Raw genomic sequence first — 57,254 nt, 5'->3', positions numbered from 1 at the left:
TTGAACAAGTGGACCACAGGGGTGGGGCTTTGAAGCGGAATCACCGCAGGGACCTCAAGAAGAGGCGCCTGCTGTACGGCGTCGGCGCCGCGGTCGTGGCCACGGCGACCATCGGCACGCTGGCCATGGCCTCGCAGGACACCGCGACCACCGACGGGAAGTCGGTTCCGGCCTCCGCCGCGCTGCAGAAGCAGTTCGCGGACGCGGCGTCCGAGTTCGACGTACCGCAGAGCGTGCTGATGGCGGTCTCGTACCGGCAGACGCGCTGGGAGAGCCACGACGGCGAGCCGAGCACCAGCGGCGCGTACAACGTGATGGGGCTGACCAGTGTGTCACCCGATGACGTGGAGCAGCCGACGGACGCCGAGCGGCTCGCGCACCTCAACATGAGCGGCGATCCGGCCGTGACGAAGCACTTCGACGCGAAGCGCGCGCTGCGCAACCTGCCGGAGCCGGTCGACACCGACGCCGCCGAGCTGCACACGCTCGACGAGGCCGCGAAGCTGATCGACGCGTCGACCGACGCGGTGCAGGACGACACTGAGCAGAGCATCCGCGCAGGCGCGGCACTGCTCGCGAAGTACCAGCGCGAGGCCACCGACTCGCTGCCCGACGAGGCCGGCAAGTGGTACCCGGCCGTCGCGCGCTACAGCCAGGCCTCCGACACCAAGGGCGCCACCCTCTTCGCCAACCGGGTCTTCGAGTCGGTGAAGAGCGGCGAGAGCGCTCTCACCGCGGACGGCCAGCAGCTGTCGCTGCCCGCCGATCCGTCGGTGGTCCCGGTCAAGCCTACGAACATGCCGCTGGCGGCGACGACCGCGAGCACCACCGCGGTCCCCGCGCCGGAGTGCCCCTCCGGGCTGAACTGCGACTTCAAGCCCGCAGGGTTCAAGCAGAACAGCAGCACCCCGGACGACTTCGGCAACTACAACGTCGCCAACCGTCCGGCCAGCGGCGAGGACATCCGCTACATCGTCATCCACGACACCGAGGGTGGCTACGACGGTTCGCTGGCGACGTTCCAGAACCCGACATCGTACGCCAGTGCGCACTATCTGATCCGGGCCAAGGACGGCCTGGTCACCCAGATGGTCGAGACCAAGAACGAGGCGTGGCACGCGGCCAACAAGACCGCGAACATGCACTCGATCGGGATCGAGCACGAGGGCTACGCGATCAAGACGGGCAGCTGGTACACCGAGCCGCAGTACGAGTCGTCCGCGACGCTGGTGAAGTTCCTCGCCGGCAAGTTCGGCATCCCGCTCGACCGTGAGCACATCATCGGCCACGACGAGGTGCCGGGCGTCCTGGACGCCAACGTCGCCGGCCAGCACTGGGACCCGGGCCCCTTCTGGGACTGGAACCACTACATGTCCCTGATCGGCGCGCCGACCGGTGACAGTGGCGCCGGCGGTCCGATCAAGGCCGGCCAGGTAGTCAAGGTGGTACCCCCGTTCACTACGGCGAACCAGCCCGCACTGACGTACGGCGGCAGCACGGTCGCCAAGCAGCCGACGAACTTCGGCTATCTCTACACCTCGCCCTCCACGACGGCGACGAAGATCACTGATCCGTACATCCCGAATGTGAAGGACACGGACGGCCCCAACTGGGGCAACAAGGTCGTCGCGGGCGGAAAGTACGTAGTCGCCGAGGCCCGGACCGACTGGACCGCCATCTGGTACGGCGGCAAGAAGGCCTGGTTCCAGAACCCGAGCGGTCAGTACACCGACCAGGTCTCCAAGAGCGCGCAGCCGGTGCTGAAGCCCAAGGCGGGTGCGACGTCCATCCCGGTGTACGGGCGCGCCTACCCGGAGGACTCGGCCTACACGGGCACCGGTGTCGCGGTGCAGGTGAAGAACAACGACTCGCTGACGAAGTACAGCATTCCCGCAGGTCAGGCCTACCCTCAGGTCGGTCCGGCACAGGTCGGCGACTACTGGTTCGCGGGTACGTTCGCGGGCACGGCCACCAACGACCGCACGCTGGTGAAGGGGAGCACGAACCTCTTCTACCCGATCCGCTACAACCACCGCATGGCATGGGTGAAGGCGAGCGACGTCCAGGTCAGCACGAGCGTCGCGCCGGACGCCGGCACGACGCGCTACAACATCCTGGGCCGTGACGCGGCCGGCGTGCTCTGGCAGTACCAGGGCACCGGCAGCCCCACGACGCCGTTCTACGCCCGCTACCGGGTGGGTCCGGGCTGGCAGGGATACAACACGATCACCGCGATGTCGGCCCTGCGGGCCGACGGCACGGGCGACATGGTGGCCCGGGACGCGAGCGGCTACCTCTGGTACTACCAGGCCAGCGGCAACCCGGACCAGCCGTTCAAGGCCCGTCTCAAGGTCGGCGGCGGCTGGGGTGTCTACAACGGCATGTGGGGCGCCCGCGACATCAACGGTGACGGCAAGGCCGATCTGATCGCCCGCGACGCCTCCAACGTCCTCTGGTACTACCAGGGCACCGGCGACCCGGCGAAGCCGTTCGTGACGAAGGCGCGCGTCGGCGGCGGCTGGGGTGTCTACAACACGCTGGTCTCCACCGGCGACCTGACCGGTGACGGCAAGGCGGACCTGGTCGCCCGGGACAAGGCCGGGGTGCTGTTCCTGTACAGCGGCACCGGCGACCCGGCGGTTCCCTACGCCGCACGCACCCAGGTCGGCAAGGGCTGGGGCGTCTTCAAGGACCTCCTGGGCCCGAGCGACCTGAACCGTGACGGCATCCCGGACCTGATCGCGCGGGACAGTTCGGGCGTGCTCTGGTTCTACCGGTCCACCGGTGACATGACGAAGCCATTCGCTCCGATGGCGAAGGTCGGCGGCGGCTGGGGCATCTACAACACGCTGGTCTGATCGTCTTCGGACCGGACCGGTGAAGGGGTCCGTTCCGCCCGTCGGGCGGAACGGGCCCCTTCGTGCGTGCGAGATGGGTTATGGTTCGGGCATGTTCGCGCACTCGACCCGTAACTGGTGGTGGACCGCTCATCCGGCGGCCCACTGATCGCGCGTACACAACGACGCAGAGGCCGCCCGAGGGGCGGCCTTTCCCATGTCCAGGGGCCGTTCCTCCCAGCTGATTCCAGTGGAAGGAACACCGCAGATGTCACCGCACACCGCATCGCACACGCTCGTCCAGAGGCTCCTCGGCGACGACTGCCCGCCCTTCGCCCTGCTGCGCAGGCGCACCCCCGGCCACGACCACGACACCGTCGAGGTGCTGATCGGCCGGGTCCACGAGGCCGGCCGGCTCGCCGACCTCCCGGTGGGTGAACAGCCCACCCTGGCCCTGGTGCCGTTCCGGCAGATCGCCGAGCGCGGCTTCGACGTCCGCGACGACGGCACCCCGCTGACGGTGCTGGTCGCGGACGAGACGCACGAACTGCCCCTCGGCGACACCCTGGACGCGCTCCCCGCCCACGCGGTGCGGGTCGAGGGCGGCGCGTTCGACGTGTCGGACGAGGAGTACGCGGGCACCGTGCGGCGGGTCATCGAGGACGAGATCGGCCGGGGCGAGGGCGCGAACTTCGTCATCCGGCGGACGTTCCGGGGCGAGATCCCGGGCTTCGGCCGGACGGACGCGCTGGCCCTGTTCCGGCGGCTGCTGGCCGGTGAGCGGGGGGCGTACTGGACGTTCGTCGTGCACACCGGGGAAAGGACCCTGGTGGGTGCGAGCCCCGAGGTGCATGTGCGGATGTCCGGCGGCACGGTCGTGATGAATCCGATCAGCGGCACCTACCGCTACCCCGCCGAGGGCCCCACCGCGGAGAACCTGCTGGCCTTCCTCGGCGACCGCAAGGAGACCGAGGAGCTCTCCATGGTGGTCGACGAGGAGCTCAAGATGATGTGCACCGTGGGCGACATGGGCGGGGTGGTGATCGGGCCGCGGCTCAAGGAGATGGCCCATCTCGCGCACACGGAGTACGAGTTGCGCGGCCGCTCCTCGCTGGATGTGCGGGAGGTCCTCAAGGAGACGATGTTCGCGGCGACGGTCACCGGCTCGCCCGTGCAGAACGCGTGCCGGGTCATCGAGCGGTACGAGTCCGGCGGGCGCGGCTACTACGCGGGCGCCCTGGCCCTGCTGCGGCAGGCGCCCGACGGTACGCAGACGCTGGACTCGCCGATCCTGATCCGGACCGCCGACATCTCGGCCCGGGGCGAGCTGCGGGTGCCCGTCGGGGCGACGCTGGTGCGCCACTCCGACGCGGAGAGCGAGGTCGCCGAGACCCACGCCAAGGCGGCCGGTGTGCTGACCGCGCTGGGGGTGCGGCCGGGGCGGCCGAAGGCCGAGGACGCGAGGCCGCGGCTGGCGGACGACCCCCGGGTACGGGCGGCGCTCGATGCCCGGCGCGAGGGGCTGGCGCCGTTCTGGCTGCGGATGCAGGAGCGCACCGAGGCGCTGTCCGGTCATGCGCTGGTCGTCGACGGCGAGGACACGTTCACCTCGATGCTGGGGCATCTGCTGCGTGCCTCGGGTCTCGATGTGTCGGTGCGCCGCTACGACGAGCCGGGGCTGCGCGAGGCCGTGCGGGCGCACGAGGGACCCGTCGTGCTGGGACCCGGCCCCGGGGACCCGGGTGACGCGGCCGACCCGAAGATGCGGCTGCTGCGCGCGCTGACCGCGGAGCTCGTACGGGATCACCGGCACGGGCTGCTCGGGGTCTGCCTGGGGCATGAGCTGATCGCGGCGGAGCTGGGTCTGGACATCGTCCGCAAGACCGTCCCGTACCAGGGCGCGCAGACCAGGATCGATCTGTTCGGCCGCCCCGAGACCGTCGGCTTCTACAACAGCTTCACGGCGCGCTGCGACGACGCGGCGGCCACCGAACTGGCGGCGCACGGCATCGAGGCGAGCCTGGACCCGGCGACCGGGGAGCTGCACGCGCTGCGCGGGGGCGGCTTCGCGTCGGTGCAGTTCCACCCGGAGTCGGTGCTGACGCTGCGCGGGTCGGCGATCGTGGGGGAGCTGCTGGCCGGACTTCCGGTACGCGGCTGATGTGCCCCGGCCGCCCGGGCCCCGGTGTTTCTCAGGGTCCGGGCGGTGCGGGGACGAGCACGTTCTCGCTGCGGCGGCCGGCCAGGTAGTCGTCGACGTTCCGGACGGTGGCCGCGATGATCTGGCCCAGGGCGTCCTCGGTGTAGTACGCCTGGTGCGAGGTCACGAGGACGTTCGGGAAGGTGACGAGCCGGGCCAGGGTGTCGTCGTCGACGCCTTCCAGGGACTTGTCGAGGAAGAAGAGCCCCGCCTCCGCCTCGTACACGTCGAGTCCGACCCCCAGGAGCCGGCCCGCGCGCAACTCCTCGACCAGGGCCGCGGTGTCGATGAGTCCGCCGCGGCTGGAGTTGATCAGGATCGCGTCGTGCTTCATGCGGGCCAGCGCGTCCTTGCCGATGATGTGGTGCGTGGAGGGCAGCAGCGGGACGTGCAGGCTGATCAGGTCGGACTCGGCGAGGAGTTGTTCCTTGTCGACGTAGCGCATGCCGAGCTCGACGCAGGCCGGGTTCTCGGCGACGTCCCAGCCGAGCAGATTCATGCCGAAGCCATGGGCGATACGGGTGAACGCCTCGCCGATCTTGCCGGTGCCGATGATGCCGGCCGTGCGGCCGTGCATGTCCCGGCCGAGGAGGCCGTCGAGGCGGAAGTCGAAGTCCCGGGTGCGGATCGTGGCGCGGACGACGCGGCGGTTGACGGCCATGGCGAGGGTCCAGGCGAACTCGGCGACCGAGTAGGGCGAGTACCAGGAGACCCGGGAGACCCGCAGGGCGAGGCGCTCGGCCACGTCCAGATCGATGTTGTTGAAGCCGGTGGAGCGCTGGGCGATCATCTGGGTGCCGCCGGCCGCGAGGGTCTGCAGGACCTTGCCGCCCAGGTCGGCGTTGACGCTGGTGGAGATGACCTCGTAGCCCGCCGCGATGGGGGCGGTGTCCTGGTTCAGGAAGACGTCCAGGCAGCGCACCTCGTGCTTCCCGGCGAACGCCTTCTCGATCAGAGGCTTCTCGTCGGACTGCACTCCGAAGGCCAGGATTTCCACGACGTCTCCTGTGACTGATGCGGGCGAGAGGCCCCGGGTGCGGGGCCCGCTCCCGGAGCGGGCCCCGCGGGGCCGGTCATCGCGAATATACGGCCCGACCCCCCGGCCCGCCGCTCAGCCGAAGAAGACCCCCGCCTCCGCGTAGAGGGCCGGGTCGACCGTCTTGAGGCGGGCGGTGGCCTCCGCCATCGGCACCCGCACGATGTCCGTGCCGCGCAGGGCGACCATCTTCCCGAAGTCGCCGTCGCGCACGGCTTCGATGGCGTGCAGCCCGAAGCGGGTGGCCAGCCAGCGGTCGAAGGCACTGGGCGTGCCGCCGCGCTGGACATGGCCGAGCACGGTCGTCCTGGCCTCCTTGCCCGTACGGCTCTCGATCTCCTTGGCCAGCCACTCGCCCACGCCGGAGAGGCGGACATGGCCGAAGGAGTCGTGCGAGCCGTCCTTGAGGACCATTTCCCCCTGAGCGGGCGCCGCCCCTTCGGCGACCACGACGATCGGCGCGTAGCTCGCCCGGAACCGGGAGGTCACCCAGGCACAGACCTGGTCGATGTCGAAGCGCTGTTCCGGGATGAGGATGACGTTGGCGCCGCCCGCCAGCCCCGAGTGGAGGGCGATCCAGCCCGCGTGGCGGCCCATCACCTCGACGACGAGGACCCGCATATGGGATTCGGCCGTGGTGTGCAGCCGGTCGATGGCCTCGGTCGCGATGTTGACGGCGGTGTCGAAGCCGAAGGTGTAGTCGGTGGCGGACAGGTCGTTGTCGATGGTCTTGGGTACGCCGACGCAGGGGACGCCGTACGTGTCGGACAGGGTGGCCGCCACACCGAGGGTGTCCTCGCCGCCGATCGTGACGAGTGCGTCGACCTCGTACTTGGCGAGGGTCTCCCGCACCCGGCGGACGCCCTGCTCGGCCTTGAGCGGGTTGGTGCGCGAGGATCCGATGATGGTGCCTCCGCGCGGCAGGATGCCGCGCACGGCCGGGACGGAGAGCGGGACCGTCTCGCCCTCCAGCGCGCCGCGCCAGCCGTCCCGGAAGCCGATGAAGTCGTAGTCGTACTCCTGCACGCCCTTGCGGACGATGGCGCGGATGACCGCGTTGAGCCCGGGGCAGTCGCCGCCCCCGGTCAGTACTCCGACCCGCATGAAGCATCCCTTCGCCGAAGTGAGCTCATTCCTCACCACGCTAAGGGTGATACAGGTCACAACGGGATGGGTCGTACGGTCAATTCCCTTGCAATGTCCGGGTGTTGATCTCAGACGTCATCGAGGCCGCGTTCGATGGCGTACCGCACGAGCTCCACCCTGTTGTGCAGCTGGAGCTTGCCCAGGGTGTTCTGGACATGGTTCTGGACGGTGCGGTGCGAGATGACCAGCCGCTCGGCGATCTGCTTGTACGAGAGCCCCTTGGCCACCAGCCGCAGCACCTCGGTCTCCCGGTCGGTGAGCTCCGGGGCCTTCGGCTCGTTCGACGCGACGGGCGCGGGCTCGGAGGCCAGCCTGCGGTATTCGCCCAGGACGAGTCCGGCGAGGCCGGGGGTGAAGACCGGGTCGCCGACGGCGGTGGAGCGGACCGCGTCGGTCAGCTCCTGGGTACTCGCCGACTTCAGCAGATAGCCGGTGGCGCCCGACTTGACCGCTTCCAGTACGTCGGCGTGCTCGCCGCTCGCGGAGAGCACCAGGACCCGCAGTCCGGGCTGGGATCCGACGAGTTCCTTGCAGACCTGGACGCCCGGCATCCCGGGCAGGTTGAGGTCGAGGACCAGGACGTCGGGGGTGACGGCGCCGGCCCGGCGGACGGCCTGCGGGCCGTCGCCCGCGGTCGCCACCACGTCGAAGCCCGACTCGGCCAGGTCGCGGGCGACGGCGTCGCGCCACATCGGATGGTCGTCGACGACCATCACCCTGACGGGCCGCTGCTGCCCCGCGCCTTCTTCGTGTGCTCCGCTCATCGGACCGAACCCGCCTTCCCCCGTGAAACCTTCGGAACCTTCAATTCGACCTCGGTGCCCTGACCGGGCACCGAGATCAGCTCTGCCGTACCACCCAGATCGCGCAGCCGCCCGCGGATCGACAGGGCGACGCCGAGGCGTCCTTCCCCCTCGGCCTGGGCGAGCCGGCCCTCCGGGATGCCCGGTCCGTCGTCCCGGACCGTGACGATCACCTCGTCCGGCCAGTCCTCCACCAGGATCCACGCCTGGGCGCTCTCCCCCGCGTGCACCCGTACATTGTCCAGGGCCGCGCTGACGGCCGCCGCCAGTTCCCCGGCGGCCGCGGGCGTGAGCAGCACCGGTGCGCCGGGTTCCGCGAAGGTGACCCGGGATCCGGCGTGCGGCGCGAGCAGGGCCCGCAGATCGGTCTCGGCCGGGGCCGCGGTCTCGTCGTCGTCCGTCTCGACGGTCCGCACGACAGCGCCCTCGGCTTCGTCCTCGGAGACCCGGGTGGGGGGCACCAGGCCGCTGGAGACCAGGGTGCGTAGGGCGACCTCCTGCTCGCCGGCCATCCGGCCCAGTTCGGCGGCCTCGCCGCCGATCGCCGTGCCCCGGCGCTGCACCATCGCCAGGACCTGGAGCACGCTGTCGTGGATGTCGCGGGCGAGACGCTCCCGCTCCCGGGTCGCGGCCTCGATCTCCAGGGCGCGGGCGAGGGTGCGCTCACTGGCGCGGGCGACCTCGACGACGTACCCGATGGCGATGGAGGCGACCCAGACCAGCAGGACGTTGTGCAGGGTGTCGCGGCTGGGTTCGGCGCGCTCGATCAGGTTGGCGACGGCGACGAAGGTGGAGGCGAACGCCGCCCATCGCCAGCCGCCCTTGATCGCGAAGGCCAGGACGGATCCGGCGGTCCAGATGGACGGCAGCGTCGTGCCGTCGACGTGCTGGGCCTGGAAGTCGGCGAGCGGGGTGACGAGGATGCCGACGAGCGCGAGGGTGAGGTCCGCGCCCAGGAAGCGCTTGGTGCAGGCCGCGGCGCCCGCGACCTTCGGCAGGGTGGCGAGCGTCCACACGGACATGACGGCCAGGAAGGCGATGGCCACCCACGGCCGGTCGTACTTCTCGCGCCCGAAGACGGCGAGCAGGATCGCGTAGAGCATCGTCAGGATGCGGTACGCGGTCAGGGCACGCCACAGCGGCTGCTCGACCGACATCCGCACCACGCGTACCCGCTTGGCCATGCTGTTCTCCCCCGCCCCCGGCGGACCGCCACGCCCTCAGGCGTCGTCGCGGTCCGCTTCCGCGCCCGATGGCGCCTTCTTCGTGGCCTCGGCCTGTCTCTTCGCCTCGTCGGCGAGCTGCCGCTTGGCGGCCGTCGCGTAGATGTCGACGTACTCCTGGCCCGAGAGCTTCATGATCTCGTACATCACCTCGTCGGTGACCGAGCGCAGGATGAAGCGGTCGCCCTCCATACCGTGGTAGCGGCTGAAGTCGAGCGGCTTGCCGATCCTGATCCCCGGGCGCATCAGCTTCGGCATCACCTGGCCGGGCGGCTGGATCTTCTCCGTGTCGATCATCGCGACGGGGATGACCGGCGCGCCGGTGGCGAGCGCCACCCGGGCGAGGCCGCCGGGCTTGCCCCGGTAGAGGCGGCCGTCGGGCGACCGGGTGCCCTCCGGGTAGATGCCGAACAGGCCGCCGCTCTCGATGACCTCGATACCGGCCTTGATCGCCGCCTCACCGGCCCCGCGGGCCCCCGAGCGGTCCACCGGGAGCTGCCCGACGCCCTTGAAGAAGGCGGCGGTGAGCTTTCCCTTGACCCCGGGCGCGGTGAAGTACTCGGACTTGGCGATGAAGGTGACCTTGCGGTCCAGGACAGCGGGCAGGAAGAAGGAGTCGGAGAACGACAGATGGTTGCTGGCGAGGATCGCGGGCCCCTGTGCGGGGATGTTCTCCACGCCCTCCACCCACGGCCTGAAGGCGAGCTTCAGAGACCCGCCGATGGAGAACTTCATAGCGCCGTAGATCAACTCGGGTGCCTCCTGTGTGCCGTCCGACAGACCTTAAGGCATGCGACCGCCCCGCCTCCCGCCCGGCACGGGCCGGGTGGCCCCGGCCCCGGCCGGTGACGGCCCTGGTCGGTGTCGGTCCGGTCGCGTACGGTGAAGTAATCCTTCCGCACTCCCCCCTTTCGCTCCCTTTCGAGCCTCACGAACAGGAGACCCCGGTGCCGGTCCTTCCTGGAGCCGAGCCGTTCCGCCACGAGGGCGGAGAGGTCGGCGTCCTTCTCTGTCACGGATTCACCGGCTCGCCGCAGTCGCTGCGCCCCTGGGCCGGCTATCTGGCGGAGCGCGGGCTCACGGTCTCGCTGCCGCTCCTGCCCGGGCACGGAACGCGCTGGGAGGACATGCAGGTCACCGGCTGGCAGGACTGGTACGCGGAGGTGGACCGGGAACTGCGGGCGCTGCTGGAGCGGTGCGAGCAGGTCTTCGTGTTCGGGCTCTCCATGGGCGGCGCGCTGTCCCTGCGGCTCGCGGCGAAGCACGGCGACGCCGTCCGGGGCCTCGTGCTGGTCAACCCGGGCAACAAGGTGCACGGCCTGGCGGCGCACGCCCTACCGGTCGTCCGCCACCTGGTGCCGACGACGAAGGGGCTGGTGGGCGACATCGCCCTGGAGGGTTCGCGCGAGGTGGGCTACGAGCGGGTGCCGCTGCACGCGGCGCACTCGCTGCGGAAGTTCTTCCGGCTGGTCGACGCCGAACTGCCTCAGGTGACGCAGCCGGTCCTGCTGCTGCACAGCCCGCAGGACCATGTCGTGCCGCCGGCCGACAGCGCCCGGATCCTGAGCCGGGTGTCCTCGACGGACGTCGAGGAGATCCTGCTGGAACAGAGCTACCACGTCGCGACGTTGGACCACGATGCGGAGCGGATCTTCGACGAGAGCTACTCGTTCATCGGCCGCCTCGCTCCGAGCGTCGGAATGAAGGGGAGCACGTCCGGTGGCTGAGCACGACGCGGAGCGCACAGGCAGCGAGGAGGAGCGCGAGCCGCTTCCCGCCGGGGGGACGGCCGTGCCCGACGAGGACGGCGGCGCTCCGGCGCCGGAGGCCCCGCCCGCGCCGACGGGGCCGGACGGCGAACGCCAGGTCGACGAGGACGCCGTCTGGAAGGCGATCGTCGAGGGGTACGGGGAGGAGCCGCCGGACCCGCCGGGTGCCAGGCCCTTCCGGTCCGTCGAGGACCTCGCGCTGCCGGAGGAGGACTCCGTCGCCCCGGACCCGGACAAGGGCCTCGGGAAGAGCCGGCCCAAGCCGCCGGAGAAGCCGCTCGGCAGCTCGGTGGTCTTCGCCCCGGGGGTCAGCGGTCCGCGCGACTACGAGCCGGCGGAGTCCGCCGAGGGCGACGTCGACGACGAGGACGACAGCGGCGAGGGACACTTCGTGCCGCCGGAGCCGCCGCCGCTGCCGGAGGCCGACGTCACGGCGAAGTTCGCCTGGCTCGCGGTGATCGGCGGGCCCGTCCTGATGCTGCTGGCGGTGCTGCTCCGGTGGGAGATGACCTGGTGGCTGACCACGGTCTGCGTCGGCGGCTTCCTGGGCGGTTTCGCGACGCTGGTGGCGCGGATGGAACACGACGACGAGGACGGGGACGACCCCGGGCGCGGCGCGGTGGGGCGGCATCGAGGTGCTCGGCTGCGGGGTCCCTACGGGGTTGCCGGGGGTGTGGCGGCCCGACCTCCTGGCCGCCACCGACCACCTGCCGGTGCTGGCCGCGCTGCGGGTACCCACGCGGGGTGCGGGTTGCTCAGGCGGGCCGGCTCCGTCCTCAAMCGCCGGACGGGCTTGAGTGGTGCGGGTCTCCCCGCGGGGTGCGGGTCGCCCATTTTCCGGTGGTGGGGGTCCGGGGCCCCTCCGGGGAGATCTCCTCGGACGCCGCACGTTCCGCCGGTACGCGAAGGACCCGGGTCGATGTGCGTCGTCCTGCGGGGACTCCCCTCCACGGCCCCGGACCGGCCGCCTCGCGTCTGCGACAGTCGCGGAGCCCGTGTGCGGACGCGACTGCGAGCCGCACCCAGCGGGTGGCCCGCGCACGTCAAGCCCGTCCGGCGKTTGAGGACGGAGCCGGCCCGCCTGAGCAACCCGCACCCCGCGTGGGTACCCGCAGCGCGGCCAGCACCGGCAGGTGGTCGGTGGCGGCCAGGAGGTCGGGCCGCCACACCCCCGGCAACCCCGTAGGGACCCCGCAGCCGAGCACCTCGATGCCGCCGGTCGCGAAGACCGCGTCGATCCGCTTGTGCGGGTCGTGCGGCGGGAAGGTGTGCTCGCCGCCCCAGGGCCGCAGCGCCCAGCAGTCCTGGAGCCGGCCGGCGAGCAGCCGGAAGGCCCGCCCGCTCGGTACGTCGTTGAGGTCACCGGCGACGACCACGTGCTCCACGCCCATCGCGTCCACCGTCTCCAGCAGGCGCCCGGCCTGGGCGAGGCGTTCGGTGCGGTCGAGGCTCAGATGGCAGCTCAGCACGCCGATCCTGGTGCCCGCGATCCGGACCACCGCGGTGGCGAAACCCCTGCGGTGGAGTCCCGGGGTGAGCGGCAGCAGGATGTCCTCGGTGCGTTCGACCGTCGCGCGGAGCGAACAGAGCAGCAGGGGGCCGGCCGCGCTGCCACCGCCGCCGAGAACCACCAGGTCGGTGCGGGCGGCCAGCCGGGCGGCGGCCTTGCGCCAGCGGAAGAAGCGCGGCGCCTCCTGGATGAGGACCAGATCCGGTGCGCAGGCGCGGATGACGCGGACCAGGGCCGCGAAGTCGTCGCGCATCGACCGGATGTTGTAACTGAGCACTCTGACGACGGCCGAGCCGTCCTGCTCGGTACGGGAGTCGGGCAGCGACATCATGGCCATGCCGGTCACGATACGACGGACGCCCGCCGCTCCCCGAGAGGGGCGCGGCGGGCGTCCGGTGTGTCCGTGTCCGGTCGGGTCAGCCCTGCCGGGCCAGGTCCGCCGCGCCCACGAGTCCGGCCTTGCCGCCCAGTTGGGCCGCCAGAACCTGGGCGTGCGGGCGCCATTCGCCGCCGATCAGCCAGCGTCGGAACGACTTGCGGATCGGGTCGAGGACCAGTTCGCCCTCGTCCGAGACGCCGCCGCCGACGATGAAGGCGGAGGGGTCGAAGAGCGAGGCGAGGTCGGCCAGTCCGGCACCGGCCCAGCGGGCCAGCTCGCGGAACGAGTCGACGGCCACCGGGCAGCCCTGCCGGGCGGCCTCACTGATGTGCTTGCCCTCGATGCCCTCGACCGTGCCGTCGCCGAGCGCCAGCAGGATCGTGGCGTTCTCGGGGGTGGCGTTGGCGCGCTGCTTCGCGTACCGCACGAGGGCGCGGCCGGAGGCGTACTGCTCCCAGCAGCCCTGGCTGCCGCAGCCGCAGAGCAGCCCGTCCGGGACGACCCGGATGTGGCCGAACTCGGCGGCCACGCCGAAGCGTCCGCGGCGCAGCTTGTTGCCGATGATGATGCCGCCGCCGAGGCCCGTGCCCAGCGTGATGCAGATGACGTCGTCGTGGCCCTGGCCGGCGCCGAAGCGGTATTCGCCCCAGGCCGCCGCGTTGGCGTCGTTCTCGACGACCACCGGAAGGCCGACGCGCTGCTCGACCTTGTCCTTCAGCGGCTCGTGACGCCAGTTGATGTTCGGCGCGAAGAGCACCGTGGCCCGCTTGTCGTCGACGTATCCGGCCGCGCCGATGCCGACCGCCTCGACCGGGTGCCCGTCGCTCGCGCCGGACACCGCCGCCGCGATGGCGTCCACGATGCCTTCAGCCGTCGGCGGGGTCGACACCTTGAAGGTCGAGAGGATGTGGCCCTCTTCGTCCACCACTCCTGCTGCGATCTTCGTGCCGCCGATATCGACGCCGATGGTGAGTCCCATGAATCCCTCAGTTTCGGTCGAGCCCCGCTGGGGCAACCGTACCCGAGGCCGGGCCCCGTCCTGTCGGCGCCGGTCAGTCCAGGTCGATGTGTTCGCCGGCTCCGGGCCCCTCATCTCGGGGGTCGGTGGGGTCGTCCGCCTTCTTTTCCGTGCCTGCGGGGTCCCCCGCACCCTGGGTCCAGCGGCGTTCCTGCCCCTCGACTGCCGAGCGGTAGGCGGCCAGCAGTTCGCTGCCGGCCGCGGCGATGTGATCGAAAACGTCCGGATTACGTTCGATGACGGGCTCGACCGCGGACTTCGCCTGCTTGATGACCTGCTGCACGGCGCCCTGGGCCGCCACGCCGAGCAGGGGTGTCTGGAGCGAGCCGAGCTTGTCGGCCACGGCGTCGACCAGCTTGCGCAGCTCCTCGGCCGCGGAGCCGGGCGGCGGGCCGTACTCGGCGCGGCGGCGGGCCTTCTCGGCGGCGAGGTCCTCGGCGCAGGCCTGCGCCCACGCGTCGTCGTCGACGGGACGATCGGTGGCTTCGCTCATGGCGGACTCCTGCGGCGTGGTGGGACGGCGGCCCGGCATCCGGGACCCCTGCTATCGACGGTACCCGAACGGTGGTACGCCGTTCAGCCCGTCCTCGGCCACAGTGCGGGATCCGGCGTGAAGCGGACCCGCAGCACCCCGTCGGTGAGGGCCGCACCGGAGACGGCGCAGCGGCGCAGCGCGGACTCCAGGGGCACGATGCGGTGGAAGGGACCGACGGTGAGAAGCAGCTCGCTGCCGCGCCGGACCAGCTGGAGGTCCTTCTTGACGGCGCCGGGCAGGCGCAGGCACCAGACGAGTATGCCCTCGGCGTCGTCCTGTCCTTCGGGGGCTCCGGCCTCCTCGATCCACCAGGCGTCCTCGGCGCGCCCGCCTTCGCGGCTGTCCGGGGCCAGCGCGGGCGTGTCGTCCACGAGACCGGTGTAGTCGCCGGGGTCCTGCGGATCGCGGCCGAGATGGGGCAGCCGCAGCAGCGGGGCCTCGGTGGGCCGCTCCTCGTGCCAGTGATCGAGGCACTTGTCCTGCTGTGCGGAGAGCGCGGCGAACCAGGGGTCGGACGAGTGGCGCGGCAGCACCCGGTTGGCGACCAGCGCGTCGGTCCGCAGCCCGTGCAGGGCGAGCCCGGTGCGGGCGGTGCGCAGGGCGTCCTCGGCGGCCGGGCCCGGCTCGGCGACCAGCCGGAGCGTCGTCGCGCGGTCCTCGATCAGCGCCTGGACCCCGGCCAGCTCGGCGTCGCGCCGGGCTGCGGCCTCGTACAGCCACTGGGCGGGCATGGGCACACCGGCGAGCTGCGCGAGCATCGGGCGCAGGGCGCGGGCGGCCTGGCGTTCCTGGGGCAGCAGCCGGCGCAGGTAGCGGCGCAGTTGTTCGGGCAGGGCGAGCAGGGCGAGGGCTTCGCGCAGCGGCGGCAGGTCGACGACGAGGAGGTCGTATCCCTCGCGGGACCAGTCGCCCTGCGCGGCGCAGCGCAGGGAGTGCAGCAGGGCGAGTTCGGCGCTGCCGGGCAGTTCGGTGAGCTCCTCGCCGTCCATGCGGTTGCCGCCGAGCAGGTCGAGCACGCCCGACAACTGGTCCTGGAGCGCGAGGAGTTCACTGCGGAAGTGCGCACCGGAGTCGATCCGGGCGGACCACAGGCCGTCGGTGACCGCGGTGGGTTCGGTGGCCGTCGGGAAGCCGGGTATGGCGTCGGCGGAGATCAGCAGGGTGCGGGCGCCGCCGCGGGCCCCGGCCAGCGCGGTGGCCGCCGCGACGGTGCTGCGGCCGGCGCCGCCGAGGCCGGTGACCAGGACCGTTCGCACCGGATCAGGCCTTCGGGACGGACTCGACACGCTTCTTGAGACCGGCCAGGGCACGGTCGATGATGACCTTCTCGGCCTTGCGCTTGATCATGCCGAGCATCGGGATCTTGACGTCCACGGTCAGCCGGTAGGTGACCTCGGTGCGGTCGCCGTCACCGAGCGGCGCGAGCGCGTACGAGCCGTCGATGGCGCGCAGCATCTGGGACTTGACCAGGGTCCAGCTGACCTCGTAGTCGCCGATCCAGGTGTAGGCGAGGGTGTGGTCGTCCTTGATCGCCCCGGCGTCCAGGACGAGGCGGACCTTCTCGGCGCGGCCGCGGTCGTCGGTGCCGAGGACCTCGGCCTCCTTGACCTCGCCGGTCCATTCCGGATAGCGGTCGAAGTCGGCGATCACACCCATGACGTCGGCCGGCGCCGCCTCGATCGTGATGCTCGAGCTGGTGTGTTCAGCCATCGCTGTGGCCCTCCAGTGCGGTGTACCGGTCGATCGGCAGAGGCCTGCCGCCAGAAGGCTATCGCGTGAGCGCGGCGCCTCGTCCCAGCCCCCGCCCGGTTCGGGCGGGGGCCCGGGTCACCATTCCAGCGCCCACGGCAGGCCGGTCGAGGCGAAGTGGCCGACGTTCACGCACTCGGTGTCTCCGATCCGCATCCGGCGGGCCAGCGGCTGGTGGACGTGGCCGAAGAGGGAGTAGCGGGGGCGGGTGCGGCGGATGGCGTCCAGCAGGGCCCGGCTGCCGCGCTCGAAGCGGCGGGCCACGGTGTCGTACGTCAGCTCCGGGACRTCGGSCGGGATGTGGGTGCAGAGCACGTCGACCGGGCCGACCGCCTCGATCTTGGCCGCGTACTCCTCGTCGCTGATCTCGTACGGGGTACGCATCGGGGTCCGCAGGCCGCCGCCGACGAAGCCGAAGACGCGGCCGCCGATCTCGACGCGGTCGCCGTCCAGGACGGTGGTGCCGGGTCCCGCGTACTCGGGCCACAGGCCCGGGATGTCGACGTTGCCGTAGGTGGCGTACGTCGGAGTGGGCAGCGCCGCGAACATCTCGGCGTACTGCTTCCGGACGGCCGCGACGATCGCGGCGTTGCGGTCCAGTCCCGCCCACAGCTCCCGGCCGAAGTCCCGGGCCTCCTCGAAGCGGCGTTCGGTGCGCAGGGCGACGATCCGGTCGGCGTTCTCGACGCCGAAGAGATCGGGGAAGATGCCGCGCGAGTGGTCCGCGTAGTCGAGGAAGAGCACCAGGTCACCCAGGCAGACGAGGGCGTCGGCGCCGTCCCCGGCGCGGGCCAGTGCCTCGGTGTTGCCGTGTACGTCACTGACCACGTGGACGCGGGTGCGGCGTCCGGCGGACGCGTTCCGGCTGTTCGGTCCTGCTCGCATGACGATCACCCTAGGACCCCGGCGCCCAGGTGGGTAGAGGTGGCCGGACCTGCGGTTACCTCCGAGTGTTGAGCGGGGTGCACTACTGTGCGGATGAGGACCACCGATATGTGTGACGCATAAGACATCTGGCCTGAACCCCCTATCCGGAACCGAGTACCGGTGGGTAACGTCCGGGCAGTCCAGTCGTGCTCACCCCACTGAGCACCTCCGATCTTGGACCGCAGCCGGTGCGTCACACAGAGCCGTGGCACCGGAGCCCGATGAGGAGCAGCAGTCTTGCGCGAGTTCAGCCTTCCGGCCCTGTACGAGGTCCCCTCGGACGGCAACCTGACGGATCTCATCCGCCGCAATGCCGCTCAGCATGCCGACGTCGCGGTGATGAGCCGCAAGGTGGCCGGCGTCTGGACGGACGTGACGGCCACCCAGTTCCTGGCCGAGGTCAGAGCGGCAGCCAAGGGGCTGATCGCCGCCGGTGTCGAACCCGGCGACCGGGTCGCCCTGATGTCCCGCACCCGCTACGAGTGGGTGCAGCTGGACTTCGCGATCTGGAGCGCCGGCGCCGTCACCGTGCCGGTGTACGAGACGAGCTCCGCCGAGCAGGTCCAGTGGATCCTCGGCGACTCGGGCGCGGTCGCTGTCCTGGTGGAGAGCGACGCCCACGCGGAGGCCGTGGCCTCGGTGCGCGACCGGCTGCCGGCGCTGCGCCATGTGTGGCAGATCGACAAGGGCGCGGTCGACGAGCTGACGGCGTCGGGTGCGGAGGTCTCCGAGGAGACCGTGGACCTGCGCAGCATGAGCGCCAAGGCCGACGACCCGGCCACGATCGTGTACACCTCGGGCACCACCGGCCGCCCCAAGGGCTGTGTGCTGACGCACCGCAGCTTCTTCGCGGAGTGCGGCAACGTGGTGGAGCGGCTCAAGCCGCTGTTCCGTACCGGCGAGTGCTCGGTGCTGCTCTTCCTGCCCGCCGCGCACGTCTTCGGCCGGCTGGTCGAGGTCGCCTCCGTGATGGCGCCGATCAAGCTCGGCTGCGTACCGGACATCAAGAACCTGACCGATGAGCTGGCCGCGTTCCGGCCGACCCTGATCCTCGGGGTGCCGCGGGTCTTCGAGAAGGTCTACAACTCGGCCCGGGCCAAGGCGCAGGCCGACGGCAAGGGCAAGATCTTCGACAAGGCCGCGAACACGGCGATCGCCTACAGCCGCGCGCTGGGCACGCCGCAGGGGCCGTCCGTGGGCCTGAGGTTCAAGCACAAGGTGTTCGACCGGCTGGTCTACAGCAAGCTGCGGGCCGTGCTCGGCGGGCGCGGTGAGCACGCGATCTCCGGCGGCGCTCCGCTCGGTGAGCGGCTCGGCCACTTCTACCGCGGCATCGGCTTCACCGTCCTGGAGGGCTACGGCCTGACGGAGTCGTGCGCGGCCACCGCCTTCAACCCGTGGGACCGCCAGAAGATCGGTACGGTCGGCCAGCCGCTGCCCGGCTCCGTCCTGCGCATCGCCGACGACGGCGAGGTGCTGCTGCACGGCGAGCACCTGTTCTCCGGCTACTGGAACAACGAGGCGGCGACGGCCGAGGCGCTGGCCGACGGCTGGTTCCACACGGGCGACATCGGCACCCTCGACGAGGACGGCTACCTCGCGATCACCGGCCGCAAGAAGGAGATCATCGTCACGGCGGGCGGCAAGAACGTCGCTCCCGCCGTCATCGAGGACCGTATCCGCGGGCACGCCCTGGTCGCGGAGTGCATGGTCGTCGGCGACGGCCGCCCGTTCGTGGGCGCGCTGGTGACGCTGGACGAGGAGTTCCTGGGCCACTGGGCCGAGGAGCACGGCAAGCCCGTCGGCTCGACCGCCCTGTCGCTGCGCGAGGACCCGGAGCTGCTGGCCGAGGTGCAGCGCGCGATCGACGACGGCAACGCCGCGGTGTCCAAGGCCGAGTCGGTACGCAAGTTCCGCATCCTGGCCGCCCAGTTCACCGAGGAGGCGGGCCACATCACGCCGTCGCTGAAGCTGAAGCGGAACGTGGTGGCGAAGGACTTCGCGGACGAGGTGGAGTCGATCTACCGCGGCTGACGCGGTGCGACCGGAAGGGGCCCGCAGGACGGGCCCCTTCCGCGTACCCGGCAGGCCGGCCCCTTCTCCGGCCCTTTTCTCGTACCCGGTAGGCCCGTTCTCCGGCCCCTTCCGCGTACCCGGTCGCTCAGAGCAGTTCGCGGAGCCGCTCCGCCAGCAGGTCCCAGCGCCACTTCTCCTCGACCCAGGCGCGGCCCCGCTCGCCCATCCGCCGGCGCAGCTCCGCGTCGCCGAGCAGCGCGAGGATCCGCTCCGCCGACTCCTCGGCCGAGCCGCCGCGCACCACCCACCCCGTCTCGCCGTCGAGCACGGCGTCCGGGGCGCCGCCCGAGTCGCCCGCCACGACCGGCAGCCCGGTCGCGGACGCCTCCAGGTAGACGATGCCGAGGCCCTCCACGTCGAGGCCGCCGCGCCGGGTGCGGCACGGCATCGCGAAGACGTCGCCGGCCCCGTAGTGCGCGGGCAGTTCCTCCCACGGAACCGGACCGGTGAACCGCACCGAGTCCAGCACCCCGGTGTCCGCCGCCAGCTTCTTCAGCTCACCGGCGTACGGTCCGCCGCCGACGATCAGCAGGACGGCGTCGGGCACCTCGGCCAGGATCGCGGGCATGGCGAGGATCAGGGTGTCCTGGCCCTTGCGGGGCACCAGCCGGGACACGCAGACGACGACCGGCCGGTCGGTGAGCCCGAGCCGGGCCCTGACGCGGTCGCCGCCGGAGTCCGGGTGGAAGGTCTTCTCGTCGACGCCGGGCGGCAGCTGGACCATGCGTGCGGCGGCGGCCGGGGTGAGCGCGGCGGCGATCCGGGAGCGGGTGTACTCGCCGAGGTAGGTGAGGGTGTCCGTGCCCTCGCCGATCCGCCGCAGCAGCTGCCGGGAGGCCGGCAGCTGGGCCCAGCCGGCCTCGTGCCCGTGCGTGGTGGCGACCAGCCTGCGGGCCCCGGCCCGGCGCAGCGCCGGTGCCATCAGGCCGAGCGGGGCGGCGGCGCCGAACCAGACGGAGGAACAGCCGTGGGTGCGCAGCAGCTCCACGGCACGCCGGGTCACCCGCGGGGTCGGCAGCAGCATCGTCGTACGGTCGCGGACCACGGTGAAGGGCTGTTCGGCGTCGAAGGCGGCGGTGGCCGCCGCGCCCTCGGCGCCGCGCTTCCAGGTGGAGGCGTAGACGACGACCTGTTCCGGGTCCAGGCGGAGCGCCATGTTGTGCAGGAACGCCTGGATGCCACCGGGGCGGGGCGGAAAGTCATTGGTCACGATCAGGGTCTTGTCCATCGCCGCCGACAGTACCGGGCGGCCCGGCCCGGGGCCGGGTCCGGGTTTGACCGTGGCCCGCGACGCCACGGACGGACCCGGCCCGGCCCTGCGGGCTCCGCACAGCGGGGGCGGGCATCATGGCACCTCGTACGGCAAGGGAACGGTGAGGCGGGACATGACGGGTTCGAGTGGCACACGGCCGGCAGCCTTCGCGGTGTGGGCGCTCACCAGATCCCTGCTCCTGCTCTGCGTCATCAAGGTGATCGTGGTGCCGGGCCCTGATGTGACGAGCGATGTGTCGGTGATCTACCACGGCTGGTACGACGTGCTGAGCTCGGGCAGCTATCCGCGGTCCGACGTCACCTGGCAGTACCCGCCGGTCGCGGCGCTGGCGATCCTCTCCCCCGGCCTGCTGCCCTTCCTCGACTACGCGTCGGCCTTCTTCGTGCTGGCCTTCCTGTGCGACGCACTGGTGCTGGGCCTGCTGCTGTACGCGGGCCGGGGCGCCGCCCGGCGGACGGCCGGGGCCTGGGTGTGGGTGGCGGGGGTGCCGCTGCTGGGTACGACGGCGTACGCCCGGTACGACGTGATGGTGACGGCCGTGGCGGTGGCGGCGCTGCTGGCGGGGATCCGGCATCCGCGGCTGCTGGGGGCGCTGGCGGCTTTCGGGGCGCTGCTGAAGGTGTGGCCGGCGCTGGTGCTCGCCGGTACCGCCCGCGGCCGGCGGACCCGCCTGGCGTGGACGACCGCGGCCGGGGTGGCGCTCGGGCTGCTGGTGCTGTGCACCGCGGCGGCGCCGGGCGCGCTGGCGTTCCTGGGCTTCCAGCGGGACCGGGGTACCGAGGTCGAGTCGCTGGGGGCGCTGGTCTTCCATGTGGCGCGGCAGTTCGGCTGGCAGGGCCGGGTGGAGCTGCACTACGGCTCGCTGGAGTTCCTGGGGCCGCACGTGCCGCTGGTGAGCACGCTCTCCCTGGGGCTGAGCGTCGTCGCGTTCGGCTGGCTGCTGGTGTGGCGGCTGCGGGCGCGCACGTTCGGGGTCAGTACGACGGCGGACGCGGCGTTCACCGCGGTGCTCCTGTTCACGACCACGAGCCGGGTGATCAGCCCCCAGTACATGCTGTGGCTGGTCGGTCTGGCCGCGGTGTGCCTGGTCTTCCGGGAGAGCCGGATGGCCTGGCCGGCGGCGCTGGTCCTGGTGGCGACCGGGGTGACCCAGCTGGAGTTCCCGCTCGGCTTCGGCCATGTGGTGACCAGCGACGCGACGGGCGTGACCCTGATGTTCGTGCGCAACGGGCTGCTGGTCGCCGCGTGCCTGCTGGCGTGCGCGCGGCTGTGGCGGGACACCGTGCGCGCCCCGGCCGGCGCTGTTCCGGCCGCGGGCACGGCGCCCGTCGCGCCGCCGCTCAGCCGAACCGGCTCTCCAGATACTCCCGCCAGCGCACCGTGAAGTCCTGCTCCGTGGTGCCGAGCACCTCGTGCAGGGCCTGCTCCACCGCCCCGTCCCGCCCGGAGTGCCCCCCGACGGCCCGGTAGAAGGCGAACAGCTTCTCCTCGCCCCATTGCTCGGCGATGAGCTCGCAGGCCAGCCAGCCGCCCTCGTACGCCCTCGCCAGCCGGTCCGCGTCTCCGGCGAAGCCGAAGTCCTCGTCCGTGGGCAACGCGGCGGGCACGTCGCCGGCGGTGACGGCGGAGCCCAGTTCGGGGGCGATCTCGGCGGCGGTACGCCGTCCGTCCCGGTAGGCGGCCCAGTCCGCGAAGCCCTCGGAGAGCCAGGCGGGGGTGGCGGCCGAGGTGTCGGTGCGGGTGGCCACATGGGTGGTCTCGTGGGTGAGGACGACGCGCTGCCCGAAGGCGCCGAGCATCGCGTACGCCTCCGGGTTGACGATCACCCGGTCGGCGGGCGCCTTCCCCGAGCCGCCGGTCTCGCCGGTCGTGACGGCCGCTATGCCCCGGTAATTCGCCGCCGGGGAGCCGAGCAGCTCCGCCATGTCCGTCACGGTGCGGGGCACGAGCACCACCACACGCCCGGCCCAGTGCTCCGGCCAGGCGGCGGACACGTCGGGCACGGCCCGGTCCGCGGTCGCGGCGATCTCCTCCAGTTCGTCCCGGGACCGGCCGACTCCCAGCACCAGGCTGTACGTGCCGCGCACCGCCTCGACGTCGCCCTGCTCCCAGAGCTGCTCGCTCCCGCCGTCGGCCGCCCGGTCGGCGGTGAGGTACCAGCGGCCGTCCGCCGGTTCGCGCTCCAGGTCGATCACCCGGTCGACGGAGACGGGCGCACTGTCATAACCCTCGATCCGGTAGCCGAGCCGTACGTCGGCGGTGGCCCGGTCGGCCCCGTGCGCGGCGACATCCGTCACCCGGTACGTCCAGGTGCCCAGCGGCACGTCCGCGAGACGGTCGAACTCCTTGCGCTGGGCGCCGCGCAGCGCCGTGGCGTCCGGGTCCACGACGGCCACGTAGGCGTCCGCGTCGTGGTGCAGCACGGCGGCGGCCCGGCGGTCCAGCGTGGCGCGGATGTCGCGGGCCGCGGTGCCGGGCGCCTCGTCGGCCGGGGCCGAGCAGGCGGCCGCGCACAGCAGGGCGGCGAGCACCGCGCCCGCCGTCCGCCGTCGTCCTTCGCGCGCCCGCCGCGCGGTACGCCCCTGATCAGCCACATGCCCGAGGGTACGGTCAGACCCGGGTGACGGAGGAGACGGGCATCATGCCCACCGGGTCGTAGCGGACCGGGGCGCCCGGGTACGGGGCGTGGATCACCTGGCCGTTCCCCACGTACATCCCGATGTGGCTGGCGTCCGCGCGGTAGGCGACGAGGTCGCCGGGGCGTGCCTGGTCGAGCGGCACCATCCGGCCGGCGTACCGCTGGGCCTGCGAGGTCCGCGGCAGGCTGACGCCGGCCTGGGCATACGCCCACTGCATCAGGCCGGAGCAGTCGAATCCGGAGGGCCCGTTCGCGCCCCAGACGTACGGGAGGCCCAGCGCCCGCTGGACGGCCATGACGGCGGCCGCGGCCCGGGCCGACCCGGCGGGCAGTCCGGCCACCGGTCCCGCGGCCCCGCCGTCGCGGCCGGTGCGCGAGGCCCGCCCGAAGGCGTCCCGCCCGTCACCGGGCAGTTCCTTCAGCAACTCCCTGGCCTGGCGGAGCTTGTGCTCGACGGTGCGCTTGTGGCGGCTGACGGCCGCCCGGTTGCGCTCCAGGCCGGCGAGCGAGCGGGCGGCCTCCGCACGGGTCTGGGCGAGCGCCTGCTGGGCCTTGCGGAGGCCGGCCAGGGCGGTGGCCCGCCGCGTGTCGACCCGGTCCAGGGTGGCGGCCCGGTCGAGATAGCTGTCCGGGTCGGAGGAGAGCAGCAGCGCGAGCGAGGGGTCGATGCCGCCGGCCCGGTACTGCTCGCGGGCGGCCGAACCGATCTCCGTACGCATCAGGTTGATGCGCTCCTGGCCCCGGGCCGCCCGGTCCTGGGCCCTGCGGACCTCTCCGCGCAGCCGTACGACGTTCTCGCCGGCCCTGTTGTAGCGCTCGGTCGCCTGCTCGGCCTCGGTGAAGAGGCGGTCGACCCGGGCCTCGGCGGTCCGCGGTGTGTCCTGCGGCTCGGCGTTCGCGGTCGCCCCTCCGAGCGCCGCCGCGGCGGTCGCCGCCGCAGCCGACAGAACGGTCACCCGGACGCTCCGGCTCACGCCGGGCTGTGTGGAACGGCGATGGGACACCACAGGACGCCGCACTCCCTTCCGCTGTACGCAGACGTGCGCAGCCCCTGCCACCCGGGGCGGGCGGACCGACGCACGGGAGCTGCACAGCAGGCAGACAGTAGTCGGGTGATCACGGAGCGGACAAAGACCGCGCCGGCCGGAGGGCGGGCACACACAGTGACGCCCCGCCGGTGACCTGTGGTCTCCGGCGGGGCGGCTGTCAGTGCGGGGCGCGGGAATTCGCCCGTTCGGGCGTGGTCAGATGCGCACCGCGGCGTAGAAGCTGCCGATGGTGCTCATCGACTCGTAGCGGACGAACGTGCCCGAGCGCGGGGCGTGCAGCACGGTCCCGTTGCCCGCGTACAGACCCACGTGGGAGTTGCCGTTGAAGAAGACCAGGTCGCCCGGCTTCAGCTGGCTCATCCCGATCCGCGTGCCCTGGTTGATCTGGGTGTACGTGGTGCGGGTGATGTTGGCACCGGCCTGGGCGTAGGCCCACATCGTCAGGCCCGAGCAGTCGTAGGAACCGGGGCCGGTCTGGCCGGGGGAATACGGCTTGCCGATCTGGGTGGCGGCGGCCTGGAGCGCGGCGGCACCGAGACCCGAGGCGGGGGCCTCGTTGCCGAGGTCGACCCGGTCACTGGCGGCGCGGCTTGCACGCTGGTCGTCCGCGCGCATCTTGTCGCGCTCGGCCTGGGTGAGCGTGTTGAGCAGCTGGCGCGCCTCGGAGAGCTTGGCCTGCTGCTGCTTCTTCTTCTCACCGAGCGTCTTGCGGACCTGCGCGAGGTCGCTCAGCTTGTCCTGGGCCTCCTTGCGCTCCTGCGCGAGGGACCGCTGCTTCTCCTGCACCTTCGCCAGCGACTCGGCCTGCTTGGCCGTCAACTGGTCGAGCGCGGAGGCCTGGTCCAGGAAGCTGTCCGGGTCCGAGGCGAGGAAGAGCTGGACGGAGGGGTCGATGCCTCCGGAGCGGTACTGCGCGGCGGCGAGGGAACCGAGGCCGGAGCGGAGGTTGTTGAGCTCCTGCTGACCGCGCGCCACCTTGTCCTGGATCGCGTCGATCTGCTTCTGGAGCTTGTCCTGCTTCTCCTTGGCCAGGCTGTGCTGCTCGGTGGCCTTCTCCGCCTCGTCGTAGAGCTTGTCGACCTTCTCCTTGACCTCGCTCTTGGTCGGCTTCGGGTCGGCGTGGGCCGCCTGGGAGGTCAGGGCAACGGCCGCGGCGGCAGTCACGCCGAGCACGGTCACGCGGGTGCGGCTCGGTTGCTTGGGACGACGGTGGGACCCCACGAAGGCGAGCTCCTTCTTCCTCGAGCCGCCTACCGGGCTACGGGGAGATGAATCCCCAGCTCCGTGCACGTCACGGCCTCGGCGGTTCCTTCACTGCCACCCCGGATGGGTGATCAACCGTGCGAAGGTTCGAGGCCCGACCTTAGTGACCATCTTGTGATCAGTTCAAATCCTCACAGGAAAAATCTCGTCACACCAGGTACTTCTTTACCCACACCACACAGGGTGTAGCGGCAACTTGACGGTCCGTTCCCTGATTTCCATGCAAGTCACATCAACACACGCTAGACGCGCGAAAGCCGCTTCAGGAGCAAGACGGACGCAACGGGCCTGGCTCCCGCCTTAGCCACCCCGTCCGCCACTTCGCGGTCGGTGGAGACCACCACGACAGGCCGCCCGGGCGGTTCGGCACGCGCCAGTTGACGGATGACCTCGTCCGCCGTGACACCCGGCTTGCTGAACAGCACCCGCACCCCGCGCGGCGGCGCCAGCAGCACCGGCGCGGCCAGTTCCGCCCCGTCGAAGACACAGGTCATCTCGGCGCCCGTCTGGGCCGCGAGCACCGACAGACCGCCCAGCAACCGCAGCCGCTGCTTCTCCAGCGGCATCTGCGGATAGCCGGTCTTGGTGACGTTGTAGCCGTCCACGATCAGATGGGCCTGCGGCAGCGCGAGCAACTGGTCGAGCAGCGCCGGATCGGTCTCCGAAAGGGCCCTGGCGGCAATGTCCTTGGGCGACATCCGGCCGGGCTCCACCGCGTCCACACTGTCCGCGGGACGCATCGAGGAGGGCGGCAGAGCCAGTTCGCGCCGCAGCCCGCCGGCCGCTTCGAGCACCGTGTCGAGCAGCAGCCGCAGCCGCATGTCCTCGACCGAGCGCCCCTCCCTGGCGGCCCTGCGGCCCGCTTCGACGGACGCCTCCGCCTCGCTGAGCCTCGTCCGCAGCCGCCGGGTCTCGCTCTCGGCCGCGGACACCCGGGCGGCCGTCTCGGCGCGCAGGGCGTCGCTCTCGGCCTTGCCGCGGCGCAGCGCCGCCTCGCCGCGCTTGACCTCGTTGGCCGCGCTGCGCAGCTTGCGCTGGAGCGAGTCGGCCTCCTTGCGGGCGGCGTCCAGTTCGGCGCGGAGCCGTTCGGTGTCGGTCTTCGTCTGGGCGCGGGCCCGGGCGAGTTCCTCGCGCAGCCGTTCCAGTTCGAGCCGGATCTCCTCGTCGGCCCGCTCGGCACCGGCCCGCTCGGCCTCCTCGCCTGCGGCGGCCACCAGCTTGACCCAGCCGGCCGGGCGCAGCACATAGGCCGCGGCCGCCACGTCGACGGGGTCCGCGGCGGCCGGCGGGGAGCCCGCCACGAGCGCGGCGGCCAGCTCCGGCTGGGCCTCCTTCAGGCGTTCACCGATGCGCCGGCGGAAGGCGGGGTCGCCCTCCAGCGCGGCCGCCATCGCGTTCCCCGCGAACTTGGCACGCCGGGTGGGCGTGAAGCGCGCGTACTGCCGGAGCTGGGCCGGGAGTTCGGTGACCGTGAGACCACCGAACGCGTCCGAGACCAGCGCGACGACGCGACGCCGCACGCCTTCGGGCAGCGGGCGGTCGAGCACCTCCACGGCGTCGCCGGCCGCATCGGCCGGCGTGGCGCCGCCAGCGGGCTGCTCCACCTTCCGTCACCTCATTTTTATGTCCGCACGGCCCCGTCAGGAGTCGGCACCCGGCCTGTCGACTAGTTCGATCTGGTCCACCGCGTTGCACCAACGACAGCGCACCGACTCGATGGTCTCACTGACCACCTCGCGTTCTTCGACGCTGGACTCACCGGCCAGGTCGAGGTGAACGTACTCGACTACCTTGGAGGAACGCGTCACGTCGAACCTCGTCAGATTTCCGCAGAGCGTGCAGCGCCAGCGGGTCCCGTCGGTCGGCTGGGGAACCGTCGTCATCGTTGCGTCCTCTTTCGTCGAGCCGTGAGCTGCCGGACAAGGTTCTCGCGGTGCGCCGTCGAACTGCGGATGTCCTCTGGTAACCCTACGGCCTCGGCGCTTCCCACCGGCACGGCGAGGCGGTCTGTCCCGTTCCCTCCGCTTGCGTCATGCTCTGTTCATGATCGATCGGCGGGCTGCGGCCGGCAGAATCCTGCGGGCGGCCACCTCGGGCGGGCCGCCCGTGACGTACACCCTCATCGCCCTGTGCTGCGTGGTCTTCGTGATCAGCCCGCTGTCGGGGTTCAATCCGGTCTACGGCACCGCGGACGCGCTGCTCGCCGCCCAGGCCGGCTACTTCGAACGCTGGGGCGTGATCCCGAGCGAACTGTGGGACGGCTCCGCGCACGCCGTCCTCACCCCGCTCACCGCGCTGTTCGTGCACGGCAGCTGGCTGCATCTGCTCGGCAACATGCTGTTCCTGTACGTGTTCGGGGCGATGGCCGAGGAGCGCATGGGCCACACCGAGTTCGCGCTCTTCTACCTCGGCTGCGGCTATATCGCCCTGCTCGCCTACGCGGCCGCGCACTCCAGGTCGGACCAGACGCTCGTCGGCGCGTCGGGAGCGATCTCGGCGGTCCTGGGAGCCTTCCTCTACCTCTTCCCCCGGGCCCGGGTGACCAGCCTGTTCCCGTTCCTGCTGTTCCTGCCGCTGCGCTTCCCCGCCTGGATCGTGCTGGTCTTCTGGTTCGTCCTCCAGTGGCTGGCCGCCGAGGGGGCGGGCAGCGGGCCCGGGGTGGCCTACCTCGCCCATGTGGTCGGCTTCGCCACCGGGTTCCTCTATGCCTGGGGGCGGTATCGGGGTGGGGCCAGGGCCTTGCGGCCGGATCAGGCCGGCTGAGTCGAGGCGCCGGGGCCCGCGAGCCCGGCATGATCGGGCCGCGAGGCCCTAGAGTGAAGTCTCCAGCAGGTGCCACCGAGGGAGAAAGCCAGCCGTGATCACCGCGATCGTGCTCATCAAAACCAGCGTGGACCGGATTCCCGAGATCGCCGAGGCCATCGCCGCGCTCGACAGCGTCAGCGAGGTCTTCTCGGTCACCGGTACCTACGATCTGATCGCCATGGTCCGGGTGTCCAAGCATGACGACCTCGCCGACGTCATCCCCGGCCGGATCAGCAAGATCCCCGGTGTCGAGGGGACCGACACACACGTCGCGTTCCGCACGTACTCCCAGCACGACCTGGAGGCGGCCTTCGCCATCGGGCTGGACGCGTAGCAGCCACAGCAGCAGAGGCCGGGTACGGACAGCTGTCCGTACCCGGCCTCATGCGCAGGGTGCCTCAGACCTGGGTGGCGGTGCCCCGGTCCGGGACGCAACGGCCGTCCTCGGTGCGGTACTTCCACTGGGCGCCCTCGCTCACGAGCTCCTTGACCGCCCGCAGGAAGCGCTCGACGTGCTCGTCCGGCGTACCGGCTCCGAAGCTGACCCGGATCGCGTTGAGGGACTTCTGGCCCGGCTCGGCCTCCGGCGCGCCGCACTCCCCGACGTCCTGCGGGTCGCTGCCGAGCAGGGTGCGTACCAGGGGGTGGGCGCAGAACAGTCCGTCACGCACCCCGATGCCGTACTCGGCGGAGAGCGCGGCGGCGAAGTGCGAGCTGTTCCAGCCCTCCACCACGAAGGAGATGACGCCGACCCGCGGGGCGTCGTCACCGAACAGCGAGAGCACCTTGACCTCGGGGACCTCGGCGAGTCCGGCACGGACCTCGGTGACGAGGCGCTGCTCCCGGGCGACCAGGCTGTCGAACCCGGCCTCGGTGAGGGCCTTGCAGGCGGAGGCGATGGAGTAGACACCGATGACGTTGGGGGAACCGGCCTCGTGGCGTGCGGCGGTGGTGTGCCATTCGACGTCCACCCCGCCGTCGGCCCGCCGGGCGACCTGGCGGGAGGCGCCTCCGCCGGCCAGGTAGGGCTCGGCGGCGGTCAGCCAGTCGGAGCGGCCGGCGAGGACGCCCGAGCCGAACGGCGCGTACAGCTTGTGACCGGAGAAGGCGACCCAGTCGACGTCCAGCTCGGCGATGTCGACGGGGTGGTGCGGGGCGAGCTGGGCGGCGTCGAGCACGATCCGGGCGCCGTGGGCGTGCGCGGCGGCGGCGAGCTCCTTGACCGGCCACAGCTCACCGGTCACGTTGGAGGCGCCGGTGACACAGACCAGCGCGGGCCCGTAGGGGTCGCGGCCGGCGAGCGCGCGCTCCAGGGTCTCGACGGCCTGGTCCGGGGTGCGCGGGGCGTTCAGGTACGTCACCCGGGCGTCGCGCCAGGGCAGCAGCGAGGCGTGGTGCTCGGTCTCGAAGACGAACACCTGGCAGTCGGCGGGCAGGGCCGCGGCGAGCAGGTTGAGCGAGTCGGTGGTGGACCGGGTGAAGACCACCTGGTCGCCGGCGCGGCAGCCGAGGAACTCCGCGACCGTGACGCGGCTGGACTCGAAGAGGTCCGTGGACAGCTGCGAGAGGTAGCCGGCGCCGCGGTGGACGCTGCCGTAGTACGGCGCGTAGGCGGCCACGTCGTCCCACACCCGCTGGAGGGCCGGAGCGCTGGCCGCGTAGTCCAGTGCGGCGTAGGTGACCTCGCCGCCGGTGACCAGCGGAACCGTCACATCCTTGCCCAGAACCGGCAGCGGGGCACAAATCGACTGGTCGGTGGCAGCAGTGAGGACAGACATGACGAACTCCCGTAACAGGCAGGCGAATTCCGCGTGCCTGCGGATACGCGGCAGCACGGAGGAAGAAAGAAGGGTGTGCGGAGGAGGGCCGAAAGCCCTATCGCATTCGCTTGCTCACAAGAGGCTCCCTGAGGACCAGGACCCCACGGGTGGACATCTCACGATGTCGAGGGGTCCGCGCTTGCCGCAGACCTCGCTGCCTGCGGCCTGGTCTTCACCCGGGGCACCCCGCCACGGACGGAGGGTTGCCGGACAGCGGGCCGGGGCCGTAGTCGCTGTCACTCATGACCTGCGCAGCATCTTGCCATACGTACGCGAACGCGCAAGGCGCAGTCCATGATCTGGACTGCGCCCTGCCTCACATCCGTGCCCCGAGCCCTCTCAGGCGTTGCTGGCCACGATCCATCTCTCCAGCGCCCGGCCGGCCGCGCCCGAGTCGATGGACTCGGCGGCCTTCGCGATTCCCGCGGTGAGCTGCTCGGCGAGCGTGCCCTCGCCCGGGTCCAGCGCGACGAGCGCCGCCGCCGAGTTGAGCAGGACCGCGTCCCGTACGGGGCCCGTCTCGCCGGCGAGCAGCCGGCGGGCCACATCCGCGTTGTACGAGGCGTCGGCGCCGCGCAGGGCGTCCACCGGGACCAGGTCCAGGCCGACGTCGCGCGGGTCGAAGGCCTCCTCGCGCACCGTGCCGTTCCTGGCGATCCAGACGCGGGAGGTCGCGGTGGTGGTCAGCTCGTCCAGACCGTCGTCGCCCCGGAAGACCAGGGAGGAGTTGCCGCGTTCGGCGAGGACGCCCGCGACGATGGGCGCCATGCGCAGGTCGGCGACGCCGATGGCCTGCGCGCGCACCTTGGCCGGGTTGGTGAGCGGCCCGAGGATGTTGAACGTGGTCGGCGCGCCGAGCTCCGCCCGGGCCTTCGCCGCGTACCGCAGGGCGGGGTGGAACTTGACGGCGAAGCAGAACGTGATGCCCGCTTCCTCGGCGACCTCGACGACGCGCTGCGGGGGCAGGTCCAGGTTGACGCCGAGCTTGCCCAGGACGTCGGAGGAACCGCTGGCGGACGACGAGGCGCGGTTACCGTGCTTGACGACCTTGGCGCCGGTACCCGCCACGACGATCGCCGACATGGTGGAGATGTTGACCGTCTTGGCCATGTCCCCGCCGGTGCCCACGATGTCGACCGTGCGGCCCGGTACATGGATGGTCGTGGCGTGCTCGTACATCGCCCGGACCAGACCGGAGACCTCCGTGACGGTCTCGCCCTTGGCGCGCAGCGCCACCGCGAAGCCGGCGATCTGCACATCGGTCGCCTCGCCGCTCATGATGCGGTCCATCGCCCAGGCGGTGTCGTCCTCGGTCAGGTCCTGGCCGCGCAGCAGGGGGGTCAGCACGCCGGGCCAGGAACGAGCCGCCACGCTGTCGCCGCCTGCCGGGGTCACAACGTTCATGGTCCGCTCCTGGGGTCCACAGCCGATAAGGGGATGGGTCCACCCTATCGAGCGCCACGGACAGCGAAGAGCCCCGTCCATCGAATGGACGGGGCTCCTGCTGTGGCGATCAGTTCAGGTGATCAGTGGTGGCCGTGGCCGCTGGTGATCTCCTTGTACTCCTCGGCGGTGGGCTTGGCGATCTGGTTGTTCTCGCCGTAGTAGCCCTTGCTGAGCCTGGCGCGCAGCTTGTGCACCAGGGACACCTTGCGCTTGACACCGTTCTCGTCGACCGTCGGGCCGATCTCGACCGGCTCGTACTGCTCGTGCGCGGTGAGTGTGTGCAGCTGAGCGGGTGCCAGCGGCTCGTGGACCTCGACGAACTCACCGTGCGGCAGGCGCTTGATGAGGCCGGACTCGCGCCCGTGCAGCACCTTCTCCTTGTCCCGGCGCTGAAGGCCGAGACAGATCCGCTTGGTGATGACGAACGCGATGACCGGAGCGACGAAGAACGCGATCCGCACGAACCAGGTGATCGAGTTGATCGACAGGTGGAAGTGCGTGGCCCAGAGGTCGTTTCCACCACCCATGAGCAGCACCATGTACCAGGTGATCCACGCGACGCCGAAGGCGGTACGGGTCGGCACGTTGCGCGGACGGTCCAGGATGTGGTGCTCGCGCTTGTCCCCGGTGACCCAGGACTCGATGAACGGGTAGACCGCGATCGCGGCCAGGACCAGCGGGAAGATCACCAGCGGGACGAACACGCCCAGGACCAGCGTGTGGCCCCAGAGGTTGATCTCCCAGCCCGGCATGACACGGATCAGGCCCTCGGAGAAGCCCATGTACCAGTCGGGCTGGGCGCCGGTGGACACCTGGTCCGGGCGGTAGGGCCCGATGGCCCAGATGGGGTTGATCGAGGCGATGCCCGCGATGATCGCGATGACACCGAAGACGAGGAAGAAGAACCCGCCCGCCTTCGCCATGTACACCGGCAGCAGCGGCATGCCGACGACGTTCTTGTTCGTCCGGCCGGGACCCGCGAACTGCGTGTGCTTGTGGTAGAAGACCAGGATCAGGTGGGCCACCAGCAGCCCGAGCATGATGCCCGGCAGCAGCAGGATGTGCACCGAGTAGAACCTGGCGACGAAGTCACCGCCCGGGAACTCCCCGCCGAAGAGGAACATCGACAGGTACGTACCGACGATCGGTACGGACAGGATCGCGCCCTCCATGAAGCGGACACCGGTGCCGGAGAGCAGGTCGTCCGGGAGCGAGTAGCCGGTGAAACCGGTGAACATGCCCAGGACGAACAGCAGGAAGCCGAACAGCCAGTTGATCTCACGGGGCTTGCGGAACGCGCCCGTGAAGAAGACGCGCATCATGTGCACGAACATGCCGGCCAGGAAGATCAGCGCGGCCCAGTGGTGGATCTGCCGGACCAGCAGACCGCCACGGACGTCGAAGCTGATGTTCAGGGTCGAGGCGTAGGCCTCGGACATCCGGATGCCCTGCATGGGCTCGTACGGGCCGTGGTACACGACCTCGTTCATGCTCGGGTGGAAGAACAGCGTCAGGTACACACCCGTGAGGATGATGATGATGAAGCTGTAGAGGCAGATCTCACCGAGCATGAAGGACCAGTGGTCCGGGAAGATCTTGCGCATGTTGGCCTTGGCCAGGGAGTAGATCCCGAGCCGGCCGTCCGCCCAGTCGGCAACCTTCTCACCGGCGGGCGCCTTGCGCTTCGTATCGGTCGCAGTACTCATCCGCGCTCCCAGAATGCAGGACCGACGGGCTCTTCGAAGTCACCGAGCGCCTCGAGGTTGCCCTCGCTGTTCACGCCGATCCGCAACTGCGGAAGAGCGTGACCGGCCGGACCGAAGATGACGCGGGCGCCGTCGGAGAGGTCGAAGGTGGACTGGTGGCACGGGCAGAGCACGTGGTGCGTCTGCTGCTCGTACAGGCTGATCGGGCAGCCCACGTGGGTGCAGATCTTGGAGAAGGCCACGATTCCCTCGTGGGCCCACTCGCGCTCGCGCTTGTCCTTGATGTTGTCCGGCTCGATGCGGACGATCATCAGTGCGGCCTTGGCGATCTGCTTCTGGAAGTCGTGCGCGTCCTCCTCCAGGCCCTCGGGCATGGCGAAGGTCAGTGAACCGACGACGACGTCCTCGGGACGCAGCGGCTCCATCGTGTTCATGTTGACGAGCTGCTTGCCCTTGGCCCACAGCGTCGAGCGGAGCTTCTTCTCCGGCAGCGGACCGAGGTCGCGCAGCAGCACCACACCGGCGAGCGGCACCAGGGCCAGCGCGCCGAACATGGTGTTACGGATCAGCTTGCGCCGGCCGAACGCGGACTCCTCGGCGCCTGCCGCGAAGTCGGCGAGAACCTTCGCCTTGACCTCGGGCTCGGCCGCGATCGCATGACGCTCGTCCGCGACCTCCACGTCCGACATCAGGGTGCGCGCCCAGTGGACGGCGCCCGCGCCGATCGCGAAGAGCGCCACGCCCAGGGTCAGACCCAGGGAGAAGTTGAGCGCGCTCACATGACCGAACGGGAAGATGTAGACGATCTTGTCGACCGGGAAGATGACGTAGGAGGCGATGAAGCCGACCGTCGCCAGCATGGACAGCGTGAACATGAACGCGACCGCGCGCTCGGACCGGTTGGCGGCCCGTTCGTCGATGTCCTGGATGCGCGGCTTGTGGGCCGGCAGCCCCGGGTCGGCGAACGGATCGCCGGCACCCTCTACCGCGCCGTGCGCGGCGTCCTGCTCTGCGGGCAGGTTCTCTTCTGGAATCTCTTGGCTACTCATGACTTCTTGGCCTTAGCGGTGTGGGCCGCGACCCAGATGGCAACTGCGATCAGTGCGCCGAGCCCGAAGATCCAGCCGAACAGACCTTCGCTGACCGGACCGAGGCCGCCCAGGCTCAGGCCGCCCGGGCTCTCGGCCTGAGCACCGTTCACGGTCTGGACGTACGCGATGATGTCCTTCTTCTGCTGCTCGGGCATCGTCGAGTCAGGGAAGGACGGCATGCTCTGCGGGCCGGTCTGCATGGCCTCGTAGATGTGCTTCGGGCTCGTGCCCTCGAGGTTCGGGGCGTACTTGCCGTTCGTCAGGGCGCCGCCCTGACCGGTGAAGTTGTGGCACTGGGCGCAGTTGGTGCGGAACAGGTCGCCACCCTTGGCGATGTCCGCACCCTCAGGGCTGACCTGGCTCTTGGTGGGGACGATCGGGCCGGCGCCGAGCGACGCGACGTACGCCGCGAGCTGATCGATCTCGGCCTGGGTGTAGATGACCTTCTTCTTCGGCACCTGGGCGCCCGGCTGCTGCGCCGGCATACGCCCGGTACCGACCTGGAAGTCCACGGCGGCGGAGCCCACGCCGACAAGCTGGGGCCCGTCGGTGGTGCCCTGACCGCCGGTTCCGTGGCAGCTGGCGCAACCGACGGAGTACAGCTTCTTGCCCTCGTCGATGGCGAGGGACTGGGCGGTTTCGTCGGCCTGCGCCTTACTCGCGGGCGCAAACGCGGCGTACAGCCCCCCAGTAGCCGCAAGCGCGAGGAGTAGTACGACGACCGCCGCCAACGGATGGCGTCGTCGTGCGGAGAGCTTTTTCACGGATTACCCCGGTGTCAGGATCTTCTGCGTCGATGATGGATCGGGTACGAGCCCGGTTACTTGATCATGTAGATCGTGGCGAACAGGCCGATCCACACGACATCGACGAAGTGCCAGTAATAGGACACGACGATGGCTGCGGTCGCCTGCTCATGGGTGAACCTCTTGGCTGCGTATGTCCTGCCCAGAACGAGCAGGAAGGCGATGAGACCGCCTGTCACGTGCAGACCGTGGAAGCCGGTGGTCAGGTAGAACACCGAGCCGTACGGGTCCGAGGACAGCGAGAGGCCGTCCTTCTTCACCAGCTCGGTGTACTCGAAGACCTGGCCTCCGATGAAGATCGAACCCATCACGAAGGTGATCACGAACCAGGCACGGAGCTTCTTCACATCGCCCCGCTCCGCGGCGAAGACGCCGAGCTGGCAGGTGAGTGAGGAGAGCACCAGGATCGTGGTGTTCGTCGCCGAGAACGGGAAGTTCAGGGCTGACGCCATTTCCTTCCAGTGTTCCGCTCCGGTCACCGATCGCAGGGTGAAGTACATCGCGAAGAGGGCCGCGAAGAACATCAGCTCGGAACTCAACCAGATGATGGTTCCGACGCTGGTGAGGTTCGGCCGATTGACCGACGGGTGCGCGTGCCCGGTTTCTACTGTCGTTGCTGTCGCCACGACCGACATTATGTCGGTCGCTTATCCCGCCCTCACTCCGGGGGGTGCCGTTCGGTGTGTCAGAGGGGTGTGTCCTCCCCGAACGGCCCATGGATCCGCTGCCCGGACCGGTGCTGACAGCCTGTCGGGCGGAGTACGATCCGCGCATCGGTCCCCCATGCCCCGAAGACACAGACGTCACGGAGGAACAATGCAGCCGACCGCCACGGTCCTGGTCTACAGCGACAACGCACACACCCGTGAGCAGGTGAGGCTGGCGGCCGGGCGCAGGCCCGCGGCGGACGTGCCGCAGGTCGAGTTCCTGGAGTGCGCCACCCTGCCCGCCGTCCTGGACGCGCTGGACCACGGAGGCGTCGACGTCTGCGTGTTGGACGGCGAGACGGCCCCCGTGGGCGGCATGGGCGTCTGCCGGCAGATCAAGGACGAGATCTTCCGCTGCCCGCCGGTGCTGCTCCTGATGGGCCGCCCCCAGGACGCCTGGCTGGCCACCTGGAGCCGCGCGGACGCCGCGGTGACCCTTCCGGTCGAGCCGGTCGAGTTCGCGGACGCCCTGGCCGCCCTGCTGCGCAGCAGGCTGTCCGTGGGGGCCTGAGGCCCCGCGCCTACGCCGTCGCTCCGGGGCGCGGCTCACTCCGGAGGTCAGACTCCGGGGCGCAGCCGCGCCGCCCGGACCGTGTCGACACGGTCGGGCGTGGCGTCGTTGCTCAGGGCGCTGCCCTTCTGCCACTTGGCCCAGGACAGGTTCCAGTCGCCGTAGCCGTTGTCGAACGGCGTCATGGTCTCGCCCTCGCTGCCGACGACGGTGACGATGTCACCCTCGCGGACGGTGTTGAAGAACCACTCGGCCTCGCTGGTGCTCATGCCGGTGCAGCCGTGGCTGACGTTCGCGGACCCCTGTGATCCGGTGGACCACGGGGCCGCGTGGACATACTCGCCGCTCCAGGTGACCCGTGTCGCGTAGTAGACCGGCAGGTCGTAGGAGTCCTCTGAGCCCTCGGCGATGCCGATGGACTCCCCGCGCATACGTACGTAGTACTCCTTGCCCAGCACGACCTTGACGCCGTTGCGGGTGGAGAAGCCGGGCTTGCCGGTGGTCACCGGGATGGTGTTGATCACTTCGCCGTTGCGCTTGACCGTCATGGAGTGCTCCGAGGCGTCGGTGATGGCCTCGATGCGGTCGCCGGTAGTGATCTTCAACGCTTTCGCGGGAGCGCCGTACAGCGCGTTGGTCACCTTGATGCCCGTGAGATTGCTGCTGACCTCGATGGTGGCCTTCGCCGGCCAGTAGTCCCGCGGCCGGTAGTGGAGCGTCTTGTCGTCGACCCAGTACCAGGAGCCGGTCACGGCGGGCGTGGAGCGCACCTTCAGGGCGCGTTCCACGGTGGCACGGGCGGCTTTGTCGGCGACCGGGGCACTGAGTACCGCTGTGACGGGCTGTCCGACGCCATAGGTGCCCGCCTGCGGGCCGAAGGTGACCTTCAGGAACTTCTGGGCCGCCGCGGTCTCGAAGGAGAGCGTACGGCTGCCTGGGGCTCCGTCGTCGTCCTCCATGCCGACCTTGACGGTGTAGCGGGTCCCCGCGGCGAGCGGGGCCGTGGAGTGCCAGCGGTGTCCGTCGGCTTCGAGTTCGCCCGCCAGATGACGTCCTTCGGCGTCCACGGCCGTCACATCGGTGATGCGGCCGTCGTCACTGTCGACGGTGACTTCGAGGGGCTTGTCCGGATCGACCTTCTTGCCGCCGTCGGGCGTGTTGGAGGAGATCTCGTCGGCCGCGTCGAACGGCTGGGCCGAGAGCGGATGGTCGTCGGACTCCCCACAGGCTGCCGCCCCCGCGACCAGGGTCGCGGCCAGCAGAGCGCAGCTGATGACGGGACGGATACGCGGCGTGTGGTTCATGAACCCACGCTAAGAAGATTCATCCGTTTCAGCGCGCCGGGTGACTGCAAACGGGGGGCCCGCACTTCTCGTGGAAGTGCGGGCCCCCCGTCAGGTGGAGCGGTGTGTCACGGGTGGAGCGGTGTCACTGGGTGCGGTTCTCACCGCGGTAGTACTCGAAGACCCAGCCGAACAGACCGATCAGGAGCATCGGGGCCGAGAAGTAGAGCAGCCACCAGCCGAAGACGACTCCCATGAAGGCGAGAGCGCCGCCGATCGCCAGGGAGAGCGGCTGCCAGCTGTGCGGGGAGAAGAACCCCACGTCGCCGGCCTCGTCCGCCACATCGGCTTCCTTGTTGTCCTGCGCCAGCGCGTCGACCCGCCGGGCCGTGAAGGCCAGGTAGAAGCCGATCATGACGCTCAGGCCGAAGGCCAGGACGAGGGCGGTGGTGCCGACCGGCTCCTTGGACCACACGCCGTAGGTGATGGCCATGACGAGGATGAACAGCGCCAGACCGAGGAACATCTTGCCCTGGACCTTCACTTGCCCGCCTCCTTGCCGCCGGCGAGGGCCTTGTCACCCTCGGAGTGGTGCTCAAGTTGTTCGAGCGCCGCGATCTCCGGGTGGTGCAGGTCGAACGCCGGGGATTCGGAACGGATCCGGGGCAGCGTGAGGAAGTTGTGCCGCGGCGGCGGGCAGGAGGTCGCCCACTCCAGCGAACGGCCGTAGCCCCACGGGTCGTCGACCTCGATCTTCTTGCCGTACTTGGCGGTCTTCCACACGTTGTAGAAGAACGGCAGGATCGACAGCCCGAGCAGGAACGAGGAGATCGTCGAGATCGTGTTCAGCGCGGTGAAACCGTCCGCGGCCAGGTAGTCCGCGTAACGACGCGGCATGCCTTCCGCACCCAGCCAGTGCTGGACCAGGAACGTGCCGTGGAAGCCGATGAACAGCGTCCAGAAGGTGATCTTGCCGAGCCGCTCGTCCAGCATCTTGCCGGTGAACTTCGGCCACCAGAAGTGGAATCCGGAGAACATCGCGAACACCACGGTGCCGAAGACGACGTAGTGGAAGTGCGCGACCACGAAGTACGAGTCCGAGACGTGGAAGTCCATCGGCGGCGAGGCCAGGATGACACCGGTCAGACCACCGAAGGTGAAGGTGATCAGGAAGCCGATCGCCCAGAGCATCGGTGTCTCGAAGGACAGCGAGCCCTTCCACATCGTGCCGATCCAGTTGAAGAACTTCACCCCGGTGGGCACCGCGATGAGGAACGTCATGAAGGAGAAGAACGGCAGGAGCACGCCTCCGGTGACGTACATGTGGTGCGCCCACACCGTCACGGAGAGGCCGGCGATGGAGATCGTCGCGGCCACGAGGCCGATGTAACCGAACATCGGCTTGCGGCTGAACACCGGGATCACTTCCGAAATGATCCCGAAGAAGGGCAAAGCGATGATGTACACCTCTGGATGGCCGAAGAACCAGAAGAGGTGTTGCCAGAGCAATGCGCCGCCGTTGGACGCGTCGAAGATATGCGCACCGAATTTCCGGTCCGCCTCCAGCGCGAAGAGCGCCGCCGCCAGCACCGGGAAGGCCAGCAGGACCAGCACACCGGTCAGCAGGACGTTCCAGACGAAGATCGGCATACGGAACATCGTCATGCCGGGCGCGCGCATGCAGATGATCGTGGTGATGAAGTTGACCGAGCCGAGGATCGTGCCGAAGCCGGAGAAGGCCAGACCCATGATCCACATATCGGCGCCGACACCCGGCGAACGGACCGCGTCCGACAGCGGGGAGTAGGCGAACCAGCCGAAGTCGGCCGCACCCTGAGGGGTGAGGAAGCCGGCCACCGCGAGGATCGAGCCGAAGAGGTACAGCCAGTACGCGAACATGTTCAGCCGCGGGAACGCCACGTCGGGCGCGCCGATCTGCAGCGGCATGATCCAGTTCGCGAATCCGGCGAACAGCGGCGTCGCGAACATCAGCAGCATGATCGTGCCGTGCATCGTGAACGCCTGGTTGAACTGCTCGTTCGACATGATCTGCGTGCCCGGACGGGCCAGCTCGGCGCGCATGAAGAGCGCCATCAGTCCGCCGATGCAGAAGAACGCGAACGACGTGACCAGGTACATCGTGCCGATCGTCTTGTGGTCAGTGGTGGTCAGCCACTTGATGACGACGTTTCCCGGCTGCTTGCGCCGGACCGGCAGCTCGTCCTCGTACGAGTCGTCTGCTGCCGCGGCACCCTGAGGTTCATTGAGGATGCTCACAGTTTGTTCGTCTCCGCATTCCTGGCCGGGTCGGTCTGCTCGATGCCGGCCGGCAAGTAGCCCGTCTGGCCCTTCTTCGCGAGCTCCTTGAGGTGCGCCTGATAGCGCTCCGGGGAGACGACCTTGACGTTGAAGAGCATCCGGGAGTGGTCGACGCCGCAGAGCTCGGCGCACTTGCCCATGAAGGTGCCCTCCATGTTCGGAGTCACCTCGAAGGCGTTGGTGTGGCCCGGAATGACGTCCTGCTTCATGAGGAACGGCACCACCCAGAAGGAGTGGATGACGTCACGCGAAGTCAGGATGAAGCGGACCTTCTCACCCTTGGGCAGCCACAGGGTCGGGCCGGGGTTGCCGTTCTGCGGGTTCCGGTCTCCCGGGATACCGGCGTCGTAGACACCGTCCGCGCCCTTGGGGAACTGCTTGACGAACCTGTCCGGGATGGCGTCGAGCTCCTTGGGGACCTCGTTGCCCGTGGCGGACTCGCCGTCCACGTTCTCGATGTAGTTGAAGCCCCAGCTCCACTGGTAGCCGACCACGTTGATGGTGTGGGCGGGCTTCGGGGAGAGCTCGAGGAGCTTCGATTCATCGCGTGCGGTGAAGTAGAACAACACCGAGACGATGATCAGAGGGACCACGGTGTACAGCGCCTCGATGGGCATGTTGTACCTGGTCTGCGGAGGTACCTCCACCTTGGTCCGGCTACGCCGGTGGAAGATGACGCTCCAGATGATCAGTCCCCAGACAAGGACGCCCGTGGCGAGCGCTGCCGCCCACGAGCCCTGCCAGAGGGAAAGGATCCGAGGAGCCTCTTCCGTTACCGGGGTGGGCATACCGAGGCGGGGGAAATCCTCCCAGTTGTATGAACAACCGGAGGCCGTCGCCAGGACCAGGCCCGCAGTCAGCACCTGCGGCAGCTTCCGCCGCATCGGGCGCCGCGACAAGCGGTCGGAGCCGTTGGGACTCACGTAGCGCCTTCCCGAGAGTCTCGCCCGCACGGTCGGCGCGCCCGTCTCGCTGGTCGGTCGCCGGCCCTGACGCGGGCAGGGGTTTGGATGTTTATGCGGACCAAACCCTACTGGACGCTATTTGGGGTCGCGCGGGGAGGGTGCCCAACGCGCCGCCCGACTCCCCGAAGGGGTGGAATGCAGGGCTCCGGCCGCCATCTGACGCCCCCTCTCCCCGTCGTCGGGGCCGACCGGGTCCCGGGTGGCGGCCGGGACCCGGCTAGCGTGGCCGGGTGCCCTACTTCGACGCCGCGTCCGCCGCCCCCCTCCACCCCGTCGCCCGTCAGGCGCTGCTTGCCGCACTGGACGAGGGCTGGGCCGACCCGGCCCGCCTGTACCGCGAGGGGCGGCGCGCCCGGCTGCTGCTGGACGCGGCCAGGGAGGCGGCCGCGGAGGCCGTCGGCTGCCGTCCCGACGAGCTGACGTTCACCTCGTCGGGCACGCGCGCGGTCCATTCCGGAATTTCCGGAGCCCTCGCGGGGCGTCGGCGTGTCGGCCGCCATCTGGTGGTGTCGGCCGTCGAACACTCGTCGGTACTCCACTCGGCCGCCACGCACGAGAGCGGCGGCGGATCGGTCACCGAGGTGCCGGTGGACGTGACGGGTGCGGTGCGCGCACAGGCGTACGCGAGCGTGCTGCGCGAGGACACCGCGCTGGCCTGCCTGCAGTCCGCCAACCACGAGGTGGGCACCGAGCAGCCGGTGGGCGAGGTGGCCGAGGCCTGCCGGGCCGCGGGCGTGCCGCTGTTGGTGGATGCCGCCCAGTCGCTCGGGTGGGGGCCGGTGCCGGCCGGCTGGTCGCTGCTGACGGCGAGTGCCCACAAGTGGGGCGGGCCGGCCGGTGTCGGTCTCCTCGCGGTGCGCAAGGGTGTGCGGTTCGCGGTCCAGGGCCCTGCCGACGAGCGGGAGTCGGGGCGGGCCGCCGGCTTCGAGGACATTCCGGCGATCGTGGCCGCGGCGGCGTCCCTGCGGGCGGTCCGGGCGGAGGCGGCCGCGGAGTCGGCGCGGCTGCGGGCGCTGGTCGACCGGATCCGGGCCCGGGTCCCGGTGCTGGTGCCCGATGTGGAGGTGGTCGGCGATCCGGTGCGGCGGCTGCCGCATCTGGTCACCTTCTCCTGTCTCTATGCCGACGGGGAGACCCTGCTCCATGAGCTGGACCGGTCCGGCTTCTCCGTGTCGTCCGGTTCGTCCTGCACGAGCAGCACGCTGACGCCGAGCCATGTGCTCAGGGCGATGGGGGTGCTCTCGGAGGGCAATGTCCGGGTGTCGCTGCCGGCGGGCACGTCCGAGGAGGACGTCGACCGCTTCCTGGAGGCGCTGCCTCCGGCCGTGGCCGGCGTACGGGAGAAGCTGGGCGCCCCGACCGCGACCGCTCCCTCCCCCGCCCCGGCGGCCTCGCTGGTCGTCGACGCGCTCGGGAGGCGCTGCCCGATTCCGGTGATCGAGCTCGCAAAGGTGATCGGAGAGGTACCGGTGGGCGGGACGGTGACGGTGCTGTCCGACGACGAGGCGGCGCGCCTCGACATCCCGGCCTGGTGTGCGATGCGGGAGCAGGAGTACGTGGGTGAGGAGCCGGCGGACCGGGGCTCGGCCTATGTGGTCCGCCGGCTGTCCTGAGGCCGGTTACGCGAGGTGGGTGCGCACCTCGGCGGCGGCCTCGTGTCCGTACGCCTTGGTGAAGCGGTCCATGAAGTGGGTGCGGTGCAGGGTGTACTCCTGGGTGCCGACCGTCTCGATGACCAGGGTGGCGAGCATGCAGCCGACCTGGGCGGCGCGCTCCAGGCCGACGCCCCAGGCGAGACCGGAGAGGAATCCGGCGCGGAAGGCGTCGCCGACGCCGGTCGGGTCGGCCTTGACGTTCTCCTCCGGGCAGCCGACCTCGATCGGCTCCTCGCCGACACGCTCGATCCGTACGCCCTGGGCGCCGAGCGTGGTGACCCGGTGGCCGACCCTGGCGAGGATCTCGGCGTCGGTCCAGCCGGTCTTGGACTCGATGAGGCCCTTCTCGTACTCGTTGGAGAAGAGGTACGTGGCGCCGTCGAGCAGGATGCGGATCTCGTCGCCGTCCATCCGCGCGATCTGCTGCGAGAAGTCCGCGGCGAACGGGATGCCGCGCGAGCGGCACTCCTCGGTGTGGCGGAGCATTCCCTCGGGGTCGTCGGCGCCGATGGAGACGAGGTCGAGGCCGCCCACGCGGTCGGCGACGGCCTTCAGCTCGATCAGACGGGCCTCACTCATGGCACCCGTGTAGAAGGAGCCGATCTGGTTGTGGTCGGCGTCCGTCGTGCAGACGAAGCGGGCGGTGTGCAGGACCTCGGAGATCCGCACCGAGCCGGTGTCGACGCCGTGGCGGTCGAGCCAGGCCCGGTACTCGTCGAAGTCGGAGCCCGCGGCGCCGACCAGGACCGGACGGGTGCCGAGCAGACCCATGCCGAAGCAGATGTTGGCGGCGACACCTCCCCGGCGCACGTCCAGGTTGTCGACCAGGAAGGAGAGCGAGACCGTGTGCAGCTGATCGGCGACCAGCTGGTCGGCGAATCGGCCGGGGAAGGTCATGAGGTGGTCGGTGGCGATGGAGCCGGTGACTGCGATACGCACGGGGAGACTGCTCCTGCGGAGGTCGAGGGGAACGGTGTCTGCGTTCCCGGGACGGCGTGACAGAGGGGGTGACCCGGGAATCGGGGGGCGGCGTCACGCACCTTCACCCACCGCCCGACTTCCGAGCCATCCCACGCTACCCGTTTCCGGCAATCAGGCGAAGGGTAGAAACTACCCGATAGTAGGGCTTTCCTCCTGAGCCGAGGGGTGCCTACGGTGCCGATATGTCGAACAACATCGCCCCGCGCGAGTCCGAGACCACTCTGGCCGAGCTGCGCGGAGACTGCGCACGGATGGCTCCGCACTGGGTGGTACCCGTGAGGGCCGTTCCCACCCCTGTGGCACCCTCCCTGATTCACGGCGTGAACGTGCCGCCCGCCTCGGCCCGGCTGATCGACGCGACGGCGGAGTACGGCGACTGAGTCACCGGGCTCCTCGCCGCACCGGCTGCCCCATGAGGGAACCGTGTGCGCCCGCGCCCCGTCCCACCGGTGTTCCGTACCAACGGGACGGGCCCCGCGGGGTCCTGGCGTACGACGGCGAAGGAGCGAACCGGTGAGCACCGAGCGACCCGACAACGATGTGACCCGCCCACGGCGGCGGTCTCCCCTCGCCGTGGCCTCGGTGGCGGCGGCCGTCCTGCTGGCCGGCGGCGGCGGCGCGTACTGGGCCATGGCGGCGGACGGCCACGGCGGCGGCGAGTACAGCGCCGCGGACGGTTCCGGCGCCACTCCCCCGCCGCTCTCCCTGGACGAGCGGTCGGGCGGACCGGCCGCGCCCTCCCCCCGGCCCTCGGCCCCGCCGGAGGGCATCGCGCCGGGTGAGCCCGATCCGCATGGCGGCCGGCTGGTCTACCGCGCGTCCGGCGCCCTGCCGGACGGGCCGGACAAGGCGGCGGTCCAGCGCGCGAGCGGCACCGTTTCGGCGTCCGAGGTGGCCCGGCTGGCCGAGGCGCTGGGCGTGCGGGGCACACCGCGGACCGAGGGGACGTCCTGGAAGGTGGGCTCGGACGGGGACGGCTCGGGGCCGCTGCTGCGGGTGGCCAAGCAGGCGCCCGGTACCTGGACGTTCGCCCGGTACGGTTCCGGCGGCACGGACAACTGCGAGAGCCAGACGGTCTGTTCGAGCAAGCACGTGGGTCCGGGCGGATCGGGGAACCCGGTGAGCGAGCAGGCCGCGAAGGCCGCCGCGGTGCCGGTACTGAAGGCGGTCGGCCAGGACGACGCCGCCCTGGACGCCCGCCAGTTGATGGGATCGGTCCGGGTGGTGAACGCCGACCCGGTGGTGGGCGGACTGCCGACAAGCGGCTGGGCGACCGGCGTCCAGGTCGGCCCCGAGGGTGAAGTGGTCGGCGGAAGCGGGCAGTTGAAGGGCCTGGAGAAGGGCGCCGACTACCCGGTGATCGGCGCGGCCGAGGCACTGAAGCAGCTGAACGCCGCGCAGCCGCCGAGCGGGCCCAGGACCGGCGACTGCGCCACTCCCGCACCGCTGGGCAACGGCGAGAAGCCGTCCGCCATGAGCTGCGGCACGCGGACCGGCGCGGAACCGTCCACGACGACGGTGACGGTCGACAAGGCCGCCTTCGGTCTGGCGGCCCGGTACGTGGACGGGAAGCAGCTGCTCGTCCCGTCCTGGATCTTCACGGTCCGGCCGGGCGCCGGCGGTACGGGCGACACCGTCACCCAGGTCGCGGTGGATCCGGCGTACCTGACGAAGGACGCCCCCGCGGAGAAGACACCGGGCGGCGACGGGACGAAGGAGTCGGGGCGCTCGGTCCTGTCGTACGACGCCGACGGGCGGACGCTCTCGGTGACGTTCTGGGGCGGCGCCTGCAGCACGTACACGGCGAGCGCGAGCGAGGACGGGTCGACGGTGCGGGTGTCCGTGACGGAGACGAAGCCGGAGAAGGGCAAGGTCTGCATCATGATCGCCAAGGAGCTGACCCGTACGGTCACGCTGGACCAGCCGCTGGGTGAGCGGAACGTGGTCGACGCGGCCTCGGGCACCGTGGTGCCGCGCGGCTGACACCCGCACGCGCACGACGACGGCGGCGGCCCCGGGATCGGAATCCCGGGGCCGCCGCCGTACCGTAGCGCGCTTTCGCCTGGCTGGACGAGTCCTAGCTGAAGGAGTCGCCGCAGGCGCAGGAACCCGTGGCGTTCGGGTTGTCGATCGTGAAGCCCTGCTTCTCGATCGTGTCGACGAAGTCGACGGAGGCGCCGCCCAGGTACGGGGCGCTCATCCGGTCGGTGACGACCTTGACGCCGTCGAAGTCCTTCACGACATCGCCGTCCAGCGAACGCTCGTCGAAGAAGAGCTGGTAACGCAGGCCCGAGCAGCCGCCGGGCTGGACGGCGACGCGCAGTGCCAGATCATCGCGGCCTTCCTGCTCCAGCAGGCCCTTGACCTTGGCTGCGGCGGCGTCGGACAGGAGGATGCCGTCGCTCACGGTGGTGGTCTCGTCCGATACGGACATCTGCTTCTCTCCCGGGTTGTACGGAGACTGCTTGCCGACGTTGCAACCGTCGAGGCCGCGGATTCATTCCGGGCCGAGCGTTTGCCTGTTCCATTCATGCTCGCACACCGCCCGGGCGAGCGGATGCGTCACATCGACGCTATCGGCATCGTCAAAGTGACGTGAAGCAGTTATGATAGATAGCGTCAATTAGACGAAAAGGCTTCCCCCGCAGAGAAGAAAGGGTGCGTGACGTGACCACGGCCCACCCCGTCCAGGAACTCGATGTCCAGCCGACGCCCCTCGCCCTGCTCCTGCTCGGCCGCGACGCGGACCCCAGGAGCGAGCGCGGCGTCGAATGCCCCGGCGACCTGCCCTCCCCGTCCGACCCGGACCTGGTGGAGCGCGCCCGCGCGGCCAAGGAGAAGCTGGGCGAGAAGGTCTTCGTCCTCGGGCACCACTACCAGCGCGACGAGGTCATCCAGTTCGCGGATGTGACCGGCGACTCGTTCAAGCTCGCCCGGGACGCCGCGGCCCGCCCGGAGGCCGAGTACATCGTCTTCTGCGGTGTGCACTTCATGGCGGAGTCCGCGGACATCCTGACCACCGACGACCAGAAGGTCGTGCTGCCGGACCTGGCCGCGGGCTGTTCGATGGCCGACATGGCCACCGCCGAGCAGGTCGCCGAGTGCTGGGACGTACTGACCGAGGCCGGCGTCGCCGAGCAGGTCGTGCCCGTCTCGTACATGAACTCCTCCGCGGACATCAAGGCCTTCACCGGCCGCCACGGCGGCACGATCTGCACGTCGTCGAACGCGAAGCGCGCCCTGGAGTGGGCCTTCGAGCAGGGCGAGAAGGTCCTGTTCCTGCCCGACCAGCACCTGGGCCGCAACACGGCCGTACGGGACATGGGGATGACGCTGGAGGACTGCGTCCTCTACAACCCGCACAAGCCGAACGGCGGGCTCACCGCCGAGGAGCTGCGCAACGCGAAGATGATCCTGTGGCGCGGGCACTGCTCGGTGCACGGGCGCTTCTCGGTGGAGTCCGTCAACGACGTGCGGGCGCGCATACCGGGCGTCAACGTGCTGGTGCACCCGGAGTGCAAGCACGAGGTCGTCGCGGCCGCGGACTACGTCGGCTCGACGGAGTACATCATCAAGGCGCTGGAGGCGGCCCCGGCCGGCTCGAAGTGGGCGATCGGCACCGAGCTGAACCTGGTACGCCGCCTGGCCAACCGGTTCGCCGCGGAGGACAAGGAGATCGTCTTCCTCGACAAGACGGTCTGCTTCTGCTCGACGATGAACCGGATCGACCTGCCGCACCTGGTGTGGACGCTGGAGTCGCTGGCCGAGGGGAACCTGGTCAACCGGATCGAGGTCGACCCGGAGACGGAGAAGTACGCCAAGCTCGCGCTGGAGCGGATGCTGGCGCTGCCGTAGACGTACCCGCACGCGGGAAGGCCCCGGCACCCTCGGATCGAGGGTGCCGGGGCCTTCCCGCGTGACCGGTCAGGCCTTGGCAGGCTCCGGCTCCTCGGAGGAGGTGGTGGTCTCCTCCGAGGCGGCCGGGGCCGGGACGCCGGCCTTCCTGGCCCGCTTCGCGGCCTTCTTCTTCGCGCGGCGCTCCTTGAAGAGCTCCACCATCGTGTACAGCGTGGGTACCAGGAGCAGCGTCAGCAGCGTCGAGGTGACCAGGCCGCCGATGACCACGACGGCCAGCGGCTGCGAGATGAACCCGCCCTCGCCGGTGACGCCGAGCGCCATCGGGAGAAGGGCGAAGATCGTCGCCAGCGCCGTCATCAGGATCGGGCGCAGACGGTGGCGGCCACCCTCGACGACCGCCTCGATGACGCCCTGGCCCTGCGCCCGGTACTGGTTGATCAGGTCGATCAGCACGATCGCGTTCGTCACCACGATGCCGATGAGCATCAGCATGCCGATCATCGCCGCGACGCCCATCGGGGTGCCCGTGATGAGCAGCAGACCGATGGCGCCGGTCGCCGCGAACGGGATGGAGACCAGCAGGATCAGGGGCTGGATGAGCGAGCGGAAGGTGGCGACCAGCAGCATGAAGACGATCGCGATCGCCGCCAGCATGGCCAGACCCAGCTTCACGAAGGCGTCGTCCTGGTCCTCGGTGACGCCGCCGATGGTGGCGGTGGCGCCGTCCGGGAGGTCCAGTGCCTTGATCTTGGACTGGAGGTCGGTACCGACCGCGCCGGTGTTGTCGCCGATGGGCTTGGCGGTGATGGTCGCGGCGCGCTGGCCGTCGATCCGGGTCATGGAGACCGGTCCGGGGACCAGCTTCACGTCGGCGATCGAGCCCAGCTTGACCGGGCCGAGCGGGAGGTTCTTCAACTCCTCCATCGTGGTGGCCGGGTGGGCGGACTTGATGACGACGTCGCGCTCGGTGTCGTCCATGATCGCCTTGCCCGACGGGGTGCCGCGCACCGCGCCGGCGACGGCAGCGCCCAGCGTGGCCTGGCTGAAGCCCGCGTCGGCGGCCTTGGCGTTGGCCGTGACCGAGATCCGCGGGATGCTCTGTGCCAGGTCGCTCTGGACGTCGGTGACGTCCTTGATCTTCGCGACCTCGGTACGCACCTCTTCGGAGGCCTTCTTCAGGGTGTCCGCGTCGGCGGCCTTGACCACGACACTCAGGTCCTGGCTGCCGAAGCCGTCGCCCGCGGCGATGGTGGTGTCACCGATGCCGTCGAGCTTGCCGAGGGCCTCGTCGATGCGGTCCTGAGCGGCCTCGTAGTCCCCGGAGTCCTTCAGGGTGACCTGGTAGGAGGCCTGGTTGGCTCCCGTGCCGCCGCCGAAGGCCGCCATGAAGCCGGACGAACCGACGGTGACCTGGTAGTCCTTGACGCCCTTGTCGTCGGCGAGGACCTTCTCGACCTTCTGGGCCGCCTCGTCGGCGGCCGCCAGGCTGGTGCCCGGGGTGAGCTCCTGCTTGATCGACAGGACTTCCTGCTCGCCCTGGTCGAAGAAGTTGGTCTTCAGCAGCGGGACCATGCCGAAGGTGCCGAACAGCACGGCGACGGCGATGACGACGCTGGTGACGCGGCGCCGGGTGGCGAAGCGCAGCACCGAGACGTACAGCTTCTGGAGCCTGCTGCGGGCTTCCTTCTCCTCTGCCTCGCGGCGGGCCTTGTCCGGGTCCTCGGCGCTGCCCTTGGGGGCGCGCAGGAACCAGTACGACAGGACGGGGACCACGGTCAGCGAGACCAGCAGGGAGGCCAGCAGGGCCGCGGTGACGGTGAGCGAGAACGAGCCGAAGAGCTGGCCGACCATGCCGCCGACCAGACCGATGGGAAGGAAGACGGCGACCGTGGTGAGGGTCGAGGCGGTGACCGCGCCGGCCACTTCCTTCACCGCGGTGATGATCGCGGACTGGCGCTCCTCGCCGTAGCCGAGGTGCCGCTTGATGTTCTCCAGGACGACGATCGAGTCGTCGACGACGCGGCCGATCGCGATGGTCAGCGCGCCCAGGGTGAGCATGTTGAGCGACAGGTCGCGGGTCCAGAGCACGATCAGCGCGAGGACCACCGAGAGCGGGATGGAGACCGCAGTGACCAGGGTCGAGCGCAGCGAGGCCAGGAAGACCAGGATCACGATGACCGCGAAGAGCAGGCCGAGCGCGCCCTCGGTGGTCAGGCCGGAGATCGCCTTGGAGACGGCCGGGCCCTGGTCGGACACGACGGTCAGCTCGGCGCCGGCGCCGAGGTCCTTGCGCAGGCCGGGGAGCTTGTCCTTGACGGCGTCGGAGATGGCGACGGCGCTGCCGTCCTTGTCCATCGTCGCCATGACGGCGAGGCTCGGCTTGCCGTTCGTCCGCGTGAGGGAGACCGCGGTGGAGGGTTCCTGCTTCACCGTCGCGATGTCACCGACCCGGACCGGCTTGCCGGGCTTGCCCGCCGGGTTCTGCCCGGTGACCCGCAGGTCCTCGATCTGCTGCAGGGTGGTGAAGGCGCCGCCGACCTGGACGGTGCGGCTCTTGCCCGACTCGGAGAAGGAACCCGCCGGAACGGTCGCGCCGCCGGCCTGGAGTGCCTGGGCGAGCGAGCCGGCGTTCAGTCCGGCCGCCGCGAGCTTCGCGTCGTCGGGCGTGATGGAGATCTGGAGGTCCTGCACACCGTCGACGGCGACCTGGCCGACGCCGTCGATGTCCTCCAGGGCGGGGACGACGGTGCGGTCCAGCTGGTCGGCCAGCGCCTGCTGGTCCTTGTCGGAGGTCACGGCGAGGACGACGGTCGGGATGTCGTCGGTCGATCCGGCGATGACCTGCGGGTCCACGTCCTCGGGCAGCTGGGCGCGGGAGCGGTTCACCGCCTGCTGGATGTCCGCGACGAGCTGCTTGGTGCCCTCGTCGCCGAAGTCGAACGTCGCCATGATGACGGCGTTGCCCTCGCTGGCGGTGGAGGTGATTCCGGTGACGCCGTCGACGGCCTTGATCGAATTCTCGAGCGGTTCGACCACCTGCTTCTCGACCACATCGGGGGACGCACCCTGGTAGGGGGCGAGCACCGACACCATCGGGAGTTCGATGGTGGGCAGCAGCTGCTGCTTGAGCTGCGGGATCGCGATCGCTCCGAAGACGAGCGCGACGATCGACATCAGCCCGATCAGGGCCCTTTGCGCGAGGCTGAATCTGGACAGCCAGGACATGGGTTAGGTCTCTCTTCTGTGGCTTACGCGGCAGGTGGGCGGGTGACTCGGGGACAGACCCGGCCCACCTATACGATCGCCCACGCTCCGGCACGGATTCGTCGGTCGCAGGTCGCTTTCCTTATCCCGCGCATACCGCAGCTGGAGTACGCCGCGCCTGCACCCTCACTCCACCCGAGGGCGGACCAGGCCCGATTCGTACGCGATGACCACCAATTGGGCCCTGTCCCGCGCCCCCAGCTTCGCCATCGCCCTGTTCACATGGGTCTTGACGGTCAGCGGGCTGACCACCAGCCGTTCGGCGATCTCGTCGTTGGACAGCCCGCCCGCGACCAGCACCAGCACCTCGCGCTCACGGGCCGTCAGGGCCTCCAGGCGCGCGGAGTACTCGGCGGCGCCCGGCCCGTCCCCGACCGCGCTGCCGCCCTGCGCGAGGAACGTGGCGATCAGGCCCTTGGTCGCGGCGGGCGACAGCAGCGCCTCGCCGCCCGCGGCGATCCGGATCGCGTTGAGGAGCTCCTCCGGCTCCGCCCCTTTCCCGAGGAAGCCGGAGGCGCCGGCCCGCAGCGACTGCACCACGTACTCGTCCACCTCGAAGGTGGTGAGCATGACCACGCGTACGTCCGCGAGTTCCGGGTCGGCGCTGATCATCCGGGTCGCGGTGAGCCCGTCCGTGCCGGGCATCCGGATGTCCATCAGCACCACGTCGGCGCGCGTCGAGCGGGCCAGGTCCACGGCCTGTGCCCCGTCCGCCGCCTCGCCGACCACCTGCATGTCGGGTTCCGAGTCGACCAGCACCCGGAACGCGCTGCGCAGCAGCGCCTGGTCGTCGACGAGCAGGACCCTGATGGCCGGTGTCATGCGTTCTCCCCCGTACGGCCCGCCGCGCCCGGATGGTCAGGCTCCCGCTCACGGACCTTGAGGGGCAGGATCGCATGGACCCTGAAACCGCCGCCGTAACGGGGTCCGGCGGTGAGGGTGCCGCCCAGAGCGGTGACCCGCTCCCTCATGCCGAGGAGGCCGTGGCCGCCGCGGACGGTGTCGCCGCCCGTGCCGGCGCTCGTGCCGCGGCCGTTGTCCAGCACCATGACCTCGGCCGTGGCCCCGACCCGTACGACGCTGATCTCGGCCTTCGCCCCCGGGCCCGCGTGCTTGCCCACGTTGGTCAGCGCCTCCTGGATCACCCGGTACGCGGCCAGGTCCACGGCGGCGGGCAGCGGCGGGCCGTCCTTCGCCGCGCAGGCCACCTCTACGGGCAGCCCGGCCCGCCGCACGGTCTCCACGAGCGCGTCGAGTACGGCGAGGCCGGGGGCGGGTTCGGTCGGCGCCGCCGGATCGCCGGACTGGCGCAGCAGACCCACGGTGATCCGCAGTTCGTTGAGCGCGGAGCGGCTGGCCTCGCGGACATGGGCGAGCGCCTCCTTGGCCTGGTCGGGGCGCCGGTCCATGACGTGGGCGGCGACTCCGGCCTGCACGTTGACCAGGGCGATGTGGTGGGCGACGACGTCGTGCAGGTCGCGGGCGATCCGCAGCCGTTCCTCCGCGACCCGGCGCCGGGCCTCCTCCTCGCGGGTCCGCTCGGCCCGTTCGGCGCGCTCCCTGATGGCGTCGACGAACGCCCGCCTGGAGCGGACCGCGTCCCCGGCCGCGCCCGCCATCCCGGTCCAGGCGAAGATCCCGAGGTTCTCCTGGCTGTACCAGGGCGCCGCTCCGAAGAGCATCGCGGCCGCGGTGAGCACCCCCATGGTGAGCAGCCCGACCCGCCAGGTCGTCGGCCGGTCGGTGCGGGCGGCGACGGTGTAGAGCGCGATGACGGTGCTCATCACGACGGGGGCCGGCGGATCGGCGGTCACCAGCTCGACGACGGCGAGCACACCGGTGGCGCCGAGCACGGCCATCGGCCGGCGGCGCCGCCAGACCAGGGCGAGGGCCCCCAGCGCCATCAGGAGCACGCTGCCGGCCGCGGGCGCGCGGGTGCCGAAGGTGGGCCCGTGATGCGAGCCCGGGTCGACGAACGATCCGACCACCATGGCCACGTACACGGCCAGGGCGAGGGCGCCGTCCAGCGCGAGGGGATGGTCGCGCAGCCAGTTCCGGATGCGCAGAACCCCGGTTCCGAGGGTGGTCACGTCAAGCTACGTTACGGCGTGTCGCGAGGAAATCGGGCCGTGCGGCCCGAGAAGCAACAGGGACCTGACAGCACGGTGCCCCGTGACCGGCCGGGGCCGGTGACGGGGCACGGGAGTGCGGGTGGTGAAGCTGCCGGTCGTCAGCCGGTCAGCCGGGAATCAGACCGTCGTCGCTGAGCATGGCGCGGACCTCTTCGAGGGTCGCGTCGGGTGACGGCAGGATCAGTTCGGACGGCTCCAGGGAGTCGTCCGGCAAGGGTGTGCCGAGTTCGCGCACCCTGGCGAGGAGCGCGTGGAGCGTCGAGCGGAAGCCGGGGCCGTCGCCACGCTCCATTTCGGCGAGCAGTTCGTCGTCGAGCTTGTCGAGCTCGGCGAGATGGCTGTCGGCCAGGACTGCCTGGCCCTCCCCCATGATCCGTACGATCATGACGCCGCCTTACTCCTTGTCGAACTTGTGCGGGGACCGGGACCGGTCCTGCTGCTGCGCGGCGTCCTGAGGGCCGCCCTCGATGGCCTGCTGCGAGGTGGAGCCGCCGGCCAGTTCGGCCTTCATGCGCTGCAGCTCCAGCTCCACATCCGTACCACCGGAGATCCGGTCCAGCTCGGCGGCGATGTCGTCCTTCGCCGTGCCGGTCGGGTCGTCCAGGGCTCCGGAGGCGAGCAGCTCGTCGATCGCTCCGGCCCGTGCCTGCAGCTGCTGGGTCTTGTCCTCGGCCCGCTGGATGGCCAGGCCGACGTCGCCCATCTCCTCGGAGATGCCCGAGAAGGCCTCACCGATCCGGGTCTGGGCCTGGGCCGCCGTGTACGTGGCCTTGATGGTCTCCTTCTTCGTACGGAAGGCGTCGACCTTGGCCTGCAGCCGCTGGGCCGCCAGGGTGAGCTTCTCCTCCTCGCCCTGCAGCGTGGTGTGCTGCGTCTCCAGGTCGGTGACCTGCTGCTGGAGGGCCGCGCGGCGGGACAGCGCCTCGCGGGCCAGGTCCTCGCGGCCGAGCGCGAGCGCCTTGCGGCCCTGGTCCTCCAGCTTGGACGTCTGGCCCTGCAACTGGTTCAGCTGCAGCTCCAGGCGCTTGCGCGAAGTCGCCACATCGGCGACACCGCGGCGCACCTTCTGAAGCAGCTCAAGCTGCTTCTGGTACGAGTAATCGAGGGTCTCGCGCGGATCCTCGGCCCGGTCAAGGGCCTTGTTTGCCTTCGCGCGGAAGATCATCCCCATACGCTTCATGACACCGCTCATGGGCTTCGCGCGCCCCCTTCTGACTCAACCGGTCACCAGCACTCCGACAGAACCCACAGTACGGGCCCTGTCTCTATTACCGCACTGTTCGAGCAGCGATGGGGTCCTCCCCAAGGACGACTGCCGCCGGTGACCGCTCCAGCCCAGGGAGTAGGTGACGGTCGGGGAAACAGCCCATGACGCCCGTATCGTCCGGCTCGGACACCAGCAAGGACGCAGGCCGTTGCCGGATCGTTCCCGGCCGGCCCGGTGACCTCGCGATCGACCCCGTACCCTTGGGTCTTGTGTTCCGTAGCCGCTCCAAGGAAGAGAAGGCCCCCACCGACAAGGTGACGGCGGACCTCTCCAAGACGTCCCGCGACCCGCAGGCTCCCAAGGGTCGCCCCACCCCCAAGCGCAGCGACGCGCAGTCGCAGCGCCGTCGTGCCTCCAGTGGTGCGCCGCTCGACCGCAAGGAGGCCATGAAGCGCCAGCGCGAAGCGCGGCGCGTCGACATGGCCAAGCAGCGCGAGGCGCTCGCCAGTGGTGACGAGCGCTATCTGCCGGCCCGCGACAAGGGCCCGGTGCGCCGCTTCGTCCGTGACTTCGTGGACTCGCGTTTCTGCATCGCGGAGTTCTTCCTGCCGCTCGCCGTGGTCATCCTGATTCTCAGCGTGATCCAGGTGCAGGGCATCCAGAACATCTCGCTGCTGCTCTGGCTCGGTGTGATCGTGCTGATCGTCGTCGACTCGATCGGGCTGACGTTCCGTCTGCGCAAGCAGCTGAACGAGCGCTTCCCCGATACGCCCAAGCGCGGCGCGGTGGCCTACGGGCTGATGCGTACGCTCCAGATGCGTCGGCTCCGGCTGCCGAAGCCGCAGGTCAAGCGCGGAGAGCGGCCCTGAGTACGGATTTCTCCGGTGCGGTCGGCGGCACGTCCGCCGACCGGCCGGGTGATGCGGTCTCCGGGTTCTCCGGGGCCTCGTCGGTGTGGCTGAAGGGGCTCGGCGGACTGCGCAACACCGTGCGCCAGGAGCTGGTCGCCCGACAGCTGGACGAACAGATCGCGGCACGCTTCCCCGTCGGGCAGCGGCTGCGGATCCTCGATGTCGGCATGGGCCAGGGCACCCAGGCGCTTCGCCTGGCCCGGGCCGGCCACACCGTCACGGGCCTCGAATCCGACGCGGACATGCTGCGGGTCGCCCGTGAGGCGCTCAGCGGCGAACCGGCGGGTATCCGTGAGCGGGTCCGGCTCATCGAGGGGAACGGCCAGGACACCGGGGTTCACTTCCTGCCCGGGAGTTTCGACGTGGTGCTCTGCCACGGCGTGCTCATGTACGTCCAGGAACCGGACGCCATGGTGGCCGGTCTGGCCAGGATGCTGGCGCCGGGCGGCCTGCTGTCGCTCCTCGTACGGAACGCCGACGCGCTGGCGATGCGGCCCGGGATCGCCGGGGACTGGGACGCGGCCCTGGCGGCGTTCGACTCGGACCGGTACACCAACCGCCTCGGGCTCTCCGTGCGCGCGGACCGGCTCGACGCCCTCACCGCCACGCTCGCCGGGATCGCGGCACCGCTGCGCGCCTGGTACGGGGTTCGGATCTTCACGGACAACGTGGGCAACGACGTGGAGCTGCCGTCGGCGGCGGAGCTGGAGCGGGTGCTCGCGGCGGAGGACCGGGCGGGACGGACGGATCCGTACCGCGCGGTGGCCGCGCTGCTCCACCTGTGCGGCGTGCGGGGCTGAACCGCCCGGCGGGGCACCTCCCCGGCAGGGGCTCCCCTGCCGGGTGAACCCAACAGGCCGCTAACCGGGTTAAAAGCAATAATCCGGACATGGATGCCTTTCACTCCCGCCGCCGTGTGCGCCGGCTGCTGCTGCCTCTGTCCGCAGGTGTCTGCGCGATCGCACTGGTGAGCGGTTGCTCCGACTCGAATTCCCCGGCCTCGAACGCCGCCGCGACGAAGTCCGGATCGGCCCAGCAGGGCTCGGCCTCGAAGGCCACCGGCGATCTGCAGAGCGAGTACCAGACCGTCATCAACAACGTGCTTCCGTCGGTGGTGCAGATCGACGCCTCCGAAAGTCTGGGCTCGGGCATCGTCTACGACGCCAAGGGCCACATCGTCACCAACGCCCACGTCGTCGGCGAGGAGAAGACCTTCAAGGTCACCGTGGCGAACGGCGAGAAGGTGATGAGCGCCTCGCTGGTGGCCGCCTACCCCGAACAGGACCTGGCCGTCATCAAGCTGGACGACGTCCCGGACGGGCTGAAGCCCGCGAAGTTCGGCGACTCGGAGAAGGTCGAGGTCGGCCAGATCGTGCTGGCCATGGGCTCGCCGCTCGGGCTGTCCAGCAGCGTCACCCAGGGCATCGTCTCCGCCCTCGGCCGGACCGTGAGCGAGAGCCGCGCGGGCGGCGGCACGGGCGCGACCATCGCGAACATGGTGCAGACCTCGGCGGCGATCAACCCGGGCAACAGCGGGGGCGCGCTGGTGAACCTGAACAGCGAGGTCATCGGCATCCCGACGCTGGCGGCGACGGACCCGCAGATGGGTGACAGCGCGGCGCCCGGCATCGGCTTCGCGATCCCCGTCTCGATGGTGAAGACGGTCGCCGACCAGATCATCAAGAGCGGCAAGGTCACCGACTCCGGTCGGGCGGCCCTGAACATCACCGGCCGCACGGTCGTCGACGACAGCTACAAGCCGGCGGGCGTCGCGATCGTCAGTGTCGCGAAGAACGGCGCGGCCCAGAAGGCGGGGCTGCGGGCCGGCGACATCATCACCAAGGTCGGCGACGCGTCCGTCACCACGATCACGTCCCTGTCGGAGGCCCTGGCCTCGGACAAGCCGGGCGAGAAGGTCACCGTGACGTATCAGCGCAACAACGCGGAGAAGACGGCCGAGGTCACGCTCGGCGAGATCTGAGACGACGGAGCCGCAGGCAGCTCCGTCCACCACGGCGCAGTCCGCCGGGCGGGCCCTCAGGGGTCCGCCCGGCGGCCGTCACGGCTCAGGCCTCGCCCGCGGCCGTCCCGCTCTCCTCGGCCTGCTCGGCCTGTTCGGCCCGGAGGCTCATCGGGCCGTAGATCTTCGTCGTGTCGTCGAAGAGCGTCACCTGGTCCGCCCCGCCGTCGAGGAGTTCCTTCCAGTACTCACCGATCCAGGACTCCGCGTCGCCCTGGGTCGTGAATTCCTCCGGCTGCAGGGCCGGCTCCGTCTCCGTACCGTCGGACTTCTCGAACCGCCACGTCCACGCCATGTCCGCCTCCTGGGTCACTTTGTTCCGTCCGCAGCCTAGTG

51 protein-coding genes, 2 pseudogenes and 1 riboswitch are annotated in these 57,254 nt (G+C 70.5%); of the genes and pseudogenes, 18 read left to right on the top strand and 35 right to left on the bottom strand.

Annotated features, from left to right (window positions below):
• The first annotated feature begins 29 nt into the window (after positions 1-29).
• The 3 genes from EAO72_RS14565 (at position 30) to EAO72_RS14555 (ending at position 4,998) form a co-directional block, all read left to right on the top strand.
• Positions 30-2,858: an N-acetylmuramoyl-L-alanine amidase gene (locus EAO72_RS14565; RefSeq protein ID WP_148017710.1), complete on the top strand. Its 2,829-nt coding sequence runs from the start codon at positions 30-32 to the stop codon at positions 2,856-2,858.
• A gap of 73 nt (positions 2,859-2,931) precedes the next feature.
• Positions 2,932-3,006 (top strand): trp operon leader peptide, encoded by a 75-nt coding sequence (locus EAO72_RS44035; protein ID WP_219572129.1) that lies wholly within the window; start codon positions 2,932-2,934, stop codon positions 3,004-3,006.
• Positions 3,007-3,105: 99 nt separating this feature from the next.
• Positions 3,106-4,998 carry an anthranilate synthase family protein gene (locus EAO72_RS14555; RefSeq protein WP_148017708.1) on the top strand — a complete coding sequence of 631 codons (1,893 nt, stop codon included), beginning with the start codon at positions 3,106-3,108 and terminating at the stop codon, positions 4,996-4,998.
• Positions 4,999-5,029: 31 nt separating this feature from the next.
• Here the strand turns inward: EAO72_RS14555 and EAO72_RS14550 are convergent, their stop codons facing one another.
• From EAO72_RS14550 to EAO72_RS14530, 5 genes are all read right to left on the bottom strand, one after another.
• Positions 5,030-6,034 (bottom strand): 2-hydroxyacid dehydrogenase, encoded by a 1,005-nt coding sequence (locus tag EAO72_RS14550; protein ID WP_148017707.1) that lies wholly within the window; start codon positions 6,032-6,034, stop codon positions 5,030-5,032.
• Between the two features lie 114 nt (positions 6,035-6,148).
• The gene (locus tag EAO72_RS14545) at positions 6,149-7,177 is read right to left on the bottom strand and encodes a 6-phosphofructokinase (protein WP_148017706.1); all 1,029 of its coding nucleotides are present in this window, start codon (positions 7,175-7,177) and stop codon (positions 6,149-6,151) included.
• A gap of 110 nt (positions 7,178-7,287) precedes the next feature.
• Positions 7,288-7,983, bottom strand: a complete 696-nt coding sequence (locus EAO72_RS14540) for a response regulator (protein ID WP_148017705.1) — start codon at positions 7,981-7,983, stop codon at positions 7,288-7,290.
• Positions 7,980-9,206, bottom strand: coding sequence for a MacS family sensor histidine kinase (gene macS, locus EAO72_RS14535; RefSeq protein ID WP_148017704.1), 1,227 nt, complete (start codon positions 9,204-9,206; stop codon positions 7,980-7,982). Before macS ends, EAO72_RS14540 begins: the two co-directional genes overlap by 4 nt.
• Before the next feature lie 36 nt (positions 9,207-9,242).
• Complete coding sequence (locus EAO72_RS14530) at positions 9,243-9,995, bottom strand: lysophospholipid acyltransferase family protein (protein ID WP_187285047.1); 753 nt, start codon at positions 9,993-9,995, stop codon at positions 9,243-9,245.
• A 197-nt stretch (positions 9,996-10,192) separates the two neighbouring features.
• Between EAO72_RS14530 and EAO72_RS14520 the strand changes: the two genes are divergently transcribed.
• The 3 genes and pseudogenes from EAO72_RS14520 to EAO72_RS43035 form a co-directional block, all read left to right on the top strand.
• A complete protein-coding gene (locus EAO72_RS14520; RefSeq protein ID WP_148017702.1) occupies positions 10,193-10,972 on the top strand; it encodes an alpha/beta hydrolase in 780 nt (259 codons plus the stop codon).
• Positions 10,965-11,639, top strand: a pseudogene (locus EAO72_RS43040) (hypothetical protein); the annotation flags it as partial. The gene EAO72_RS14520 and the pseudogene EAO72_RS43040, both read left to right, overlap by 8 nt.
• Position 11,640: 1 nt before the next feature.
• Positions 11,641-11,811: pseudogene (locus EAO72_RS43035) on the top strand (endonuclease/exonuclease/phosphatase family protein); the annotation flags it as partial.
• Between the two features lie 246 nt (positions 11,812-12,057).
• Here the strand turns inward: EAO72_RS43035 and EAO72_RS14505 are convergent.
• The 6 genes from EAO72_RS14505 to EAO72_RS14480 all read right to left on the bottom strand — a co-directional run bounded on the left by EAO72_RS14505 (position 12,058) and on the right by EAO72_RS14480 (position 17,090).
• Complete coding sequence (locus EAO72_RS14505) at positions 12,058-12,861, bottom strand: endonuclease/exonuclease/phosphatase family protein (protein ID WP_148017701.1); 804 nt, start codon at positions 12,859-12,861, stop codon at positions 12,058-12,060.
• Positions 12,862-12,940: 79 nt separating this feature from the next.
• Positions 12,941-13,882 (bottom strand): ROK family glucokinase, encoded by a 942-nt coding sequence (locus EAO72_RS14500; protein ID WP_148017700.1) that lies wholly within the window; start codon positions 13,880-13,882, stop codon positions 12,941-12,943.
• A 73-nt stretch (positions 13,883-13,955) separates the two neighbouring features.
• Positions 13,956-14,414: a DUF5304 domain-containing protein gene (locus tag EAO72_RS14495; RefSeq protein ID WP_148017699.1), complete on the bottom strand. Its 459-nt coding sequence runs from the start codon at positions 14,412-14,414 to the stop codon at positions 13,956-13,958.
• An 83-nt stretch (positions 14,415-14,497) separates the two neighbouring features.
• Positions 14,498-15,712, bottom strand: a complete 1,215-nt coding sequence (locus tag EAO72_RS14490) for an ArsA family ATPase (protein ID WP_148017698.1) — start codon at positions 15,710-15,712, stop codon at positions 14,498-14,500.
• Positions 15,713-15,716: 4 nt separating this feature from the next.
• Positions 15,717-16,166, bottom strand: a complete 450-nt coding sequence (locus EAO72_RS14485) for an SRPBCC family protein (RefSeq protein WP_148017697.1) — start codon at positions 16,164-16,166, stop codon at positions 15,717-15,719.
• Between the two features lie 117 nt (positions 16,167-16,283).
• Positions 16,284-17,090 carry a metallophosphoesterase family protein gene (locus EAO72_RS14480; RefSeq protein ID WP_148017696.1) on the bottom strand — a complete coding sequence of 269 codons (807 nt, stop codon included), beginning with the start codon at positions 17,088-17,090 and terminating at the stop codon, positions 16,284-16,286.
• Positions 17,091-17,369: 279 nt separating this feature from the next.
• On the opposite strand from EAO72_RS14480, the gene EAO72_RS14475 reads away from it, so the two are divergent.
• A complete protein-coding gene (locus EAO72_RS14475; RefSeq protein ID WP_148017695.1) occupies positions 17,370-19,166 on the top strand; it encodes an AMP-dependent synthetase/ligase in 1,797 nt (598 codons plus the stop codon).
• A 127-nt stretch (positions 19,167-19,293) separates the two neighbouring features.
• Here EAO72_RS14475 and EAO72_RS14470 read toward each other — a convergent pair whose 3' ends face one another.
• Positions 19,294-20,436, bottom strand: coding sequence for a glycosyltransferase family 4 protein (locus EAO72_RS14470; RefSeq protein ID WP_148017694.1), 1,143 nt, complete (start codon positions 20,434-20,436; stop codon positions 19,294-19,296).
• 157 nt (positions 20,437-20,593) lie between these two features.
• On the opposite strand from EAO72_RS14470, the gene EAO72_RS14465 reads away from it, so the two are divergent.
• Entirely contained in the window at positions 20,594-21,865 is a 1,272-nt protein-coding gene (locus EAO72_RS14465) for a glycosyltransferase family 87 protein (protein ID WP_148017693.1), read from the top strand.
• On the opposite strand, the gene EAO72_RS14460 is transcribed toward EAO72_RS14465, so the two are convergent.
• From EAO72_RS14460 to EAO72_RS14440, 5 genes are all read right to left on the bottom strand, one after another.
• On the bottom strand, positions 21,822-23,075 hold the full coding sequence (locus tag EAO72_RS14460) for a Cif family virulence factor (protein ID WP_187285046.1): 1,254 nt from the start codon (positions 23,073-23,075) through the stop codon (positions 21,822-21,824). The two genes, EAO72_RS14465 and EAO72_RS14460, sit on opposite strands and share 44 nt — an antisense overlap.
• A 16-nt stretch (positions 23,076-23,091) precedes the next feature.
• A complete protein-coding gene (locus EAO72_RS14455) occupies positions 23,092-24,126 on the bottom strand; it encodes a C40 family peptidase (protein ID WP_148017692.1) in 1,035 nt (344 codons plus the stop codon).
• Between the two features lie 237 nt (positions 24,127-24,363).
• Complete coding sequence (locus EAO72_RS14450; RefSeq protein WP_187285045.1) at positions 24,364-25,389, bottom strand: C40 family peptidase; 1,026 nt, start codon at positions 25,387-25,389, stop codon at positions 24,364-24,366.
• A 284-nt stretch (positions 25,390-25,673) separates the two neighbouring features.
• A complete protein-coding gene (locus tag EAO72_RS14445; RefSeq protein ID WP_148017691.1) occupies positions 25,674-27,035 on the bottom strand; it encodes an NYN domain-containing protein in 1,362 nt (453 codons plus the stop codon).
• A gap of 36 nt (positions 27,036-27,071) precedes the next feature.
• A complete protein-coding gene (locus EAO72_RS14440; protein ID WP_014156692.1) occupies positions 27,072-27,314 on the bottom strand; it encodes a hypothetical protein in 243 nt (80 codons plus the stop codon).
• A gap of 160 nt (positions 27,315-27,474) precedes the next feature.
• On the opposite strand from EAO72_RS14440, the gene EAO72_RS14435 reads away from it, so the two are divergent.
• Together EAO72_RS14435 and EAO72_RS14430 are read left to right on the top strand one after the other, a co-directional pair.
• Positions 27,475-28,194, top strand: coding sequence for a rhomboid family intramembrane serine protease (locus tag EAO72_RS14435; RefSeq protein WP_187285044.1), 720 nt, complete (start codon positions 27,475-27,477; stop codon positions 28,192-28,194).
• 94 nt (positions 28,195-28,288) lie between these two features.
• Positions 28,289-28,570 carry an Lrp/AsnC family transcriptional regulator gene (locus tag EAO72_RS14430; RefSeq protein WP_136328375.1) on the top strand — a complete coding sequence of 94 codons (282 nt, stop codon included), beginning with the start codon at positions 28,289-28,291 and terminating at the stop codon, positions 28,568-28,570.
• Positions 28,571-28,634: 64 nt separating this feature from the next.
• Here EAO72_RS14430 and EAO72_RS14425 read toward each other — a convergent pair whose 3' ends face one another.
• The 6 genes from EAO72_RS14425 to ctaE all read right to left on the bottom strand — a co-directional run bounded on the left by EAO72_RS14425 (position 28,635) and on the right by ctaE (position 35,740).
• The gene (locus EAO72_RS14425; RefSeq protein WP_148017690.1) at positions 28,635-30,014 is read right to left on the bottom strand and encodes an aminotransferase class V-fold PLP-dependent enzyme; all 1,380 of its coding nucleotides are present in this window, start codon (positions 30,012-30,014) and stop codon (positions 28,635-28,637) included.
• Between the two features lie 172 nt (positions 30,015-30,186).
• A riboswitch (SAM riboswitch) is annotated at positions 30,187-30,304 on the bottom strand.
• 91 nt (positions 30,305-30,395) lie between these two features.
• On the bottom strand, positions 30,396-31,460 hold the full coding sequence (trpD, locus tag EAO72_RS14420) for an anthranilate phosphoribosyltransferase (RefSeq protein ID WP_148017689.1): 1,065 nt from the start codon (positions 31,458-31,460) through the stop codon (positions 30,396-30,398).
• Between the two features lie 122 nt (positions 31,461-31,582).
• Positions 31,583-33,208: a cytochrome bc1 complex cytochrome b subunit gene (qcrB, locus tag EAO72_RS14415; RefSeq protein WP_148017688.1), complete on the bottom strand. Its 1,626-nt coding sequence runs from the start codon at positions 33,206-33,208 to the stop codon at positions 31,583-31,585.
• Complete coding sequence (gene qcrA, locus EAO72_RS14410; RefSeq protein ID WP_148017687.1) at positions 33,205-34,257, bottom strand: cytochrome bc1 complex Rieske iron-sulfur subunit; 1,053 nt, start codon at positions 34,255-34,257, stop codon at positions 33,205-33,207. Before qcrA ends, qcrB begins: the two co-directional genes overlap by 4 nt.
• The gene (gene qcrC / locus EAO72_RS14405; protein WP_148017686.1) at positions 34,254-35,063 is read right to left on the bottom strand and encodes a cytochrome bc1 complex diheme cytochrome c subunit; all 810 of its coding nucleotides are present in this window, start codon (positions 35,061-35,063) and stop codon (positions 34,254-34,256) included. The genes qcrA and qcrC overlap by 4 nt, the downstream gene beginning before the upstream one ends.
• 56 nt (positions 35,064-35,119) lie before the next feature.
• Positions 35,120-35,740 carry an aa3-type cytochrome oxidase subunit III gene (gene ctaE / locus EAO72_RS14400; protein WP_148017685.1) on the bottom strand — a complete coding sequence of 207 codons (621 nt, stop codon included), beginning with the start codon at positions 35,738-35,740 and terminating at the stop codon, positions 35,120-35,122.
• 181 nt (positions 35,741-35,921) lie between these two features.
• On the opposite strand from ctaE, the gene EAO72_RS14395 reads away from it, so the two are divergent.
• Positions 35,922-36,323, top strand: a complete 402-nt coding sequence (locus EAO72_RS14395; protein WP_148017684.1) for a response regulator transcription factor — start codon at positions 35,922-35,924, stop codon at positions 36,321-36,323.
• A gap of 47 nt (positions 36,324-36,370) precedes the next feature.
• Here the strand turns inward: EAO72_RS14395 and EAO72_RS14390 are convergent, their stop codons facing one another.
• From EAO72_RS14390 to ctaC, 4 genes are all read right to left on the bottom strand, one after another.
• Positions 36,371-37,627 (bottom strand): L,D-transpeptidase, encoded by a 1,257-nt coding sequence (locus tag EAO72_RS14390; RefSeq protein WP_148017683.1) that lies wholly within the window; start codon positions 37,625-37,627, stop codon positions 36,371-36,373.
• 124 nt (positions 37,628-37,751) lie between these two features.
• The gene (locus EAO72_RS14385) at positions 37,752-38,150 is read right to left on the bottom strand and encodes a cytochrome c oxidase subunit 4 (protein ID WP_148017682.1); all 399 of its coding nucleotides are present in this window, start codon (positions 38,148-38,150) and stop codon (positions 37,752-37,754) included.
• Complete coding sequence (gene ctaD / locus EAO72_RS14380) at positions 38,147-39,883, bottom strand: aa3-type cytochrome oxidase subunit I (protein WP_148017681.1); 1,737 nt, start codon at positions 39,881-39,883, stop codon at positions 38,147-38,149. The genes EAO72_RS14385 and ctaD overlap by 4 nt, the downstream gene beginning before the upstream one ends.
• Positions 39,880-40,848 (bottom strand): aa3-type cytochrome oxidase subunit II, encoded by a 969-nt coding sequence (gene ctaC, locus EAO72_RS14375; RefSeq protein WP_148017680.1) that lies wholly within the window; start codon positions 40,846-40,848, stop codon positions 39,880-39,882. Before ctaC ends, ctaD begins: the two co-directional genes overlap by 4 nt.
• A 272-nt stretch (positions 40,849-41,120) precedes the next feature.
• Here ctaC and EAO72_RS14370 point away from each other — a divergent pair, with 272 nt between their 5' ends.
• The gene (locus EAO72_RS14370; protein WP_148017679.1) at positions 41,121-42,503 is read left to right on the top strand and encodes a cysteine desulfurase/sulfurtransferase TusA family protein; all 1,383 of its coding nucleotides are present in this window, start codon (positions 41,121-41,123) and stop codon (positions 42,501-42,503) included.
• 6 nt (positions 42,504-42,509) lie between these two features.
• Here the strand turns inward: EAO72_RS14370 and EAO72_RS14365 are convergent, their stop codons facing one another.
• Positions 42,510-43,484 (bottom strand): carbohydrate kinase family protein, encoded by a 975-nt coding sequence (locus EAO72_RS14365; protein WP_148017678.1) that lies wholly within the window; start codon positions 43,482-43,484, stop codon positions 42,510-42,512.
• Between the two features lie 224 nt (positions 43,485-43,708).
• Here EAO72_RS14365 and EAO72_RS14360 point away from each other — a divergent pair, with 224 nt between their 5' ends.
• Entirely contained in the window at positions 43,709-43,906 is a 198-nt protein-coding gene (locus EAO72_RS14360) for a hypothetical protein (protein ID WP_148017677.1), read from the top strand.
• Positions 43,907-44,039: 133 nt separating this feature from the next.
• Positions 44,040-45,509: a hypothetical protein gene (locus EAO72_RS14355; RefSeq protein ID WP_148017676.1), complete on the top strand. Its 1,470-nt coding sequence runs from the start codon at positions 44,040-44,042 to the stop codon at positions 45,507-45,509.
• A gap of 94 nt (positions 45,510-45,603) precedes the next feature.
• Here the strand turns inward: EAO72_RS14355 and EAO72_RS14350 are convergent, their stop codons facing one another.
• The gene (locus tag EAO72_RS14350; RefSeq protein WP_030970782.1) at positions 45,604-45,960 is read right to left on the bottom strand and encodes a HesB/IscA family protein; all 357 of its coding nucleotides are present in this window, start codon (positions 45,958-45,960) and stop codon (positions 45,604-45,606) included.
• 224 nt (positions 45,961-46,184) lie between these two features.
• Here EAO72_RS14350 and nadA point away from each other — a divergent pair, with 224 nt between their 5' ends.
• Positions 46,185-47,381: a quinolinate synthase NadA gene (nadA, locus tag EAO72_RS14340; RefSeq protein WP_148017674.1), complete on the top strand. Its 1,197-nt coding sequence runs from the start codon at positions 46,185-46,187 to the stop codon at positions 47,379-47,381.
• A 69-nt stretch (positions 47,382-47,450) separates the two neighbouring features.
• On the opposite strand, the gene EAO72_RS14335 is transcribed toward nadA, so the two are convergent.
• The 5 genes from EAO72_RS14335 to EAO72_RS14315 form a co-directional block, all read right to left on the bottom strand.
• Entirely contained in the window at positions 47,451-50,609 is a 3,159-nt protein-coding gene (locus tag EAO72_RS14335) for an efflux RND transporter permease subunit (protein WP_148017673.1), read from the bottom strand.
• A gap of 165 nt (positions 50,610-50,774) precedes the next feature.
• Positions 50,775-51,470 carry a response regulator gene (locus EAO72_RS14330; protein ID WP_148017672.1) on the bottom strand — a complete coding sequence of 232 codons (696 nt, stop codon included), beginning with the start codon at positions 51,468-51,470 and terminating at the stop codon, positions 50,775-50,777.
• The gene (locus EAO72_RS14325; RefSeq protein WP_148017671.1) at positions 51,467-52,738 is read right to left on the bottom strand and encodes a sensor histidine kinase; all 1,272 of its coding nucleotides are present in this window, start codon (positions 52,736-52,738) and stop codon (positions 51,467-51,469) included. Before EAO72_RS14325 ends, EAO72_RS14330 begins: the two co-directional genes overlap by 4 nt.
• A 148-nt stretch (positions 52,739-52,886) precedes the next feature.
• Positions 52,887-53,165 carry a PspA-associated protein PspAA gene (gene pspAA / locus EAO72_RS14320; protein WP_148017670.1) on the bottom strand — a complete coding sequence of 93 codons (279 nt, stop codon included), beginning with the start codon at positions 53,163-53,165 and terminating at the stop codon, positions 52,887-52,889.
• Positions 53,166-53,174: 9 nt separating this feature from the next.
• Positions 53,175-53,960, bottom strand: coding sequence for a PspA/IM30 family protein (locus tag EAO72_RS14315; protein WP_148017669.1), 786 nt, complete (start codon positions 53,958-53,960; stop codon positions 53,175-53,177).
• Positions 53,961-54,256: 296 nt separating this feature from the next.
• On the opposite strand from EAO72_RS14315, the gene EAO72_RS14310 reads away from it, so the two are divergent.
• From EAO72_RS14310 to EAO72_RS14300, 3 genes are all read left to right on the top strand, one after another.
• Positions 54,257-54,856 (top strand): DUF3043 domain-containing protein, encoded by a 600-nt coding sequence (locus tag EAO72_RS14310; protein ID WP_148017835.1) that lies wholly within the window; start codon positions 54,257-54,259, stop codon positions 54,854-54,856.
• 83 nt (positions 54,857-54,939) lie between these two features.
• Positions 54,940-55,698, top strand: a complete 759-nt coding sequence (locus tag EAO72_RS14305) for a class I SAM-dependent methyltransferase (RefSeq protein WP_410090306.1) — start codon at positions 54,940-54,942, stop codon at positions 55,696-55,698.
• 89 nt (positions 55,699-55,787) lie between these two features.
• A complete protein-coding gene (locus EAO72_RS14300; RefSeq protein ID WP_148017668.1) occupies positions 55,788-56,879 on the top strand; it encodes a S1C family serine protease in 1,092 nt (363 codons plus the stop codon).
• Positions 56,880-56,964: 85 nt separating this feature from the next.
• Here the strand turns inward: EAO72_RS14300 and EAO72_RS14295 are convergent, their stop codons facing one another.
• The gene (locus EAO72_RS14295; RefSeq protein ID WP_148017667.1) at positions 56,965-57,213 is read right to left on the bottom strand and encodes a hypothetical protein; all 249 of its coding nucleotides are present in this window, start codon (positions 57,211-57,213) and stop codon (positions 56,965-56,967) included.
• Positions 57,214-57,254 lie beyond the last annotated feature (41 nt).

It is taken from the genome of Streptomyces sp. OR43 (assembly GCF_008042275.1).
Classification (GTDB): domain Bacteria; phylum Actinomycetota; class Actinomycetes; order Streptomycetales; family Streptomycetaceae; genus Streptomyces.
The sequence above is the reverse complement of the archived record's forward strand: the minus strand, read 5'-3'. Positions and strand labels throughout refer to the sequence as shown.

Excerpts from the sequence above, each read along its gene's own strand:
- EAO72_RS14555 (WP_148017708.1), top strand. The coding sequence starts at position 3,106 with ATGTCACCGCACACCGCATCGCACACGCTCGTCCAGAGGCTCCTCGGC.
- EAO72_RS14545 (WP_148017706.1), bottom strand. The coding sequence starts at position 7,177 with ATGCGGGTCGGAGTACTGACCGGGGGCGGCGACTGCCCCGGGCTCAAC.
- EAO72_RS14540 (WP_148017705.1), bottom strand. The coding sequence starts at position 7,983 with ATGAGCGGAGCACACGAAGAAGGCGCGGGGCAGCAGCGGCCCGTCAGG.
- macS (WP_148017704.1), bottom strand. The coding sequence starts at position 9,206 with ATGGCCAAGCGGGTACGCGTGGTGCGGATGTCGGTCGAGCAGCCGCTG.
- EAO72_RS14500 (WP_148017700.1), bottom strand. The coding sequence starts at position 13,882 with ATGGGACTCACCATCGGCGTCGATATCGGCGGCACGAAGATCGCAGCA.
- EAO72_RS14495 (WP_148017699.1), bottom strand. The coding sequence starts at position 14,414 with ATGAGCGAAGCCACCGATCGTCCCGTCGACGACGACGCGTGGGCGCAG.
- EAO72_RS14485 (WP_148017697.1), bottom strand. The coding sequence starts at position 16,166 with ATGGCTGAACACACCAGCTCGAGCATCACGATCGAGGCGGCGCCGGCC.
- EAO72_RS14470 (WP_148017694.1), bottom strand. The coding sequence starts at position 20,436 with ATGGACAAGACCCTGATCGTGACCAATGACTTTCCGCCCCGCCCCGGT.
- EAO72_RS14465 (WP_148017693.1), top strand. The coding sequence starts at position 20,594 with ATGACGGGTTCGAGTGGCACACGGCCGGCAGCCTTCGCGGTGTGGGCG.
- EAO72_RS14440 (WP_014156692.1), bottom strand. The coding sequence starts at position 27,314 with ATGACGACGGTTCCCCAGCCGACCGACGGGACCCGCTGGCGCTGCACG.
- EAO72_RS14435 (WP_187285044.1), top strand. The coding sequence starts at position 27,475 with ATGATCGATCGGCGGGCTGCGGCCGGCAGAATCCTGCGGGCGGCCACC.
- EAO72_RS14425 (WP_148017690.1), bottom strand. The coding sequence starts at position 30,014 with ATGTCTGTCCTCACTGCTGCCACCGACCAGTCGATTTGTGCCCCGCTG.
- trpD (WP_148017689.1), bottom strand. The coding sequence starts at position 31,460 with ATGAACGTTGTGACCCCGGCAGGCGGCGACAGCGTGGCGGCTCGTTCC.
- qcrB (WP_148017688.1), bottom strand. The coding sequence starts at position 33,208 with ATGAGTACTGCGACCGATACGAAGCGCAAGGCGCCCGCCGGTGAGAAG.
- qcrA (WP_148017687.1), bottom strand. The coding sequence starts at position 34,257 with ATGAGTAGCCAAGAGATTCCAGAAGAGAACCTGCCCGCAGAGCAGGAC.
- ctaE (WP_148017685.1), bottom strand. The coding sequence starts at position 35,740 with ATGTCGGTCGTGGCGACAGCAACGACAGTAGAAACCGGGCACGCGCAC.
- EAO72_RS14395 (WP_148017684.1), top strand. The coding sequence starts at position 35,922 with ATGCAGCCGACCGCCACGGTCCTGGTCTACAGCGACAACGCACACACC.
- EAO72_RS14390 (WP_148017683.1), bottom strand. The coding sequence starts at position 37,627 with ATGAACCACACGCCGCGTATCCGTCCCGTCATCAGCTGCGCTCTGCTG.
- EAO72_RS14360 (WP_148017677.1), top strand. The coding sequence starts at position 43,709 with ATGTCGAACAACATCGCCCCGCGCGAGTCCGAGACCACTCTGGCCGAG.
- EAO72_RS14350 (WP_030970782.1), bottom strand. The coding sequence starts at position 45,960 with ATGTCCGTATCGGACGAGACCACCACCGTGAGCGACGGCATCCTCCTG.
- EAO72_RS14335 (WP_148017673.1), bottom strand. The coding sequence starts at position 50,609 with ATGTCCTGGCTGTCCAGATTCAGCCTCGCGCAAAGGGCCCTGATCGGG.
- EAO72_RS14330 (WP_148017672.1), bottom strand. The coding sequence starts at position 51,470 with ATGACACCGGCCATCAGGGTCCTGCTCGTCGACGACCAGGCGCTGCTG.
- pspAA (WP_148017670.1), bottom strand. The coding sequence starts at position 53,165 with ATGATCGTACGGATCATGGGGGAGGGCCAGGCAGTCCTGGCCGACAGC.
- EAO72_RS14315 (WP_148017669.1), bottom strand. The coding sequence starts at position 53,960 with ATGAAGCGTATGGGGATGATCTTCCGCGCGAAGGCAAACAAGGCCCTT.
- EAO72_RS14300 (WP_148017668.1), top strand. The coding sequence starts at position 55,788 with ATGGATGCCTTTCACTCCCGCCGCCGTGTGCGCCGGCTGCTGCTGCCT.
- EAO72_RS14295 (WP_148017667.1), bottom strand. The coding sequence starts at position 57,213 with ATGGCGTGGACGTGGCGGTTCGAGAAGTCCGACGGTACGGAGACGGAG.